Origin of the sequence: Paraburkholderia caledonica NBRC 102488, assembly GCF_000685095.1 — a bacterium.
In the GTDB taxonomy this organism is placed as follows: domain Bacteria; phylum Pseudomonadota; class Gammaproteobacteria; order Burkholderiales; family Burkholderiaceae; genus Paraburkholderia; species Paraburkholderia caledonica.
This window is the reverse complement of sequence record NZ_BAYE01000031.1, coordinates 1-56367: the sequence shown is the minus strand read 5'-3', so window position 1 is coordinate 56367 and position 56367 is coordinate 1. Positions and strand designations below refer to the sequence as shown.

At 63.1% G+C, this 56367-nt stretch carries 51 protein-coding genes (1 of these 51 only partly in view); 25 read left to right on the top strand and 26 right to left on the bottom strand.

Annotated features, from left to right (window positions below):
- Positions 1 to 654: the final stretch of a succinyl-CoA:acetate CoA-transferase ScpC gene (gene scpC, locus BCA01S_RS31340; RefSeq protein WP_027780275.1), read on the top strand. 861 nt of this gene lie to the left of the window's left edge; the window shows 654 of its 1515 coding nt (coding positions 862-1515); the start codon falls outside the window, past its left edge; the stop codon is at positions 652 to 654.
- Between the two features lie 64 nt (positions 655 to 718).
- Here the strand turns inward: scpC and BCA01S_RS31335 are convergent, their stop codons facing one another.
- Positions 719 to 973 carry a GlsB/YeaQ/YmgE family stress response membrane protein gene (locus BCA01S_RS31335; RefSeq protein ID WP_020070279.1) on the bottom strand — a complete coding sequence of 85 codons (255 nt, stop codon included), beginning with the start codon at positions 971 to 973 and terminating at the stop codon, positions 719 to 721.
- Positions 974 to 1340: 367 nt separating this feature from the next.
- On the opposite strand from BCA01S_RS31335, the gene BCA01S_RS31330 reads away from it, so the two are divergent.
- Complete coding sequence (locus BCA01S_RS31330) at positions 1341 to 1877, top strand: hypothetical protein (RefSeq protein ID WP_027780274.1); 537 nt, start codon at positions 1341 to 1343, stop codon at positions 1875 to 1877.
- Between the two features lie 74 nt (positions 1878 to 1951).
- On the opposite strand, the gene BCA01S_RS31325 is transcribed toward BCA01S_RS31330, so the two are convergent.
- On the bottom strand, positions 1952 to 3115 hold the full coding sequence (locus BCA01S_RS31325; protein WP_027780273.1) for a metallophosphoesterase: 1164 nt from the start codon (positions 3113 to 3115) through the stop codon (positions 1952 to 1954).
- Positions 3116 to 3515: 400 nt separating this feature from the next.
- On the opposite strand from BCA01S_RS31325, the gene BCA01S_RS31320 reads away from it, so the two are divergent.
- A complete protein-coding gene (locus tag BCA01S_RS31320) occupies positions 3516 to 3854 on the top strand; it encodes a hypothetical protein (RefSeq protein WP_027780272.1) in 339 nt (112 codons plus the stop codon).
- Positions 3855 to 3865: 11 nt separating this feature from the next.
- On the opposite strand, the gene BCA01S_RS31315 is transcribed toward BCA01S_RS31320, so the two are convergent.
- Complete coding sequence (locus BCA01S_RS31315) at positions 3866 to 4450, bottom strand: malonic semialdehyde reductase (protein ID WP_027780271.1); 585 nt, start codon at positions 4448 to 4450, stop codon at positions 3866 to 3868.
- 197 nt (positions 4451 to 4647) lie between these two features.
- On the opposite strand from BCA01S_RS31315, the gene BCA01S_RS31310 reads away from it, so the two are divergent.
- From BCA01S_RS31310 to yjfF, 5 genes are all read left to right on the top strand, one after another.
- Positions 4648 to 5262 carry an alpha-ketoglutarate-dependent dioxygenase AlkB family protein gene (locus BCA01S_RS31310; RefSeq protein ID WP_027780270.1) on the top strand — a complete coding sequence of 205 codons (615 nt, stop codon included), beginning with the start codon at positions 4648 to 4650 and terminating at the stop codon, positions 5260 to 5262.
- Positions 5263 to 5587: 325 nt separating this feature from the next.
- Positions 5588 to 6574 carry an ABC transporter substrate-binding protein gene (locus BCA01S_RS31305; protein WP_027780269.1) on the top strand — a complete coding sequence of 329 codons (987 nt, stop codon included), beginning with the start codon at positions 5588 to 5590 and terminating at the stop codon, positions 6572 to 6574.
- A 243-nt stretch (positions 6575 to 6817) separates the two neighbouring features.
- Positions 6818 to 8437, top strand: a complete 1620-nt coding sequence (locus BCA01S_RS31300) for a sugar ABC transporter ATP-binding protein (protein WP_027780268.1) — start codon at positions 6818 to 6820, stop codon at positions 8435 to 8437.
- Positions 8434 to 9477: an ABC transporter permease gene (locus BCA01S_RS31295; protein WP_027780267.1), complete on the top strand. Its 1044-nt coding sequence runs from the start codon at positions 8434 to 8436 to the stop codon at positions 9475 to 9477. Before BCA01S_RS31300 ends, BCA01S_RS31295 begins: the two co-directional genes overlap by 4 nt.
- Positions 9474 to 10571, top strand: coding sequence for a galactofuranose ABC transporter, permease protein YjfF (gene yjfF / locus BCA01S_RS31290; protein ID WP_027780266.1), 1098 nt, complete (start codon positions 9474 to 9476; stop codon positions 10569 to 10571). Before BCA01S_RS31295 ends, yjfF begins: the two co-directional genes overlap by 4 nt.
- Before the next feature lie 94 nt (positions 10572 to 10665).
- On the opposite strand, the gene BCA01S_RS31285 is transcribed toward yjfF, so the two are convergent.
- Positions 10666 to 11967 carry an MFS transporter gene (locus BCA01S_RS31285; protein WP_027780265.1) on the bottom strand — a complete coding sequence of 434 codons (1302 nt, stop codon included), beginning with the start codon at positions 11965 to 11967 and terminating at the stop codon, positions 10666 to 10668.
- A 66-nt stretch (positions 11968 to 12033) separates the two neighbouring features.
- A complete protein-coding gene (locus BCA01S_RS31280) occupies positions 12034 to 12813 on the bottom strand; it encodes a putative hydro-lyase (protein ID WP_027780264.1) in 780 nt (259 codons plus the stop codon).
- Between the two features lie 178 nt (positions 12814 to 12991).
- Here BCA01S_RS31280 and BCA01S_RS31275 point away from each other — a divergent pair, with 178 nt between their 5' ends.
- Complete coding sequence (locus BCA01S_RS31275; RefSeq protein WP_027780263.1) at positions 12992 to 13933, top strand: LysR family transcriptional regulator; 942 nt, start codon at positions 12992 to 12994, stop codon at positions 13931 to 13933.
- Positions 13934 to 13945: 12 nt separating this feature from the next.
- Here BCA01S_RS31275 and mdcH read toward each other — a convergent pair whose 3' ends face one another.
- From mdcH to BCA01S_RS31235, 8 genes are read right to left on the bottom strand one after another with little or no spacing between them, the layout of a single operon-like run.
- Complete coding sequence (mdcH, locus tag BCA01S_RS31270) at positions 13946 to 14878, bottom strand: malonate decarboxylase subunit epsilon (RefSeq protein ID WP_027780262.1); 933 nt, start codon at positions 14876 to 14878, stop codon at positions 13946 to 13948.
- Positions 14878 to 15585, bottom strand: a complete 708-nt coding sequence (locus BCA01S_RS31265) for a malonate decarboxylase holo-ACP synthase (RefSeq protein WP_027780261.1) — start codon at positions 15583 to 15585, stop codon at positions 14878 to 14880. Before BCA01S_RS31265 ends, mdcH begins: the two co-directional genes overlap by 1 nt.
- Entirely contained in the window at positions 15585 to 16400 is an 816-nt protein-coding gene (gene mdcE / locus BCA01S_RS31260) for a biotin-independent malonate decarboxylase subunit gamma (protein ID WP_027780260.1), read from the bottom strand. Before mdcE ends, BCA01S_RS31265 begins: the two co-directional genes overlap by 1 nt.
- Positions 16397 to 17284, bottom strand: a complete 888-nt coding sequence (locus tag BCA01S_RS31255; protein WP_027780259.1) for a biotin-independent malonate decarboxylase subunit beta — start codon at positions 17282 to 17284, stop codon at positions 16397 to 16399. The genes mdcE and BCA01S_RS31255 overlap by 4 nt, the downstream gene beginning before the upstream one ends.
- The gene (locus BCA01S_RS31250; protein WP_027780258.1) at positions 17281 to 17595 is read right to left on the bottom strand and encodes a malonate decarboxylase subunit delta; all 315 of its coding nucleotides are present in this window, start codon (positions 17593 to 17595) and stop codon (positions 17281 to 17283) included. The genes BCA01S_RS31255 and BCA01S_RS31250 overlap by 4 nt, the downstream gene beginning before the upstream one ends.
- A 5-nt stretch (positions 17596 to 17600) precedes the next feature.
- A complete protein-coding gene (locus tag BCA01S_RS31245; RefSeq protein WP_027780257.1) occupies positions 17601 to 18572 on the bottom strand; it encodes a triphosphoribosyl-dephospho-CoA synthase in 972 nt (323 codons plus the stop codon).
- Entirely contained in the window at positions 18572 to 20233 is a 1662-nt protein-coding gene (gene mdcA, locus BCA01S_RS31240) for a malonate decarboxylase subunit alpha (protein WP_027780256.1), read from the bottom strand. Before mdcA ends, BCA01S_RS31245 begins: the two co-directional genes overlap by 1 nt.
- 8 nt (positions 20234 to 20241) lie before the next feature.
- Complete coding sequence (locus BCA01S_RS31235) at positions 20242 to 21015, bottom strand: GntR family transcriptional regulator (protein ID WP_027780255.1); 774 nt, start codon at positions 21013 to 21015, stop codon at positions 20242 to 20244.
- Between the two features lie 168 nt (positions 21016 to 21183).
- Between BCA01S_RS31235 and BCA01S_RS31230 the strand changes: the two genes are divergently transcribed.
- Positions 21184 to 22482 (top strand): MFS transporter, encoded by a 1299-nt coding sequence (locus tag BCA01S_RS31230; RefSeq protein WP_027780254.1) that lies wholly within the window; start codon positions 21184 to 21186, stop codon positions 22480 to 22482.
- A 72-nt stretch (positions 22483 to 22554) separates the two neighbouring features.
- Here the strand turns inward: BCA01S_RS31230 and BCA01S_RS31225 are convergent, their stop codons facing one another.
- Positions 22555 to 23487, bottom strand: coding sequence for a DMT family transporter (locus BCA01S_RS31225; protein WP_027780253.1), 933 nt, complete (start codon positions 23485 to 23487; stop codon positions 22555 to 22557).
- 102 nt (positions 23488 to 23589) lie between these two features.
- Between BCA01S_RS31225 and BCA01S_RS31220 the strand changes: the two genes are divergently transcribed.
- Positions 23590 to 24477, top strand: a complete 888-nt coding sequence (locus BCA01S_RS31220) for a LysR substrate-binding domain-containing protein (RefSeq protein WP_027780252.1) — start codon at positions 23590 to 23592, stop codon at positions 24475 to 24477.
- Positions 24478 to 24522: 45 nt separating this feature from the next.
- Here BCA01S_RS31220 and BCA01S_RS31215 read toward each other — a convergent pair whose 3' ends face one another.
- Positions 24523 to 26082: a carbohydrate porin gene (locus BCA01S_RS31215; protein WP_027780251.1), complete on the bottom strand. Its 1560-nt coding sequence runs from the start codon at positions 26080 to 26082 to the stop codon at positions 24523 to 24525.
- A gap of 261 nt (positions 26083 to 26343) precedes the next feature.
- Here BCA01S_RS31215 and BCA01S_RS31210 point away from each other — a divergent pair, with 261 nt between their 5' ends.
- The 8 genes from BCA01S_RS31210 to hutC (BCA01S_RS31175) all read left to right on the top strand — a co-directional run bounded on the left by BCA01S_RS31210 (position 26344) and on the right by hutC (BCA01S_RS31175) (position 34149).
- On the top strand, positions 26344 to 27027 hold the full coding sequence (locus BCA01S_RS31210) for a hypothetical protein (RefSeq protein WP_027780250.1): 684 nt from the start codon (positions 26344 to 26346) through the stop codon (positions 27025 to 27027).
- Between the two features lie 28 nt (positions 27028 to 27055).
- Entirely contained in the window at positions 27056 to 27892 is an 837-nt protein-coding gene (locus tag BCA01S_RS31205) for an arylamine N-acetyltransferase family protein (RefSeq protein WP_027780249.1), read from the top strand.
- 331 nt (positions 27893 to 28223) lie between these two features.
- Complete coding sequence (locus tag BCA01S_RS31200) at positions 28224 to 29084, top strand: transporter substrate-binding domain-containing protein (protein WP_027780248.1); 861 nt, start codon at positions 28224 to 28226, stop codon at positions 29082 to 29084.
- An 88-nt stretch (positions 29085 to 29172) separates the two neighbouring features.
- Positions 29173 to 29895: an ABC transporter permease gene (locus BCA01S_RS31195; protein WP_027780247.1), complete on the top strand. Its 723-nt coding sequence runs from the start codon at positions 29173 to 29175 to the stop codon at positions 29893 to 29895.
- Positions 29896 to 29908: 13 nt separating this feature from the next.
- Positions 29909 to 30664 carry an ABC transporter permease gene (locus BCA01S_RS31190; protein WP_020070308.1) on the top strand — a complete coding sequence of 252 codons (756 nt, stop codon included), beginning with the start codon at positions 29909 to 29911 and terminating at the stop codon, positions 30662 to 30664.
- Between the two features lie 35 nt (positions 30665 to 30699).
- Positions 30700 to 31491 carry an ABC transporter ATP-binding protein gene (locus BCA01S_RS31185; RefSeq protein ID WP_020070309.1) on the top strand — a complete coding sequence of 264 codons (792 nt, stop codon included), beginning with the start codon at positions 30700 to 30702 and terminating at the stop codon, positions 31489 to 31491.
- Between the two features lie 38 nt (positions 31492 to 31529).
- Positions 31530 to 33206 carry an HAL/PAL/TAL family ammonia-lyase gene (locus tag BCA01S_RS31180; RefSeq protein WP_027780246.1) on the top strand — a complete coding sequence of 559 codons (1677 nt, stop codon included), beginning with the start codon at positions 31530 to 31532 and terminating at the stop codon, positions 33204 to 33206.
- Positions 33207 to 33465: 259 nt separating this feature from the next.
- Positions 33466 to 34149, top strand: a complete 684-nt coding sequence (gene hutC / locus BCA01S_RS31175; protein ID WP_027780245.1) for a histidine utilization transcriptional repressor HutC — start codon at positions 33466 to 33468, stop codon at positions 34147 to 34149.
- Positions 34150 to 34202: 53 nt separating this feature from the next.
- Here hutC (BCA01S_RS31175) and hutC (BCA01S_RS31170) read toward each other — a convergent pair whose 3' ends face one another.
- The 5 genes from hutC (BCA01S_RS31170) to BCA01S_RS31150 form a co-directional block, all read right to left on the bottom strand.
- Complete coding sequence (hutC, locus tag BCA01S_RS31170; protein ID WP_027780244.1) at positions 34203 to 35033, bottom strand: histidine utilization transcriptional repressor HutC; 831 nt, start codon at positions 35031 to 35033, stop codon at positions 34203 to 34205.
- Between the two features lie 51 nt (positions 35034 to 35084).
- Positions 35085 to 35948, bottom strand: coding sequence for an amino acid ABC transporter ATP-binding protein (locus BCA01S_RS31165; protein WP_027780243.1), 864 nt, complete (start codon positions 35946 to 35948; stop codon positions 35085 to 35087).
- Between the two features lie 18 nt (positions 35949 to 35966).
- Positions 35967 to 36629, bottom strand: a complete 663-nt coding sequence (locus tag BCA01S_RS31160; protein WP_027780242.1) for an amino acid ABC transporter permease — start codon at positions 36627 to 36629, stop codon at positions 35967 to 35969.
- A gap of 19 nt (positions 36630 to 36648) precedes the next feature.
- Entirely contained in the window at positions 36649 to 37299 is a 651-nt protein-coding gene (locus tag BCA01S_RS31155; protein ID WP_020070315.1) for an amino acid ABC transporter permease, read from the bottom strand.
- Positions 37300 to 37389: 90 nt separating this feature from the next.
- Positions 37390 to 38217 (bottom strand): transporter substrate-binding domain-containing protein, encoded by an 828-nt coding sequence (locus tag BCA01S_RS31150; protein WP_027780241.1) that lies wholly within the window; start codon positions 38215 to 38217, stop codon positions 37390 to 37392.
- A 226-nt stretch (positions 38218 to 38443) separates the two neighbouring features.
- Here BCA01S_RS31150 and BCA01S_RS31145 point away from each other — a divergent pair, with 226 nt between their 5' ends.
- Positions 38444 to 39418: an isopenicillin N synthase family dioxygenase gene (locus tag BCA01S_RS31145; protein WP_027780240.1), complete on the top strand. Its 975-nt coding sequence runs from the start codon at positions 38444 to 38446 to the stop codon at positions 39416 to 39418.
- Between the two features lie 28 nt (positions 39419 to 39446).
- Positions 39447 to 40880, top strand: a complete 1434-nt coding sequence (locus tag BCA01S_RS31140; protein WP_027780239.1) for an FAD-binding oxidoreductase — start codon at positions 39447 to 39449, stop codon at positions 40878 to 40880.
- A 9-nt stretch (positions 40881 to 40889) separates the two neighbouring features.
- Here the strand turns inward: BCA01S_RS31140 and BCA01S_RS31135 are convergent, their stop codons facing one another.
- Both BCA01S_RS31135 and BCA01S_RS31130 read right to left on the bottom strand, forming a co-directional pair.
- Positions 40890 to 44300, bottom strand: a complete 3411-nt coding sequence (locus tag BCA01S_RS31135; protein WP_027780238.1) for an alpha/beta fold hydrolase — start codon at positions 44298 to 44300, stop codon at positions 40890 to 40892.
- A gap of 196 nt (positions 44301 to 44496) precedes the next feature.
- Positions 44497 to 45288 (bottom strand): hypothetical protein, encoded by a 792-nt coding sequence (locus tag BCA01S_RS31130; RefSeq protein WP_027780237.1) that lies wholly within the window; start codon positions 45286 to 45288, stop codon positions 44497 to 44499.
- 341 nt (positions 45289 to 45629) lie between these two features.
- On the opposite strand from BCA01S_RS31130, the gene BCA01S_RS31125 reads away from it, so the two are divergent.
- On the top strand, positions 45630 to 47567 hold the full coding sequence (locus BCA01S_RS31125; protein WP_027780236.1) for an ATP-binding response regulator: 1938 nt from the start codon (positions 45630 to 45632) through the stop codon (positions 47565 to 47567).
- 162 nt (positions 47568 to 47729) lie between these two features.
- On the opposite strand, the gene BCA01S_RS31115 is transcribed toward BCA01S_RS31125, so the two are convergent.
- From BCA01S_RS31115 to BCA01S_RS31100, 4 genes are all read right to left on the bottom strand, one after another.
- On the bottom strand, positions 47730 to 48491 hold the full coding sequence (locus BCA01S_RS31115; protein WP_027780235.1) for a response regulator transcription factor: 762 nt from the start codon (positions 48489 to 48491) through the stop codon (positions 47730 to 47732).
- A 342-nt stretch (positions 48492 to 48833) separates the two neighbouring features.
- Entirely contained in the window at positions 48834 to 48986 is a 153-nt protein-coding gene (locus BCA01S_RS38645; RefSeq protein ID WP_020070323.1) for a hypothetical protein, read from the bottom strand.
- Positions 48961 to 49965: a cytochrome d ubiquinol oxidase subunit II gene (cydB, locus tag BCA01S_RS31105; protein ID WP_027780234.1), complete on the bottom strand. Its 1005-nt coding sequence runs from the start codon at positions 49963 to 49965 to the stop codon at positions 48961 to 48963. Before cydB ends, BCA01S_RS38645 begins: the two co-directional genes overlap by 26 nt.
- A gap of 24 nt (positions 49966 to 49989) precedes the next feature.
- On the bottom strand, positions 49990 to 51402 hold the full coding sequence (locus tag BCA01S_RS31100) for a cytochrome ubiquinol oxidase subunit I (protein ID WP_027780233.1): 1413 nt from the start codon (positions 51400 to 51402) through the stop codon (positions 49990 to 49992).
- Positions 51403 to 52002: 600 nt separating this feature from the next.
- On the opposite strand from BCA01S_RS31100, the gene BCA01S_RS31090 reads away from it, so the two are divergent.
- From BCA01S_RS31090 to ilvD, 3 genes are all read left to right on the top strand, one after another.
- Entirely contained in the window at positions 52003 to 52845 is an 843-nt protein-coding gene (locus BCA01S_RS31090) for an NAD-dependent epimerase/dehydratase family protein (RefSeq protein ID WP_027780232.1), read from the top strand.
- A 26-nt stretch (positions 52846 to 52871) separates the two neighbouring features.
- Positions 52872 to 54170, top strand: a complete 1299-nt coding sequence (locus BCA01S_RS31085) for an MFS transporter (RefSeq protein WP_027780231.1) — start codon at positions 52872 to 52874, stop codon at positions 54168 to 54170.
- A 286-nt stretch (positions 54171 to 54456) separates the two neighbouring features.
- Positions 54457 to 56316, top strand: a complete 1860-nt coding sequence (ilvD, locus tag BCA01S_RS31080) for a dihydroxy-acid dehydratase (RefSeq protein ID WP_027780230.1) — start codon at positions 54457 to 54459, stop codon at positions 56314 to 56316.
- The last annotated feature ends 51 nt before the right edge of the window (positions 56317 to 56367 follow it).

Sequence of the window (56367 nt, the reverse complement as noted above, 5' to 3'; positions counted from 1 at the left end):
TATTCCGAGGTGCTGCAGGATTCCACCTTCGACCTGTTGGATGCGAGCAAGGTTACGTTCGCCTCGGGTGCGTCGATCACGTTGTCTGCCGCGCGTCAGGCGCAGGTGTTCGGCGAGCTCGAACGTTACCGCAGCCGCCTCGTGTTGCGCCCGCAAGAAGTGAGCAACCATCCCGAAGTGATTCGGCGGCTCGGACTAATCGCATTGAACACCGCACTCGAATTCGACATTTACGGCAACGTGAATTCAACGCATGTGGGCGGCACGCATATGATGAACGGCATCGGCGGATCCGGCGACTTTTCGCGCAATGCGTCGTGTGCGATCTTCGCGACGAAGTCGACGGCGAAGGGCGGCCGCGTTTCCAGCGTCGTACCGATGGTTCCCCACTGCGACCACAACGAGCATGACGTGGACGTGGTCGTGACCGAACAGGGCTTGGCTGATTTGCGCGGTCTCGCCCCGCGCGAACGCGCCACACTCATTATTCAGAATTGCGTGCATCCGCAATATCGCGAGTTGCTTCGCGACTACTACCGGGATGCGTTGCGAGCTGGAGGCCAGACACCGCATCGGCTCGAAGAGGCTTTCGCCTGGCATGCGCGGCTACGCGACACTGGGTCGATGTTGCCGGCAGCGCAGGCAGCTGCTTAAGCCAGGACAATGCTGGCGTCAGGTATGTTGCCCCCGACGCCAGCATTGTGCAACAGCGCTACGTTTAGCCGCCGCGCCGAACGAGGCGGATGATAAACAGCAGGATGACTGCGCCGATCACAGCAGTAATGATCGAGCCAATCCAGCCGCCACCCAGCGAAATGTGCAGCACGCCGGCGAGCCAACCGCCAATGAACGCGCCCACAATGCCGACGATGATGTCGACGATAAGGCCGAAGCCGCCGCCTTTGACGAGCACGCCGGCCAGCCAGCCAGCGATCGCGCCGATGACAAGCCAGGCAATGATGCCGTGTTCCATAATCGAGACCCCATGGTTGAATGTGGAAAATACGCGGTGACAAAGCTTAGTCGAAGCCGGTGGGGCAGTCCATATTCAGGATGCGGAATTAACATTGTCTGAAACTGTTGTAAGCCAGATGTAGACAATGCACGCGCACCAAAGCGACCAGGAAATTTCGACGATCAACGCAGACCGATCGACAAAGTAATACGGAGTCCAAACGTTGACGGCGGTCATCAGGATAAACACACTATCCGCACGTTTCGTATTTGTCCGGGCATCGCAAGATCGTTATGCCTGCCTGGAAAAAAGGCCAGTTCGCTGAACCGCGTTGGTTCTCCGCCGTTCTCCGCCGTTCTCTGTCGTTCATGTCGTCGAGGAATGTATGAAAACTAAAGCTCTTGGCATCATTGCGGGCGCGTTGATTGCCGCTGCCCCGTTCGCGTCCTTCGCCGCAGGTCTGCCTGCTCCGTTTGAAGGAAGCAGTACCCTGCAGGCGGAAGGCGTCGTGACATCTGTCGACCGCGCAAAGCATTCCGTGACTGTGCGAGACGTGCAGGGCGGTGAGGCGTCGTTCGACATTACGGATACCCGTGACCTTGCGCGAATCAGCCAAGGCGGCAAGGTCCATATCCGTATGATGCGTACCGCTGTGATCAGGGTTACGCACGGTGCGAACGGCGAAGGCGCAATCGCTCCTGCCGCTGCGTCACTCGGACAGACCGACCCCGAGCAGAACGTAAGCGCTCAAGTGCAGGCAATCGACCATGCTTCCGGCGTGATGGCGTTGAAAGACGCCAACGGCTCGGTCTTCCATCTCCAGGGCCGCGATCCGGCAAAGCTGGCGAACGTAACCCCGGGCATGCAAGTGTCGGTGGCGTTCGCGCCGCAAATCAGTGTCGCGGTCGCGCCCGCGCAGTAACGAGCGTTTTCATTTGCCTGCCTGCTGCGTCGAGCGAACAAAGCGTGTGCTTTCGAGCGCCGCTTTCAGCGGCACTAGTCTGGCTCGCCGGGCACAAGGCGCACCCGGGTGATCTCAGAAGGCGCGCCAAGGCGCTTCGGCGGTCCCCAGTAACCGGTGCCGCGGCTCGTGTATACCCACAATCCGTTCAGGCGTGCGAGGCCAGCGGTGAACGGTTGCTGAATCCGCACGAAGAAGTTCCACGGGAAGAACTGGCCGCCGTGCGTATGACCCGACAGTTGCAGCGTGAAGCCGGCTGCAGCGGCTGCTTCGGCAGAGCGTGGCTGGTGCGCAAGCAGCACTTTGATCAGCACATCGCCCGGTGCACCCGCGATCGCTGCCATCGGGTCACTGCGGTGCAGCGGATCATGATGGCCAGCCGAATAATCGGTTACGCCGGCAATGACGGCGCGCGCGCCGTCATGCTCGACGATCACGTGTTCGTTGAGTAACACGTTGAGTCCGAGGCGCCGGAATTCGTCGATCCACGCGTTGGCTCCCGCGTAATACTCGTGATTGCCAGTAACCAGGAACGCACCGTGACGTGCACTCAAGCGCGAGAGCGGCTGCGTGTGATGAGTCAGCTGTGGGACCGTGCCGTCCACCACGTCGCCTGTCACGGCAATGAGGTCAGGCTTCAGATGATTCACCGCGTCGACGATAGCTTCCACATACCGGCGCTTGATAGTCGGACCCACGTGAATGTCGCTGATCTGAACAATCGTGAAGCCATCGAGGGCGGCTGGCAGATCTTCGATGGGCACCTCGATTGTCACGACGCGGGCGCGGCGGCGAGCATTGAAGAGCCCGACCAGTGTCGACAGTATTGCAAGCAACGGCACGGCAGCCGCGGTGCCGGTCCGCCAACGGGCGAGAGCGATTGTGCCTGGCCAGATCGCGTCCACGGTCATTAGTGAGGCCAGCACCAGGTCGCGCGCAAATGTGAGAACCAGCAGCGAAGAGAAGAAGCCCATTGCCAGCAAGCCGATCCACGCGAGCCGATCGCCGAGCGGTTGCCGTTTAATCGTGCGCGCAAGCATGCCGAGCGGAATGAGCAAGACCGACAGCACGAGCCACAAGCCTGCCAGCGTGCGAACGGTCATGCCCACCGGCATGTCCGGGAGCAAACGGAAGCCGACGTAAATGTGCAGCAGGATGCCAATCAGGATCAGGCGTACAAGGAACGATGAGCGGCGCATAGAGAACGTGAGGGCGGGTAGGGGCCGGGAGGGGTGAAGCGCCGGCGCTGGCCAGTCATTGCGGCGATGTAACCGACTGGCTGGCTCATTCTACCGGCATGCGCAACGGCGTGCCGGCGCACGAAATATGCGAGTGTGCGCGCGCAGTCGAGCGCTTCGCTGCAGCGCAGCGATAGCGCAGGCGGGCAATACGTCGACAAAGCATTTGCCTGAAGCCATCCACTATGACCAGGCGTCAGCACGCTGATAACCCTAATTAAATGGGCTTTGAATTAAGCGTGGGCGTGCACTATTCTGAAAGTGAGCCGGCTGGCAGAAAGAATCGCTGCAACGTCTATCGACACGACAGCGGTCGAATTCAGTCGGCGTTATCGCCACAAAGGCGAGGCAGGAGGCGATCATGAAGCTGCTCGGATCAGGCCATCGTTTTCACCACGGGGGGCCTGCGCGCCGTACTCATCACGTGGGATACGAGGGCAGTCATGTGATGTTGCCTCTCGTCGGCCTGTCGTTGATGGCGTTGGGTTTGTACCTCGGCGTGCGCAACATAGACTTCTCCGAGGTCGGCAAGAGCGCGCTATTCGGTGTCGTAATGCTGTGCGTCGCGCTTGGTATTGCGGGGCTGTTCGGAGTCGTCGGCGCCTGGCTTCGTTCCAATGGCGACGAAACTGTGGAAAATTTCTGCTTCGTCGGCGCGGTGATAGGCGTCGTCGTGTTTTACATCGCAATCTTCACCTGAAACGGCGTGCGTCAGACTATCCTCGCGGCCTCGGCAAAGCTCAAGCGGGGGCTACGCGGAAACAGTTTCGACGCATCCCCGTAGCCGAGATTGATCAGGAAGTTCGACCGGATCGTCGTGCCGGCGAAGAAGGTCTCGTCGACTTTGATTGCGTCAAAGCCCGACATTGGGCCGGCGTCGAGACCAAGCGCGCGAGCGGCGAGAATCAGGTAGCCGCCTTGCAGCGTCGAGTTGCGAAACGCCGTGTCGGCAATAGCCGTGTCATTGCCGGCAAACCAGCTGCGCGCATCGGCATGTGGGAAAAGCTTCGGCAGATGCTCATAAAATGCCATATCCATCCCGACAATGACAGTCACCGGCGCCGCCATCGTCTTGTCCACGTTACCGGGGGACAACGCTGGCCGCAGCTTCTCCTTGGCAGCCGGGCTTTTGACGAAGACGAACCGTCCTGGACTGGAATTTGCCGACGTCGGGCCGAGCAGCGTCAACTCGACAAGTTGCTCGAGCAATGCGTCGTCGACGGATTTCAGCTGCCAGGCACTATACGTGCGGGCTTCCCGAAACAACTGGTCGAAGGCCTGATCGGATAATTTCATCGTAATGGTCCAGTGAAGGTGGCGCCGGAAAGTGCTGGACGCGCTCGTGCCGCGATCGCAGCGAAAATGAGAAGCGCCAATAGCGGCATCCGCTAAGTCCAATGAAACTGCAAGCCGCTAAAGCAGGCGGGTAGTCTTTGCCACCATAATAGTCAACGTTCCATTGCGCACGCTTCCCGCCCGTTTCAAGCAATCATATGACGGACCTATTCGATGACCTTCCGACGCCTGACGTCGCCTGGTATCCCGACTGGCTCGCGCCCGACAGAGCCGAGCAGTGCCTTGCGCAACTTCTAGCCGAAGTCGAATGGCGGCAGGATACGATGGGTACGCCCGGCGGCCGCGTCGCGCTGCCGCGGCTCACCGCGTGGCAGGGCGATCCCGACGCGGTGTATGTCTATTCCGGCATACGCAATCTCCCGCAGCCGTGGACGCCCACAGTCGCGGAGCTGAAGGCCGCTGCCGAAGCGGCCAGCAATGCGCGGTTCAATAGCGTTCTGCTTAATCGTTATCGCAGCGGTACAGACAGTATGGGATGGCACGCAGACCGCGAGCGCGAGCTCGGGCCACAGCCGGTGATCGCATCGGTCAGCCTGGGCGCAACGCGCACGTTCGACCTGCGGCATAACAAGACCGGCACCGTTCAGTCGTTTTCGCTGAAAAGCGGCAGCTTGCTGGTCATGAAGGGCGAGACGCAGGCCGAATGGCGGCATAGGGTGCCGAAAGAGCCGCGCGTAGCAGGCGAGCGCATCAACCTCACCTTCCGATGGGTCACACCCCGCGAGGAAGCGGGCCGGTCGTCGCGCGCATAAACGCCTACTCGCAGGTTCGACTTCCCGCTCCAGATGCAAGGGCGTTAGCGCAGCGCGGCTCACCATCAGGTAAGCACATAAAAACCACCGGCCACTTTGCCGCCACTCGGATCCATGAGCGGCATCCGTGCCCGCCCGCTTCGCGCCCGTCGTCTCCAGCTTAAGCCCGCGTCGTATATCAAAATTGATATTGCCGACGCGAATCATATGATTGGACTGTTAAGGCCCGGCACACTACGCTACATCACGATCCACGCATCGCGCAGGCCTCAGGGCCGCGCGGATTCGACGGGGTCGCCTACACAACAACGATCAGGAGACAGTCATGGCGAATACACGACGCGCCGCATGTCGTGCGTTGGGCGCGCTCGCGCTGTGCGCGGGTTTCGGTACGCTGACGCTGGCAACGCCCGGCGCCTATGCGCAGGACAAACAGATCACGCTGGGTTTCGCCCAGGTCGGTGCCGAAAGCGCATGGCGGACCGCCAACACCGAGTCGGTGAAGTCCGCGGCGGCCGACGCCAAAATCAAACTCAAGTTCTCGGACGCGCAGCAAAAGCAGGAAAACCAGATCAAGGCGATCCGCTCGTATATTGCGCAGAAAGTCGACGTCATCGCTTTCTCGCCGGTCGTCGAATCGGGCTGGGAACCGGTGCTGCGCGAGGCTAAGGCCGCGAAGATTCCGGTGATCCTCACTGACCGCAATATCGACGTCAAAGACACCTCGCTGTACGTGACGATGATCGGCTCTGACTTCCTTGAGGAGGGCCGGCGCGGCGGGAAATGGCTCGCCGACCACTATAAAGATGCTCAAGGTCCCGTCAACATCGCTGAATTGCAGGGAACCGTAGGCTCCGCGCCGGCGAACGACCGGCACGCAGGCCTCATCGAAGTGATCAAGAGCGACCCCAAGTTCAAGGTTATCGCGTCGCAAAGCGGCGACTTCACATTGGCCGGCGGCAAGCAGGTCATGGAAGCGTTTATAAAAACTTATGGAAATAAAATAAATGTAGTTTATGCGCATAACGACGATATGGCGCTCGGCGCTATCCAGGCCATGGAAGAGGCTGGCATGCATCCAGGCAAGGACGTCATTGTCGTTTCGTTCGATGCAACCAAGGGCGGCTTCCAGGCAATGGCAGCGGGCAAGATGAACGTCGACGTGGAATGCAGCCCGTTGCTCGGACCGCAACTAATGTCGGCGGTAAAGGATGTGGTGGCCGGCAAGCCTTTGCCGAAGCGCATCCTGACCGAAGAAACCGTCTTCCCGATGAGCGTTGCGGCGCAGACGTTGCCGACGCGAAAGTACTAGGAAAAGTAATCAGTCTTCCTCGCTATTTGCCTGTATGCCATAACGGTTAATCCAGCACTGGCACTAGCAGAGGAAGCTGTAATCGAGCCTCAAAAGTTTCTCCAGCGGTGCCTGACCGTCCGATTGCTTGGGCAGCGGACGGTCTCTTTTCACCCGATGCTGGGGCTTGCCGCAACGACGGCAACAATGGCACGACGCGCCAGGGCACCACGACACCAACGCACCGCCGCTCGAGCGAGGTCTATGACGCATCCCGCTTCCGAACCGAATCCGCCGGCCACGAGAACGCCCCCGTCCGTTGCAGCTGCCGTTGCAGTCGACCGCGACGTGGACCCCTGCGAGCCGATTCTTGCCACCACCGGTGTCAGCAAGACGTTCCCCGGCGTCAAGGCGCTCCAACGCGTCGATTTCCGGCTGTTCCCCGGTGAAGTTCACACGCTGATGGGGCAGAACGGCGCCGGCAAGTCTACTCTGATCAATGTGCTCACGGGCGTGATCGCACCCGACACCGGGACGATCAGGCTCGCGGGCGAAGTCGTGGCCTTCGCTTCGCCGCAGGAAGCCGAGGCGGCGGGCGTGCGCACGCTGTATCAGGAAGTCAATCTGTGCCCGAACCTGTCGGTTGCTGAAAACATTTTCGCCGGCCGGCAGCCGCGGCGGTTCGGCGCGATCGATTGGCCGGACATCAAACGCCGCGCGCAAGCCGCACTGGCACGCCTCGATATCTCGCTCGACGTGACGCGCTCGCTGGACGCCTATCCCATTGCAGTGCAACAGATGGTGGCGATCGCCAGAGCGCTTTCCGTCGATGCACGCGTGCTCATACTCGACGAGCCCACGTCGAGTCTCGACGACAGCGAAGTCGCACAGCTCTTCAAAATACTTCGGCATCTTAAGCAATCTGGAATCGCGATTCTGTTCGTCACGCACTTTATCGAGCAGACGTATGCCATTTCCGATCGCATTACGGTCATGCGCAACGGCGAGCGCGAGGGCGAATACCTCGCGCGGAATCTGTCGGCCGATCAACTGGTCGCGAAGATGGTCGGTCACGAGCGCATGAGCGAGCGACTTCGCGAAGCCGCGCATGAAGCGTCCGGTCCCAACGGAACGGAACGAGGCGAGCGCGCCGCGTCGGCGTTTATCGAATTGCGCGGCGTGGGCAAGCGCGGCACCTTGCAGCCGATCGACCTGAATGTCGAGCGCGGTCAGATACTCGGACTCGCCGGACTGCTCGGTTCCGGCCGCACCGAGACGGCGCGGCTGTTGTTCGGCGCGGATCGCGCCGATAGCGGCACGATGCTCGTGGATGGCAAACCTGTACGACTGCGCTCGCCGCACGATGCGGTGCGCCACGGCATTGCGTATTGCGCGGAAGACCGCAAGAAAGAGGGCATCGTCGCGGACCTGTCGATTCGCGAGAACATCCTGCTGGCATTGCAGGCAAGACGTGGATGGTGGCGCAAGATCAGCCGTCAACGCGCGCGAGATCTGGCCGACTTGTGGATTGAACGGCTCGGCATCAAGGCCTCGGACGCTGAGCAGCCTATCGGGCTTCTGTCGGGCGGCAATCAGCAGAAGGCGCTGCTTGCGCGCTGGCTCGCCACCGATCCGAAACTCCTGATTCTCGACGAACCCACGCGCGGCATCGATGTCGCCGCGAAGTTCGACATCATGGACCGTCTGCTTGCGTTGTGCGCAAACGGTCTGAGCATTCTGTTCATTTCGTCCGAGATCAGCGAAGTGCTGCGCGTCAGTCATCGCGTGGCCGTCTTGCGCGACCGCCGCAAGATCGCTGAAGTCGAGGGCAAGGCGTCGAATGAAGACAATATCTACCGACTCATCGCGGGGAGCGGCGAATGAAGCTATCGAACTGGCTCGCGCGTGACGGCGTCGAGCGTCCGTTGATCTGGCCGTGCGTGACGTTGGCGTTGTTGTGTGCGTTGAACCTTTGGGTCAATCCGCATTTCCTGTCGCTGCGCATGCTCGATGGGCATCTGTTCGGCGCGCCGATCGACGTGTTGAATCGCGCTGCGCCGCTCGTGCTGGTCGCGACCGGCATGACGCTCGTTATCGCGACGCGCGGTATCGACATTTCGGTGGGCGCGGTCGTCGCCATCGCCGGCGCCGCTGCGGCGACGATACTCGCGACCCAACCCGTGCCGACCGGCGGCCTGATCGCGCAGGCGTTGCTTGCGGCGTTGATCGTCGGTGTGTTGAGCGGCATGTGGAACGGCTTGCTCGTGTCCTTCGTCGGCATGCAGCCGATCATCGCGACGTTGATTCTGATGGTCGCGGGTCGCGGCATCGCGCAGTTGCTGACGGCCGGGCAGATCATTCCGATCGGCGCGCCCGGCTATCTGTTCGTCGGCGGCGGCTACTGGCTCGGTGTGCCGTGCTCCGTGTGGATCGCGACGATCGCCGTGCTGGCGACAGCGGCGCTCGTCGAGGGAACGGCGCTCGGGCTCTTTATCCGCGCGATCGGTGTGAATCCCGTTGCGACGCGCCTCGTAGGCTTGCGCTCGAAAGCGCTCGTTTTCGCGGTGTACGGCTTCTCCGGACTGACCGCGGCGATGGCGGGCATCCTGATCAGCTCGAACGTGCGCAGCGCCGACGGCAACAACGCTGGCCTTCTGCTGGAACTCGACGCTATTCTTGCCGTCACGCTCGGCGGCACGTCGCTGCTCGGCGGCCGCTTCAGTTTCGCCGGCACGGTGCTCGGCGCACTGATCATTCAGACACTGACCTACACGACGTATTCGATCGGTGTGCCGCCCGAAGCTACGTTGGTCGTGAAGGCGGCGGTAGTGCTCACGGTTAGCGTAATCCAGTCGCCAGCCGCGCGCGCACTCGCGATGTCGGTCGGCATGCAGATAATCAAGCAACGCGGGGTGGCACGATGAGACGATTCTTCTCTGCGTGGGCTCATATTGTCGATCCGCGCACGTTGCCCATCGCGGTCACGATCCTACTGTTCTGTGCGCTGTTCGGCTTCGGCTCCGTGATGTACACGGGCTTTTTCTCGTGGCAAGTGCTGCTCGATCTGCTCGTCGACAACGCCTTTTTGCTGATCGTTGCGATCGGCATGACGTTCGTGATCGTGTCAGGCGGCATCGACCTGTCAGTGGGTTCCGTGGTTGCGCTCACCACCATCGTTGAAGCCGTATTGTCCGAACGCTTTCACTTATCGGTGTGGGTGATCGTGCCGATCGTTTTGCTGATGGGCACCGTATTCGGCGCCGTGCAGGGCGCGCTCATTCATTTCTTTCGACTGCAGGCGTTTATCGTGACGCTCGCCGGCATGTTCTTCGCGCGCGGCTTGTGTTTTCTGATCACCACGCAGTCGATCACGATTACGGATCCGACCTTCCACGCCATCTCGGCATTCCGGCTCGACATCGGCATCGGCTCTGTGACGGCGAACGTGTTGATCGCGTTCGTCGCGCTGCTCGCTGCCATCTTCGTCGCTCACTTCACGCGTTTTGGCCGCAACGTGTACGCGGTAGGCGGCAATGCGCGCTCCGCTTTGCTGATGGGGCTGCCGGTCGCGCATACGCGCATCGGCGTGTATGCGCTGAGCGGCTTCTGCTCGGCGCTCGGCGGGGCGGTTTTCACGTTCTACGTGTTGTCCGGCTACGGCCTGCAGGGGCAAGGGATGGAACTCGACGCCATCGCGGCAACCGTGATCGGCGGAACGCTGCTGACGGGCGGTGTCGGCTATGTGGTCGGTTCGCTGTTCGGCGTCGGCATTCTCGGCACGATTCAAACGTTGATTACGTTCGACGGCACACTCAGTTCCTGGTGGACCCGCATCGTGATCGGCGCGCTGCTTTGCGCTTTCTGCCTGCTGCAACGGCTGATCGAACGGCATGCAAAGTCGGTGCGGCGACCTGGCGGCACCGGCGCGGTCGTCACGTCGGGACGCGAGCGCGGGCAAACCGAGCCTTCAAGCGCATCGGATTCGCACGCGATAGGACGCGCGCCCGAGCAGGCATGAGCAGGCATGAGCAGTGGCCGGCGGCGGGTGAGAGCCGCGGGCTTCGAACAGCAACCTCAGCGGCCCATCGAAACGCGCCACACCGCCACGTCGCTCACTCCCTCAGCGCCTGCCCTCGCGTTTCCGGCAGCGTAAGCGCGGCGAGAATCACAATCCCGTAGGCTGCCGCCGCGAATGCGCCGATCGCGTGTCCAAGCGTCATCGTCTGCGACACGTAGCCGATCAGGAATGGAAACGTCGCGCCGATAGCTCGTCCGAAGTTGTAGCAGAACCCCTGGCCCGAACCGCGAATCCTCGTCGGAAACAACTCGGTCAAAAACGCGCCCATGCCCGAGAAAATACCCGACGCGCAAAACCCAAGCGGGAAACCGAGCACGAGCATCGACAGATTATCCAGCGGAAGCTGCGTGTAAATCGACGCAATCGCGCATGAAGCGACAGCGAACGCGATGAACGCGCGCTTGCGGCCAATACGGTCGCTGACATACGCGCCCGTCAGATAGCCGCAATACGATCCGACGATCACGACGCCGAGATAACTGCCGGTGCCGATCACGCTCAAGTGCCGCTCGGTTTTCAGATACGTCGGCAGCCACGTGGTCACCGCGTAGTAGCCGCCTTGCACGCCGGTCGCGAGAATGGATGCGCGCAGCGTCGTCCAGACAATATCGCCGCGGAAAATGTCGAGCATCGAAGGACGCGCCTGAGCCGCATCCTGGGCTTCTTTCTGCCGCCGATGCACCTCCGGCTCTTCGACGAAGCGGCGGATCCAGATCACGAACGGTGCCGGCGCAATGCCGACTGCGAACAGCACACGCCACGCGTAATCCGCGGGGACGAGCGAAAACACGGCCATGAAGAGCAATGTCGACACGCCCCAGCCGATCGCCCAACCAGCCTGCACGAGTCCCACCGCCTTGCCGCGGTCGCGCGCGCGGATCACCTCGCCGATCAGCACGGCGCCCGCGGTCCATTCGCCGCCGAAACCCAGCCCCATCAATCCGCGCGCCCACAGCAGTTGCGAGAAGTTCTGCGCAAGCGCGCAGGCCAGCGTAAAAATCGCGAACCACAGAATCGTGATCTGCAAGGTCTTCACGCGGCCGATGCGATCGGACAGCACGCCCGCCGCCCAGCCGCCGACCGCCGAACTCAGCAGCGTGACCGTGCCGATCAGTCCTGCATCGCCGCGCGTGATGCCCCACGTCGCGATCAGCGTCGGAATCACGAAGCTCAGGAATTGCGTGTCCATTGCATCGAGCACGTAGCCGATCTTGCAACTCCAGAACGCGCGCTTCTCGGCAGCGGAGATCTGCCGATACCACGCAAATGGGCCTTTCGCTGCGACGGAGCCGTCGTAGCGCTCGGCGTCCGCGGTCAACTGCGCTTTGGTTTCCATGCTTGAACTCCGGTCGTCGTTATGGGCCGCGTCTTGCGCGCGGCTTGCGGATGAAATGGCGCCGCGCTAGATGACGGCGAGCGAGGCGTTGGGAATGTCGGTGACGAGCATGTGTCCCGGCTTGTGCGCGATCGCGAACGGCAGGCGCGCGCTCTCGATGGCGGCTTGTGGCGTGACGCCGCATGCCCAGAACACCGGCAGTTCGTCGCTGCGCACTTCGACTGCATCGCCGAAATCGGGCCGGCCGAGATCGCGAATGCCGATCAGCGACGGGTCGCCGATATGCACGGGCGCGCCATGCACTGCGGGAAAGCGGCTCGTGATCTGAATCGCGCGGATTGCGTCGGCGGCTTTCAGTGGACGCATCGAGACGACGCGGTTGCCGCCGAACACGCCAGCGGGCACGTTGCGTTCGCGTGTGCGATACATGGGCACATTGACCTGCTGTTCGATATGGCGCAGGCCAATGCCTTCGCGGCGCAGCATTTCTTCGAACGAAAACGAGCAGCCGATTGCGAACACCACCAGGTCGTCGCGCCAGAGTTCGTTGAGGCTGCGCACTTCTTCGGCACGCTCGCCGTGGCGATACACATAAAACGCAGGTATGTCGTTACGAATATCGAGGTCGGCGCCGAGCGAGGGCACGCGCCACTGGCCCGTCTCGCCGATCCCAAGCAATGGACACGCCTTCGGATTGAGCGTGCAGAAACGCAGAAAATCGGCGGCGTATTGCTGCGGAAGAATGGCGAGATTGGCTTGCGCGTAGTCGCCGCAAAAGCCTGCGGTGGGGCCCGACAGACGGCCGCTGCGTATCTGCTGACGAAATTCGGATGGCGTGTATGACATGAACGGCTCGCTTCGGATTTAACGGACTGACCTTCTGATGCGTTCCAGAGTAGTAACGTCAAAAATATCCATCCAGCGAGTTTTTCTTCCATTCCGTTAAATTAAATTTAACGGCGGAAGTGCCGCTTTACGGCGATCATGCCGCCTGTTCATCCGCTCGTTTGCGAGACCACATGCAATGAATACCCGCTTCGTCGAAACATTCCTGACGCTCGCCAGGCTCGGTAGTTTTCGTGCGACGGCGGCGGCGATGCACGCAACGCCCGCCGCCATTTCACTGCGTATCAAGACGCTGGAGTCGGAACTCGGCGTCGAATTGATCGAACGCGATGCGCCCGAATTCAAGCTCACCGCAAATGGCGAGCGGCTGCTTGCGCACGCGCGCTCGGTGGTGCAGGCCACGCGTTCGCTGCAACTGGCCGCACAGGACGAAACGCAGTTGGCGACCCGGCTGCGCCTCGGCGTGATCGAGACGGTCGTGCATAGCTGGTTGCCCGACTACATCCGCATGCTGAACCTGGAGTACCACCGCATAGTCGTGGACCTGACCGTCGATTCGAGCGCCGTGCTCGGACCTCGCCTGCGCGCCGGCGAACTCGATCTCGTGATCCAGGTGGAAGAAGCGGGCGAGCGCGAGACATCGATTGTGTCGGCATTGCTGGCAAGTTATCCGGTGCGCTGGATCGCGCGCAGCGACCTGATTCCCGCGAGCCGTGCGAAGCATGTCGGGGCGCTGCTGCGCAAACCGGTTCTCACGTTCGGCCGCGGCACGGCGCCGCAAATCGCGGTGGAGACTATCGTACACACGCTGGCCACGCGCGCGGGCGTACCGCTCGCCGATACGCAGGTGACGTGCATGCCGTCGGTCGCGGTCATCGTCAAACTATTGCGCGACGGCTTTGGCATCGCGGCTGTGCCCGCGCTTTTTGTCGAGCCGTATCTGACGAGCGGAGAGTTGGGGCAGTTGCAGGTGCGTCCGTTGCCGCCGCCGATCAACGTGGCGATGTACTACCGCGACGATGCCGACGTCGGCGTGCTTGCAGCGGCGCGCGTTGCGCGCAATGCCTGCGATGGGTATGCGAAAGCGATGGGGCGGCAGTTGATCGAGAAGCGCCAGTGAAGCGCGGCTTGCCTATCTGGTTTCGAGGCGCCGCTGTGCTGTCGCCGTCAGGCGTTCGAGCGGAAGCGTGCTAGCCGCGAGCGCGGCGATGTCGGGATAGTGTTCGCGCGTGATGTCCGTCAACACCTGGCCGGGCGGCGCTTCTATCGCGACGCGCATGCCCATTTCCTGCATGACGGTGAGTGCGTCGAACCATCGCACGGTGTAGCGCATGTTGGTCGCGAGGTCGTCGCGAATCGCGTCGGCCGTGTACAAGGGGCGCCCGCCGCGATTGCCGATGTAGATGCTTTGCGGCGCGCTGAAGTGAAGGGTACGCGCGTAGGCCGACAGTTCGTTGCTTGCGTTCGCGAGCAATTCGCAATGTGAAGGCACGCTGACCGCAAGGCGCGTCGCCTTGCGCGCCCCCGCGGCCAACGCGCGGGCGAGAAAGCTGTCCAACGCGGCGTTCGCACCCGCCATGACGATCTGCCGCGGCGCGTTCACATTGCCGATGTAGACGGGCGGCTCGCCTGCGTCGGCATGCTGGGCGGCGAGCGTTGCGAGCTGGTGCTCCGTCAACCCCGACACTGCCGCCAGACCGTAGCCCGATGGGTAGGCGGCCTCCATCAATTCGGCGCGACGGTGGACCATCGTCAATGCGTCGTGGAAGGCGAGCGCGCCGCAGCTCACCGCCGCCGGGTACGCGCCCACCGACAACCCGGCGCTCATCTCGGGCGTCAGCCCTTCATCGGCCAGCGCGCGGGAGAGAGCCACCCCGGCCACGGTCAGGCCGCACTGCACGGCAACGGTCGAGCGCAATGCATCGGGTGTGTCGAGCGAAAGGACGTCGATGCCGAGTACGTTGGAAGCCTCGTCGAGCGTCGCATGCACGGCGGGATGCGGCGGTAGGCGATGCAGGAAGCCGTCGGTCTGCGAACCTTGGCCCGGGAAGATCAGCGCGAGCATCAGACGTCAGTCGGCTGGACGGCGGCCCACGGATCGGCAAGCAGTTGCGGACCGCTTGCGTGGCGCGCCATCACACGTGCTTTGCCCGCGGCCCACTCGGCTAGTGCGACACCGCCTGCCGGCGTTTCCAGTTGCGCGTCGATGCGAATGCCGGTTTGCCGCGAGAGCGCGTCGAACCGCTTCAGCAAGCCAGCGGCGCAATCGCGCGATAATCGTTCGGGTGTCCGAATCAAAAGATCCAGGTCGCTCGATTCCGACACCGTGTTTCTCCGCGTTGCCAGTTCGAAACCCGCGCTTCCCGTGGGGCCCCACACGAGTCGATTCAATGCACTGGTCGAGTCCCGTTGCAACGCGGCGAGCGCGACAAAGGCGGGCAATGCGGTGCGCCCCGCGAGCGGTTCGCTCCGCACGAGTGCTTCGGGCGCTGTTGCTTCGACGATCTCCGCCGATGCAACCCACGTGCCGTACCGCTGCGAGCGCTGCGCGCCGCGCACGCCGACTGCGACGACGCCCAGCGCGGTAAGCGCACGCCGCACGACCGCATACGGCGCGCGCTCGAAAGCGTCGCGGACCCATGCGGGTTCGCCTTCGAACGTAGCGAGACGCCGCAAGTGCAGCAGGTCGTGCGGCCGCCAACGTGTATCAGACGACCCGGCGCACGGCGCAGCGGACTGCGCGGTGAAGGGCGGCGCGGCACAGACACGCATTACACGGCATCCCATTGTTCAGCGAGCCGCCGGCGCACTTCGATAGACGCCGCGCGGTTCTTCTGCGCGGCCGCCGATTCCAGCCGCCGCGACAGGTTGCGGCTGCCCGTGCGTGCGCTGCTGATCTGTTCGCACAACACCTGCCGTACGCGCTTGATTTGCGCGGCGTCAGGTGCATCCGCGTCGATGCCTTCTATCAGTTGATCGAGCAGTCCGAGCTTCGCAAACGAGGCCATCGAGTACGACATCGGCACAATGGTTTCGCCGAGTGCGTCAAGTGCTTCGACCGTGCGGCGGGTGACGCGCGCGGCGGCTTCCTTGCCCATCGCATGGACCATCGTGCCGGGTGCATCGAGCGCGACGATGCGATTCGCCTGGTAGCCATGTGCGAGGAATGCGCCCGACATCGCCGGTCCGACGATCAGCGCGATGACCGGATGTCCCGCATCGCGAGCCGACGCATAAGCGTCGACCGCGGCGGCACACGCGAGATGAATGCCGAGCATTTCCTCGCGATAGCCATACGCCTGGCTTTTCACATCGACGATCGCGACGATAGGGCGGCGCGTGCTGCTCGCCGCATCGGCCGCGATCGTCTCGCGGACCGCTCGTGCGAGTTGCCAGCCTTGTTCGAGACCGACCACGTTGTCGGTCGCGCGCGGAAAGCGGTTGGCGGGATCGGGCACGACGGTGATGAAGCGCGCGGTCTCGTCGCCAAGCGGCGCATCGCCGCTCCACACCGGCGCCGCGTTGCCGGAATCGCCGGCGAGCGCGTGGAACCAGCGCGCGCCGCGGCTCAGTTGGGTGTCGCTCATACTTGCTCCTTGCGCGGCTGATTGTCGTTTTGCTTCGTCGAATAAACCTCGCGCATGCTTTCCGGCGTCACGCTGGCCGGATCGATCCGCGCAAGCCGTTGCAAGAATACGTCGACCTGTTCGCTTCGGTGTGCAGCCGGCACGCCGAGCGCGAACGCTGAACGCACGGCGGCGCGCACGGCCTCGGCGTCGTCGTCGACGAGGCTATCGGCGAGCGCCGTCGCCGCACGCTGTTCTCCGCCGATCAGTTGCCACACGCGGCGCCGGTCGCTTGCATCCAGCTCTTCGATGCCGGCTTCCTGTTCGATCACCTCGGGCCCGTTCATACCGAGCCTGCCCTGCTTCGTCACGACGAGGTACGAACACAGCGCAGCCGCGAGCGACATGCCGCCGAAGCAGCCGACCATGCCCGCGATCACGCCGACCACCGGCACATGACGACGCAGCGCAACGATCGCTGCCTGCATCTCGGCGATCACGGCGAGGCCCAGGTTGGCTTCCTGAAGGCGCACGCCGCCGGTTTCGAACAGCACGACCGGCCGCACCATCTTGCCGCGCTCGCAATCGCGCAGCGCCAGTTCGAGAGCAGCGGCGATCTTGCTGCCCGATACTTCGCCGATGCTGCCGCCCTGAAACGCCGATTCGATCGCGGCGATCACAGCGGGCTCGCCGTCGATCGTGCCGCGCGCGATCACGCAGCCGTCGTCCGCCTGGCAAACGACGCCTTGCAGCGGCAGCCAGGGCGACTCGATCCTGTCGAATGGGCCGAGCAATTCGCGGAAGGTGCCCGGATCGAGCAGCGAGCGGGCACGCTCGCGAGCGGGCAGTTCGATAAAGCTGTCGCGCAGCAGCGGCGCGGCATGCGTGCTTGCAAGCGTGCTCATGCGTCGTCTCCCTGTTCGGCGGCCTCGACGGCTTCGGCGAGCCGCAACGCCACGACGCCAGGCGTCGCACCGAAGTCGTTGATTTCGATTTGCGCGGCGCCGTCGTAGCGAGTGAAGAAGCGGTCGAGCACGCTCTTCCAGATGTGACTGTAGCCGTCCACGCTCGTGCGCACGACGACATGCGCGGTGAGCGCGTTGGCGTTATCGGCGGGGGCGAGCAGCACTTCCAGATCGCCCGAGCCGACCACGCCGACATGCGCGCGAGTCGTGACGGCGCGTTGCGCCGGATAGTCGAAGGTCAGATGTTCCATGTGGCTCAGCTCCCGCTGGCGTCGTGATGCGCCAGCATGTCGAGAAAGAGGGTGGCGGCGAGCAGGTCGGCTGCGCCGCCGGGCGATGCGTTGAGCGACAGCAGTTGCTGTTCGAGTGCGGCGAGCGCGATCTGGCCTTCCGGTGTCGAGCTGCCACCGGCTTGCACCACGCGCTGCGCGCCGCGTTGTCCGGCATGCAAGCCGGCGAGACCCGCGCGATGCAGCAGGCAGGTGTCGTCGAGCGAAGCCATGATCGAGAGCAGGGCGTCGACGCGGGCGGCGTCTTCGGCGATGCCGCGCTCGCGCGCCGCGAGCAACGCGGGCAAGCCCGTGCCGATCACATGCGGAAAGCCTTCTTGCGCTTCGCGGCGTGCGCCGCCGACCTGATAGCGCTGCCGCACGCGCTCTCCGTGACTGTCGGTCGCAGCGGCAAAGCGGTCGGGGAAGCAGGCGATCTGCGCCGCGCGTTGGCAGATGTTCGATGCGTCGAGGCGGCCCACGGTCTGCTGCAACGACGCGCCCGCGACCAGCAGCCCGACAATCCAGATTGCGCCGCGATGCGCGTTGCTGCCGCCTGTTGCGCGCAGCATGTCCTGCTCGCCCGCGCGGCCGATCTGCGCGAGTTCAGTGCGCAATAGCGCCGACGGTTCGCCGCGGCGGCGCGCCGTGCGCGCTAGCGCGTCGAACGTCGGTTCGAGCGCATGCGCCGAGCGCCGCATGATCGCGAGGTCGAGGTCACGATGCGCGCCGCTGCCGCGCCGATCGACGAGCGCGGGCTTCGGCGTGAGTTCGGCTTCGTCGATTAGCGCGGTCACGGCGTAATGCGCGAGTTCCGCGTCGGTGAGCAGGTTCTGGATAGGCTTGCTGACGCGAGCGGCCGGCATCGGCGCGGGCCCGACTTGCGCGCCTTGTGCGGCCCGTGCGGCCTGGGCGGACGACCGCTCATCGCGCTCGAACAAGACAGCAGCGGCTCTCATCACCAGCTCCTGAAGCGAGCCGGCGGCGCATACAAACCGCCCGACCACGTGACCAGATCGTCGATGCTGCGTGCGGCCAGCAGCGAACGCTTCGCTTCACCGCGGCGAATGCCAAGATCTTCCGGATACGCGACGATGCCGCGCCGGCGCAGTTCGGCGGTTTTCTCGGGCTTCGCACGCAAGCCGATCGGCGTCACGCCGGCCACGGCGGCGATTGCGGCGCGCCGTTCGTCGATGCCTTCGGCCTTGTGCAAATGCGCGATGCCTTCTTCGGTGACGACATGGCTCACGTCGTCGCCATAGATCATGACCGGCGCGATCGGCATGCCGTTTTTCGCACCCACGGCGACGGCATCCAGTTCGTCGACGAAAGTCGGCTCGCCGCCTTTCTTGTATGTCTCCGCGAGTTGCACGACGAGCTTCTGACCACGCGACACGGGCCCTTGATCCTTCAGGAGCTTGAGCCACGCTTCGCTCGAATGACGGCGGCCGCGCGGATCGTGGCCCATGTTCGGCGCTCCGCCGAAGCCGGCGAGACGTCCACGCGTCACCGTGGATGAATTGGCGTCCGCGTCGATCTGCAACGTCGAGCCGATGAAGAGGTCGACGCCGTATTGCCCGGCCAGTTGACACAGAACGCGGTTCGAGCGCAGCGTGCCGTCGTTACCGGTGAAGAACACGTCCGGACGCGCCTCGATATACGCCTCCATGCCGACTTCGCTGCCGAAGCAATGGATGCTCTCGACCCAGCCCGATTCGATCGCGGGGATCATCGTGGGGTGCGGATTGAGCGTCCAGTTGCGGCAGATCTTGCCCTTCAGGCCGAGCGACTCGCCGTAGGTAGGGAGCAGCAACTCGATCGCCGCGGTGTCGAAGCCAATGCCGTGGTTCAGAGAACTCACGCCGTACGGTTCGTAGATGCCGCGTATCACCATCATCGCGGTCAGCACCTGCAGATCGCCGATATGGCGCGGATCGCGCGTAAAAAGCGGCTCCACCGCGAACGGCCGGTCCGCTTGCACGACGACGTCGACCCACGAGCCTGGAATATCGACACGCGGCAGTTCATCGACGATCTCGTTGACCTGGACGATTACGATGCCATGACGAAACGCGGCGGCCTCCGCGATGGTCGGTGTGTCTTCGGTGTTCGGGCCCGTGTAGAGATTGCCGTGACGGTCCGCCTTTTCTGCGCAAAGCAGCGCGACGTGCGGCGTCAGGTCCACGAACATGCGCGCGTAAAGTTCGACGTACGTGTAGATCGCGCCGATTTCCAGTTGCCCGTCTTCGAGCAGTTGCGCGACGCGCAAGCTCTGTGGCCCGGCAAACGCAAAATCCACTTTATGCGCGATGCCGCGTTCGAACAGCGCGAGATGCTCGGGGCGACTGATGCTCGATATGAGCAGATGCACGTCGTGAAGCTTCTGCGGATCGACTTTCGCCAGCGAGCGCGACAGAAAATCCGCCTGCTTCTGGTTGTCGCCCTCGAGCGCGACCCGGTCGCCTGGCTGGATCAGCGTTTCGAGAGCATCGACGATGCGGTTGGGCGGCAGGACGCCGTCTTCGAGCCATGGCGCAATAGCGGCGAGGCGGCGGTTCTTTTCGTCGCGGCGCGTGGTCCATGAACGTGCGGCGGATGACGCTTCGGCGGATGGGTTCATCGGCTCAATCAGCTCCCGGTGGTGATGCGCGGGGGTCTGCCGCGCGGCTTGGGCCGGTTCGCGAGCGCGGCTTCCGCCTGCGCGCGTTCGGTCAGGAAACGGTGGAGCAGATCGCCCGTGCCGAGCAGGTGCGCAACGACGAGCGCTTGCGCGCCCGGCACGTCGCGCCGTTGCACGGCGTCGAGCAATTCGCTGTGTTCATTGTCGGATTCGCCCTTGTAAGAAGGCAACCCGAATTTCAGGCGCAAATACCGTTCGCCACGCCGATGCAGCACGCGGATCAGGTCTTCGAGTTGAGGACGCGCGGCCGGCGCATACAGGCTCATGTGGAACTCGGCATTGCGCGCCACGTACAGCGACGGGTCCGGCTCGCGCTCCGCCGCGCGGCACAGCGCCGCGCATTCGCGCAGCGTGGCCGCCGTGTGTTTGGGTATTGCCAGCCCGATCGCAAGGCTCTCCAACGCGGAGCGGATCTCGTAGATCTCACGCGCTTCATCTGCGGACAAGGGCGCGACGGTCGCTCCTTTGTGCATCGCGACCTTCGCCCAGCCTTCGGTCTCGAGCAGGCGCAACGCCTCCCGCACCGGGATCGCGCTAACCGAAAAGTGCCGGGCGAGCGCGTCCTGGCGCAGCGGCGCGCCGGGCGCCAGCGTGCCGTCGATAATCGCCTCGCGCAACGCCTCCGCGATTACGCGGGACGTGCTCTCCCGTGGCGCGGCTGCAGGAAGAAGCGGGGCGCGCACGGGGGCATCCAGGGGAAAACCATCTGTTGCATCGTTCATAGTTCAAATATTATATACAAAACGACGCGAATTAAACGCGGGCAAACCCGGAATTTCTCTCCGAGCCCCGCAGGGTGCTGCGGGCTTGCACGGCAACCATGGCTTCACGACGCTCGTGTCCGGTCGTTTCCCTTTCATATGCAGGTAACAGCAGGCAGGAGGAGCACGATGAGTTCACTCACCGACCGCACGTCGGCCGCACGGCGCCGCACGCCGTTGAATCGCTCGCAGATCGCGGGTTTTTGGGGCGCTTGGGCCGGCTGGACGCTCGACGGCATGGACTCGTTCATTTACGCGCTCGTGCTCACGCCGGCGCTGACCGAGCTATTGCCGCGCTCCGGCTACGCGGCGACGCCCGCCAACATCGGGCTGGCCGGTTCAATTCTGTTTGCGCTGTTCCTGGTCGGCTGGGGCATGTCCTTCATATGGGGACCGCTCGCCGATCGCTTTGGCCGAACCAAGGTGCTGGCGGGCACGATCTTCACATTCGCGATTTTCACGGGGCTTGCCGCGACCTCTCACAACGTATGGGAGTTGGGAATCTATCGCTTCATTGCGGGCGTCGGCATTGGCGGCGAATGGGCGCTGGCCGGCACCTACGTGGCGGAAGCGTGGCCGGAGGATCGTCGCAAGATGGGCGCCGGCTATCTGCAAACGGGGTATTACGCGGGCTTCTTCCTGGCGGCGGCGCTCAACTACACGATTGGCGTGCACTTCGGCTGGCGTGCGATGTTCCTGACGGGAGCCGTGCCGGTCGTCGTCGCGATTCTGATTTTGTTGCGCGTGAAGGAATCCGAGAAATGGCAGAAGGCCGAGGCGCACGCCGAACGCGCGAAACCGCTGCGCGAGATTCTGGGACCGGCCTACCGGCGACGCACATGGGTCGCATGCATTCTGTTGACGATTGCCATTATCGGTTTGTGGGCGGGAGCCGTATATGAGCCGTCGGCCGTCATTCAGCTTGCGTCCAAGGCCGGCATGGCGAAGAACGATGCAATCAGAATGGCGTCGCTCGCAACGGGCTTGCTGTCCATCGGCACGATTCTCGGATGCCTCGCACTGCCGCCGCTCGCTGAACGCTTCGGGCGCCGCAAGACGCTGGCGTTTTACTTCGCGGGAATGGCGGTGGCGATCACCGGCAGTTTCGGCTGGGCCTTCTATTTGCCGAACGGGCTCGCGCCGTTCATCGCATGGCTGTTCGTGCTGGGTTTCTTCGGCGGCAACTTTGCGCTGTTCAGCTTGTGGCTGCCCGAGCAGTTCGAAACGCGCGTGCGTGCGACGGCGTTTGCGTTCTGTACGTCGTTCGGACGGTTCGTCGGCGCCGGCGTGAACTTTCTGCTTGGCGCGGCGGTTCTTCACATGCACACGCTCGGGGTGCCGGTGGCTCTGACGGCGCTCGTGTTCGTCGCCGGTCTGTTTGTCATTCCGTTCGCGCCGGAGACGAAGGGTGAAGTGCTGCCGCAGTAAATCTGACGGGCTTCGCAGCGCGGTGCCGACCGTTTGCCGGCACTGATCTGCCACCAAGCCTGAACGTGCAACTCACTCTGCATGACGCCGCGCGCGCCGGTGTGGGAGCAGCAACGAAACGAGCGGCCAGCCGAGATTCACCCCGAGACTCGCAATCACGATGAGCGCCATACCCGCGAGTTGCGGCAGCGAAAGCGCGCGGTCGTACACGATCGCATCGACGGCAATCGCAGTGAGCGGATAGATGAACAGCAGTACCGCGATGATCGGCGTGGTGAGCTTGGGCAACGCGCCGTAGATCAGCACATACGAAAGCCCCGTGTGCAACACCCCCATGCCGACGATCCAGAACCACTGCATTGCCCCGATATGCACGGCGTCAAAGGGCGCAATAAGCGGCGCGATGATCGGCAGGAACACCACACCTACCGCGCATTGCGCGAGTGTCAGCAGGTGCGGGCGCAGGTCGCCGAGTCCCTTGGCGATCAACGTGACGCTCGCGTACAGCACCGAGCCGGCCAATGCTTCGCCGATGCCGATCAGATAGCTCGTATGGCCTTGCAGATTTTCCGTGGCCGCCACACCCGACGCGAGCACGAGCCCGACGAACGCGGTCGCGATCCAGCCAAGCCGATCCGCGCCCAGCCGTTCGTTGAAAAGCGCGGCGCCGATCAGCACGACCCAGAACGGCTGCACGTGGAACACCACGGTCGCGACCGCAATGCTGGTGCGATGGATCGCATCGAAAAAACCGACCCATTGCGTGACCATCAGCACGCCGGAGATCAGCGCGAGTACGACCGTACGCCGTGTGAAATGTGCGCGCGTGAAGAAGCCCTTCCACGCGCAGTAGGCGGCCAGCGAGAGGAATCCAAACAGGCAACGAAAGAACACCAGTGTCAGCGCGCCGAGCCGCGCTTCCTCGACAAAGACGCCGAGCGTGCCCATCAGCAGCCCTCCGCCGGCCAACGTGATGGCGCCCTGTTGACGTTGGGTGAGGGTCATGCCGATCGTCTCCGTGAAGTGATGCAGCCAAGTATTGCGCCGGTTGCGCGGCAATCACAAACGAATTAAATTGAGAAATTCCATAAGCGGGATTGATAAATCATGCACCCCGAATTCGACGCCGATCTGTTGCGCACTTTCGTCGCGGTCGTGGATACGGGCAGTTTCACGAAAGCGTCGGCTACCGTTCACCGCTCGCAGGCCGCGGTCAGCATGCAGATCAAGCGCCTCGAAGCCATGCTCGGCACCACGCTGTTCGCGCGCAACACGCGCAACCTGTCGCTCACGCGGCCCGGCAATACGCTGCTCGAATACGCGAGGCGCGTGCTGGCGTTGCACGAGGAAGCGTGGTCGGCTATCGTTCGGCCCGAAGTTACCGGACGCGTGGTGCTCGGCGCGCCGGACGATTACGTGTCGTCGCTGTTGTCGCCGGTCTTGCGGCGATTTTCGAATCTCTATCCGCACGTGGAAATCGAAATCGTCTGCGCGCAGAGCACTTCGCTCGCGCCGATGCTGGCCGACAACAAGATCGATCTCGCCTTTGTCACGCGCGACCGCAAATTGCGCGGCGAATTCGTTCGCAGCGAGCCGATGGTGTGGGTAGGGGCGAGCGTCGATACGCCGGTACTGGCGGCGTCGCCGTTGCCCGTCGGGCTGTATGAGCCCGGCTGCGTGGCGCGCCAGCATACGCTGGCCGCGCTCGACGGCTCGCGGATTCGCTATCGCGCGGCATTCAGCAGCGCGAGCTTGATGGGCCTCGTCGCAACGGTGGACGCCGGTTTGTCGGTGGTGGCGCTCACGCGCTGCAGCGTGCCGCCGCGCCTCGCTATTCTCGGCGAAGCACAGGGCTTGCCGAAAATAGAGCCGCTGGAAATCGTGGTCGCGCGCAGCGCGAAGTCAGACAGGCCAACCTGCGATTATCTGGCAGCGCAGATGGTTCAGGATCTGTCGTTACGCAACCAGCCGCGCGGGTCGTCGGCCGCGCAGTGAACGGTGCGGACGACTTCACGCTTTTCGGTCGCAGCGCGATGCGAATCAAAACGTGATGTTGGTGCGCAGGCCGACGACGAACGTGTTGCGCAGCGGCTTCGTCGGATCGTTCGGATTCTGACCGGCGCCCGCGTTGAAGGTGTATTGCGCGTCGGCCTGTAGCATCCACCACGGGGCGATCTGGTACTGGTAGGTCGCTTCGAGCGCGGTTTCACTTGTTCGAACACCGTACGGTCCGCCGCTGAATGCCAGGTTATCCTGATCGATTCCGTGTGCGTGGCTGCCGATCTTGATGTACGTGAGCGCGAGACCCACGCTGTCATTGTCGCGGCCGGCGAACGGCGCTTTGAGCACGACGCCGAGATTGGCCGCGACGCTCACCAGATTGCGGTCACCCGGCGCGCCCATCACGCGCGCGAACACGCCGAGGCTGCGCGCTTCGCTCGGGTTGGGCCGCCAGATCATCTGATCGGCCACCGCGTAGAAGCTGTAGTCGCCGCGATGGTTCGCCGCGACGCCCGTTGACGCGGGACTCGCAAGCGACACACCGTTGCTGTCGTAGCGTTGATCTGCGAAATGGCCATTGTTGTACCAGACGCCGATCTTGTAGGTGCCCGGCAGTCCGCCCCCGGCAGTGCTCGCCGCAGGCGGCGTGTCGCTGTCTGCCGGCTGATTGATCGCATACTGCAACTCGCCGATGAACAGCGTGCCGTTATGCAGGTTGAAATTAGTCCCGCTCCGGTTGTTCGGATTGTTGCCGAGCGGATCGCCGTCGAACACACCGGCGAGCGCCGTCAACGAAGGCGTGATCTGTCCGCGCACGCGCACGCCGAGCGCCGACAGCGGATACGCCGGCCCGCCCGACGGCATGTCGTAAGTGGGCAGCGCGGGCCAGCCGAACATCGTGTTGATGAAAAGCGCGGAGTACGTGCTGGAGATGAACTCCTGGTCGATACTTTGCTGACCGACCTTCACGTCGATCCGTTTGTTCAGGAACGACTGCTGATACCACAGCTCCCACAGGCGCGTGCTGTTTTCGGCTTCAATGCCGCTTGCCGTATTCAGCGTGCCGAGTTTGTCACCGCTGAAGTTGCCTCCGTGAATCTGCAATGCGCTCACGTTGAACTGGCCGCCCGGCAAGCCGAACGCCTTGTCGGTATCCAGTTGGACAGTCGCGGTAGTCACGCCGTCGTACGCGGCGCCGCGCGCGAGGCCGCCGCGCAGGTTGCCAAGCAGTTCGCTGGTTTCAGTGAGAGCGAAGCTCACGCCATATTTGCCGAGCCACGGGCGCAAGCCGCCCATGTCGCCGAACATCTGGTCGCGGTTCCAGAAGCCGGTCTCGCTGGCTGCGGCTTTGCCCGTATCCGCGCCTGCTGCTTCGTTTGCTTTGCTTGCATCGCGCGCGGCGTCGGCATTTGCGCCTGCGTTGGCATCGCCCTGCGCCATTGCCACACCCGAAGTGCAAGCCCATGCGAACGCCGTGCACCACGCGATGCGGCGAAACGAACGCGTGCGGCTGCGCCCGGCCGCCTTGCCGCCAGATGACAGAAAATCGAAGCGGACAGGCAGGGATGCAACGGGGCGAATGGATCGGGCGAGCTTCATCAAAATGCCTTTAATGTTGTTATCGACTGCTTTCGCGCGCCGCGGCGTTAAATAGCTATTTAACCGGGCGCAGGCCGGCATCGGTTCGCGCGAACCGGACAATGGGCGTGATCGTACCGAGGCATGTACTGGTGCGTCAACGAGATGCAAACGACTCGCGCCAGCATGCAGGGACTCACGCGTCGAAAATTCGTGCGAACGCGTAACGGTGCGGCTTGTCGAACCGCACGAGTTTCCGCAGTCTCTTACAAGGAGTTACATATGAAGCGTGTCCTTCTGATTTCGTTGCTGGCGAGCGCCGGTCTTTTCGCAAGCGGCGTTTCGAACGCACAGTTGAATCTGAAACAGTTCGGCATTGGTGGCGGGGACACATCCGCGGATGCTGGCGCGGCATCGTCTGGCGGCATATCGCAGTTGTTGCAAACCTATGTGGGTGCGAATCAGCAGGTGCTGAGCGGGCAGTCGTCGCTTGCGTCCGCAATGGGTCTGTCGAGCGCGGCCGGGCAGGCGCAGCAGGCCGCCGGCTTGCTGAGCGGCGGTACGCCGTCGGTCAGCCAGTTGACGCAAGTCGGCAGCACGCAGCAGTCGCTGTCGCAAACGTTGACGCAGGCATTTGCCAGCCGTGCGGGTGGAGCGGGCAACGCAACGCAAACGCCGGTGAACAAGCAGGCGTTCACCGACGGCCTTGCGTCGCTCGGTAAAGGCGTCAGTCAGTATTCGAGCCTGCAGTCGGGCCTCGGCAGCATCGGGCAGATGAATCCTGCTTCGCTGCTGCAGGCCGGCATGAATCCGCAGACCGCGCAGAGCGCGTCGTATATCGCGCAATCGGCGCCTGGGCAGTTGCAGTCGCTGATGTCGACGCTCAGTTCCGCGGTACAGTTCGCAACGAGCCACGGTATCAGCGTGCCGTCGATCGCGAAGTCGGCGCTCGGAGGCGGGCAGTAGCGCAACTAGAACCAGACGGACGACGCCTATGTCACACACACTCAATCTCGACAACTACTTCGAGCGCATTGGTTATACGGGCCCGCGTGCGCCGACGCTCGAAGTGCTGAAGGCAATTCACCGGTTGCATCCGCGAGCCATTCCGTTCGAAAACCTGAATCCGCTCACGCGTCGCCCAGTGAAGGTGGATCTGGAATCCGTCGAAAGAAAACTCGTCGACGATCACCGGGGCGGCTACTGCTTCGAGCAGAATGCGCTGCTCGCGAACGTACTGATCGAACTGGGCTTTCAGGTCACGCCGTTGCTTGGGCGAGTGCTGTGGGGCCGGGAGCCCGACGCGGTTCCACCTCGAACGCACATGGTGCTGCGAATCGATCTGGACAACGAAGCATGGATCGCGGACGTCGGTTTCGGCAGCGTTACGCTGACATCGCCGGTGCGGTTGACGCCGGGCCTTACGCAACGCACGGACCTGGGCGTCTTCCGCCTCGCCGACGCCTCGCACGACGCGCTGTATCTCGAAGTGCAGGCTCGCGATCAAACGTGGTCGCGCGTCTATCGCTTCAATTTGCATCCGGTCGAGTGGATCGATTACGAAACCTCGAACTGGTACACGTCGACCTCGCCCGAAGCGGTCTTCGCGAACAATCTCATCGTGTGCCGCGTGTTGGACGAAACCCGCCTCACGCTGCTGAACGATCAACTGACCGAGCGCGCCGCGGACGGCAGTATCGTCCGCGAGCAGCGCCTCGCATGCGCTGACGAACTCGCGGCCTGTCTGCACGATCGCTTCGGTCTGAACACCGGCGACATCGACCTGACGGAGATTTTCGACCGCGTGCGCACGCGGGCCGGTTTGGTGTAATTCCTCGCCCGCGCCGTCGGTCCTTTCATCGGGCCGACGTATCCGCGCAGCGCACCTTCGCGTTGCATTCCTCGAACCTGTCTAGACAAAATGCACCATGCCGACGCATCCATTGCGACCCGGCAGGTGTACGCCTTCGTCGCCGATCCCCTGTGAAAGCCCCGATCCACCGCGCCTTGTAGGGGCTTACCCGATGATCGCGCGATTTTTCTAAGAATCCGCTTGCGACGGCTTTTTGACTCATGCAGACTTGTCTATACAAATTGAGCGGCGCTCAAAACGCCGGTCCGCATTCCGGTTCGACGGTTTCCTCAATCAAAGGAGTTTCGACGTGAAAGTGAAACGCACCACGGCAGCAAAAGCATTGATCGGCGCCGTGCTCGGCGCCGCGGCGATTTTGGGCGCACCGGCGCAGGCGAAGGAATGGAAGACGGTGACGATCGCGCTCGAGGGCGGCTATGCACCGTGGAACCTGACCTTGCCCGGCGGCAAACTCGGCGGTTTCGAACCTGAACTGGTTGCGAACCTCTGCGAGCGCATCAAGCTGCAATGCAATCTGGTCGCGCAAGACTGGGACGGCATGATCCCGGGTCTGCAAGCCGGCAAGTTCGACGTATTGATGGATGCGATCTCGATCACGCCGGAGCGCGAAAAGATCATCGCGTTCTCGAAGCCGTATGCGGCCACGCCCGCCACGTTCGCGGTGGCCGACGCCAAGGTGCTGCCCAAGGCCGCAGCGGGCGCGGGCGTCGTCAAGCTCACGGGCGATCCCAAGTCCGATCAGCCGACCGTCGACGCGCTGCGCAAGCAGCTGAAGGGTAGGACCATCGGCATCCAGTCCGGCACCGTCTATACCAAGTTCATCAACGACGGCTTCAAGGACATCGCCACGATCCGCGTCTACAAGACGTCGCCCGAGCGCGATCTCGATCTGGCGAACGGGCGTATCGACGCGTCGTTCGACGACGTGACGTACTACGCCGCGAACATCGACAAGAAGGAAACCGCATCGATCGTGATGGCCGGCCCGAAGATCGGCGGTCCGATCTGGGGTCCGGGTGAAGGCCTCGCGTTCCGCAAGCAGGACGCCGACCTGAAAGCGAAATTCGACACCGCGATCAGCGCGGCGCTCGCCGACGGCACCGTCAAAAAGCTTTCCGCCAAGTGGTTCAAGACCGACGTCACGCCCTGATTCACCGGGCGTTGCACGAATGCGGCATGCGTGGGCGCGAGCTCGCGCGTGCAGCTGTTTCATCGTCCGTCAAGACGGGAGGTAGGGAATGGCTCTGATACAGATGCTCGGCTTCGGGCCGGAAGGTTGGGGCGGCGTGCTGCTGCTCGCGGCGTTGATGACTGTCGCGCTCACGCTCGCGGCCCTCGCGGTCGGGGCCGTATTCGGCGCCCTGGTCGCTGCGGCCAAGCTGTCGCGCCTGCGCACACTGCGCGTGATCGGCGACATCTACACGACGGTGTTTCGCGGCGTGCCCGAACTGCTTGTCATCTATCTGTTCTACTTCGGCGGCTCGACGCTCGTGACGACCGTGGGCCAATGGTTCGGCGCCGAGGGCTTCGTCGGCGTGCCGCCGTTCGTGATCGGCGCGCTCGCTGTCGGCATGATTTCGGGCGCGTATCAGGCCGAAGTGTATCGCTCGGCGGTGCTCGCGGTATCGCGCGGCGAGCTTGAAGCGGCCCGCTCCATCGGCATGCCGACCCTCACCATGGCGCGCCGCATCCTGATTCCGCAAGTGCTGCGTTTCGCCTTGCCCGGCATCGGCAACGTATGGCAACTGAGCCTGAAAGATTCCGCGCTGATCTCGGTCACGGGTCTCGCCGAACTGCTGCGCACGAGTCAGGTGGCGGCGGGCTCTACGCATCAATACTTCACGTTCTTCGTGGTCGGCGGCGCGCTGTATCTGCTGATGACCAGCATCTCGAACCGGGTCTTCAACCACGCCGAGGCACGCGTGGGCCGGTCCTTCAAGCGCAACTTCGCGCGCAACTGACGGCGACGGCATCATGAACTTCGACTTCGATTTTCTGCTCGATACGGTGAAGCAACTGCTCGCCGCCGTGCCGACCACGCTCGGCCTGTTCTTCTGTTCGCTCGTTCTCGGGGGGCTGCTGTCGCTCGTGATCGTCACGATGCGCGTGTCGCCGCACTGGCTGCCGAACCGTTTCGCGCGCGCTTATATCCTCGTGTTCCGCGGCTCGCCGCTACTGATCCAGATGTTCCTCGTGTACTACGGCATGGGTCAGTTCGGCGTGATTCGCGAGAGCTTCATGTGGCCGGTGCTGCGCGAGCCGTATATGTGCGCCGTTTTATCGCTCGCGCTCTGTACCGCCGGTTATACGGCCGAAATCATTCGCGGTGGCCTGATGGCCGTGCCGGTCGGCCAGATCGAGGCGGGTTACTCGATCGGCCTGTCGGGCTTCGGGCTGCTGCGCCGCGTGATCGGCCCGATTGCACTGCGCCAGTGTCTGCCCGCTTATTCGACCGAAGCGGTGCTGCTTGTCAAATCCACCGCGCTCGCGAGTCTCGTGACCGTGTGGGAAGTGACCGGCGTCGCGCAGCAGATCATTCAGCAAACGTATCGCACGACGGAAGTGTTTATCTGCGCCGCGCTGATCTATCTGTTCCTGAACTTCATTATCGTGCGCGCGCTCGGCATGCTCGAAACGCGCCTGTCGCGGCATCTGCGTGCGGCGCCCAGGCAGACCGCACCGAGCCGGCCAGTGTCCGCCACTACCGAAGCACGCCGCGCCGCGCCTTGAGCGCCCGGCCATTCCGGATGAACCTGGAGAATTCCATGAACGCTACGGCACCCGTTGCACTGTCGGTCAAGAACATTCACAAATCGTTCGGCGACCACCACGTGCTCAAAGGCATTTCGCTCGACGCTCATCAAGGCGACGTGATCTCGATTCTCGGCGCGAGCGGCTCGGGCAAAAGCACCTTCTTGCGCTGCCTGAATCTGCTGGAGACACCCGACGACGGTTCCGTCGCGCTCGCCGGAGAAGAACTGAAAATGAAGCGCCGCGGCGACGGCAAGCTGCAACCGAGCGACCGCCGCCAGGTGGACCGCGTGCGTTCGCAACTCGGCATGGTGTTCCAGAACTTCAATCTCTGGTCGCATATGACGGTGCTCGAAAACCTGATCGAAGGACCGATGCGCGTGCAAAAGCGCAGCCGCGCCGAGTCGGTGGAAGAAGCCGAGGCGCTGCTCGCGAAAGTCGGTCTCGCGGAAAAGCGCGGCCATTATCCGGCGCATCTGTCGGGCGGCCAGCAGCAGCGTGTGGCGATTGCGCGCGCTCTTGCCATGCATCCCAAAGTGATGCTGTTCGACGAACCCACGTCGGCGCTCGATCCCGAACTCGTTGGCGAAGTGCTGCGCGTCATGCGCTCGCTTGCCGAAGAAGGGCGCACGATGCTGGTCGTCACGCACGAAATGGGTTTTGCGCGGCACGTGTCGAATCGCGTGATGTTCCTGCATCAGGGCCAAGTGGAAGCCGACGGCACGCCTGACGAAGTATTCGTCGAGTGCAAGTCTGAGCGCTTCCGTCAATTCGTGTCGAGTCATCAGGACCGCACGACCAACTAATTCGTATCGCCACGCACTCTACTGAGCAGAGCAACATCATGGCCGTGATCCGTTCCGATCGTCCTCTCGACTGGGCCCAGGTGGCGGCTGTCGCCGCCGGGGAGCCGCTCGAACTTTCCGCCGACGCCCGCGCGCGCATTGCGGCGGCGCATGTACTGGTGCAACAGATTGTCGAGCGCGGCATTCGAGCGTATGGCGTCAATACGGGCGTGGGCGCGTTGTGCGACGTGATCGTGTCGCCCACCGAACAGCGCACGCTGTCGCGCAACATTCTGATGAGTCACGCAGTCGGTGTCGGCGCGCCGCTCGGTGTCGCCGAGACGCGGGCGATCATGGCCGCCGCCGTCAACAACTTCGCGCATGGGCACTCGGGCATCCGTATCGAGGTCGCCGATCAACTCGTGGCCTTGCTCAACGCCGACTGCTTGCCCGAAGTGCCGGCGTTCGGATCGGTCGGTTATCTGAGCCATATGGCGCATATCGCCCTGGTGTGCATCGGCGAAGGTCATGTGCGATATCGCGGCGAGCGTATGAAGGGCCGCGACGCGTTGCACATGCTCGGCCGCGAACCGCTCGTGCTGGAAGCGAAAGAAGGCCTCAGCCTGATCAACGGTACGCCTTGCGTGACCGGGCTTGCCGCATTGGCGCTTGCACGCGCGGTACGTCTGCTCGATTGGACCGATGTCGTCGCCGCAATGAGCTTTGAGAATCTGCGCGGCCAACTGGCAGCATTCGATGAAGACTCGCTCGCGCTGCGCATTTCACCGGGGCTGAACCTGGTAGGCGAGCGCATGCGCACCGCGCTTGCCGACAGCGGCATTCTCGCGGCCGTGGTCGGCCAGCGCACGCAAGATCCGCTCAGCATGCGCACCATTCCGCACGTGCACGGCGCGGCGCGCGACGTGCTTGCCGCGACCGCCGACGTGGTCGATCGCGAACTGGCGTCGATCACCGACAACCCGATCGTCGCGGGCACGCCGGAAGATCCGCGCGTTTATTCGCAGGCGCATGCGGTGGGCGCCTCCATTGCGCTTGCGATGGACAGCCTCGCCACCGCCATCGCGCAGGTCGCCGCAATGGCCGAACGGCGGCTCGATCGTCTCGTCAATCCGCTGGTGAGCGGCTTGCCCGCGTTTCTGGCGGAGCCTGGCGGCACCTGCTCGGGCTTCATGATCGCGCAGTACACGGCGGCCTCGCTGGTTGCGCAGAACCGGCGGCTCGCGCTGCCAGCGAGTCTCGACGGCGGCATCACGTCGGGCTTGCAGGAAGATCACCTGTGCCACGCCACGCCTGCCGCATTGAAGGCGCTGGAAATCATCGACAACGCGGGGCGCATCGTCGCGATAGAGCTATTGGCCGCAGCGCAGGCTTACGACCTGCAAGCCACCGACGCCCCACCGGCGCCGCATACGCAGGCGTTGTGGCAACGCGTGCGGCAGATCGTGCCGACGTATCGCGACGACCGTCCGCTCGCGGACGACATGAGCGTGGCCTTCCGGATGATCGCTGGCGAGGCGCCGCCGCCGTTGCCTGGCCCTGACAAGCTGAGGCAGCGCAATCTCAGTGTCGTTGCGGACGCGTCTATCGGGAAACTCGCAGCGGCGAGTAACTTGCCCGCCGCCGCAAATAGTGTGAGCGATAGCGCGGGCGTGATGGATGTAGCGGGCCATGTCGCCATTGCAGGCGGCGCACCGGTCGTCGCTCTCGTGGCCTGACAAAGACATATCCGGTGAGCGGGCTTACCCGCCGGCGAACCGACCGAGGTGTCCCCAAGGGACTTACTGCGGGGCGTAAAAGCGGTACAACGAATGCGATCCGCAACCCACCCACGAGGTCGGAGTGAACACAACTACAAATGAGCAAAAGCGGGCACAACAAAGCGCGCAAGCAGTTGCACAAGCGGCCCCGCAAATAAGCGCGGGACATGGCGGCAACGTGGACCGCGCCGCGTGCAAGGAGACGCCCGCGAAAGCAATGCCCGCCTATGAACAGATCAAGCGCTATGTGATCCGGCGTATCAGCGAAGGCGACTGGAAGCCGGGCGGGCTGATCCCCTCCGAAACGGAACTGGTGAAGGAGTTTGGCGTCGCTCGCATGACGGTCTCGCGCGCGCTGCGCGAATTGACCACTGAGCGCGTGCTGACCCGTGTGCAGGGTTCCGGTACGTTCGTCGCGCCGCAGCGCTACGAATCGACGGTGTTGGAAATCCGCAATATCGCCGATGAAATCACCGCGCGAGGTCATCGTCATTCGGCCCGCGTGTTGACGCTCGAACCGAGCGACGACCCGCAGGCGCTCGAAGCGCTCGGCCTGTCGAGCGGCCCGGCGTTCCATTCGTGCATCGTGCACAGCGAAGAGGGCGAGCCGATCCAGTACGAAGATCGCTACGTGAACCCGAAGGTGTTTCCCGAGTATCTGCAGCAGGACTTCACCATCGAGACGCCGAATCATTACATGGTGCGCCTCGCACCCATTCAACGCGCGGAGTTTCGCATCTACGCGCAGAAGCCGGACGCGTATGTGCGCCGTCATCTGTCAATGGAGATCGGCGAGCCGTGCTTGCAGCTATGGCGTCGTACATGGGTCGGCGAAGACGTGGCGACGTCCGTGCAGTTGTGGCATCCGGCGTCGCGCTTTCATCTGGCGGGCAATGTGTGACGGGCCAGCACGGCACCGGCGCGGCGCGAAACCAGGTTGTGACGCGTGGCGCGTCAGCCTTGCCGCTGCGACATATCCGGCGAAAAGCGGCAGCCGAGCCGGTACCGCGAGCCGGGATGTACGAACCGCGCGAACGTCACCGCAACACCGCTCGTCCAGGTTCGGCGCACGAGCGTGAGACAAGGTTCTTCCGCGCGAATTTCGAGTAGTCCGGCTTCGGCCTGAGTCGGTAGTCCCGCGTCGACAATGTGTTCGACGTCGTGCGCAGGCACCGTTTCGAACAGATATTCCGACGGCCTGATCGCCGAGAAATCCTGCTGCAAAAAATCCGGCGCAATGGCCGGATTCACGTAGCGGTCCTCCAGTTGCACCGGCAAGCCGTTTTCGCGGTGCACGCAAACAACATGAAAAACCGAAGCGGCCGGCGCGAGCCCTAACGCATTCGATACGACGACAGATGCAGTCTCGCGCTGCAAAAGCACGGTACGGTAGCTGTATTCGTGTCCGCGTGAGCGAATCTCATCGCCGATATGCGCGATCATCAGGAGCGTGGATTGCGGCCTTGCTTGCGCGACGAACGTGCCGACGCCCGACACACGCGTAACCAGCCCTTCGTGCGCCAGTTCGCGCAGCGCGCGATTGACGGTCATGCGCGAAACGCCCAGCGTCGCAACGAGGTCCAGTTCGGAGGGCAGACGCTCGCCTGCCTGACGCGCGCCCGATTCGATGATGCCAAGAATATGCTGCTTGACCTGCTCGTAGCGTGCAGCCGGCGCTTCACCTGCAGCGCTCGTAGCCGCAGTCGCGTCGCGCGTGCTTTGAGCCGCGGCGGCTGGCGGCTTGCCGTGGGCTTTGTGGCTCTTGCCGCGAAGCATGGAGGACATCGGCAGCCCCTGGTTACTGTCCGCGCAATGCGGTTGGGGCAGGGCGCGCGTTCATAGCGGCTCTGCGTCGTCTGGGCCGCGCGCCCAGAAAGCGTTGCGGTCGAAGTAGTTCTGCAGGAACTGCCGCAAGCGGGGCTGTCCGGCGTCATGGAAAACTTCGCGCGGTCGACCTTGAACAGCAATGCGCCCCTGGTCGATGAACATGACTTTGTCCGCGACCTGCGCGGCAAAGCCCATTTCGTGAGTGACGACGGCCATCGTCATGCCGTCTCGCGCGAGTTGCTTCATCACTTGCAGCACCTCGCCGACGAGTTCGGGATCGAGCGCCGAGGTGGGTTCGTCGAACAGCATGATGTGCGGCTCCATGGCGAGCGCTCGCGCAATCGCCACGCGCTGCTGCTGGCCGCCCGAAAGTTTGGCCGGGTACGCGTCGCCCTTATTCGAGAGGCCCACTGTTTCCAGCATCGCGTTCGCGCGGCGGCGCGCGTCGGCGTGCGGCAGCCGCCGCACGCGCAGCAGCGCTTCCATGACGTTGCCGAGCGCCGTCATGTGCGGCCATAGATTGAATTGCTGGAATACCATGCCGACGTTACGCCGCACGCGATCGATCTCGCTTTGCGTCGCGCGCACGCGCTTGCCGTTGCGCTCGCTATAGCCAAGCAGTTCGCCTTCGATGCGCACGTCGCCGTGATCGTATGTTTCCAGCGCAGCGAGGCAGCGCAACAGTGTGCTCTTGCCCGATCCGGAAGGCCCGATGATGCATACCACCTCGGAGCGGGCAATCTCGAGATCGACGCCGCGCAGCACTTCGACTTCGCCGAAGCGTTTGCGAAGATCGCGCACCTGGATCAGCGGCGATCCAGGTCGGGCGTGAACGGCGGACGCGGAGGAGGGCATGTCGGCAATAGCGTTCATGAAGTGATCCGATTCCTTTTATGCCATGAAACGCGCGACGCGGGTTTCGGCCCACATGCCCGCGCGCGACGTCAGTTCGACGAGCGCGAGATAGCACACGCACAGCATGAGCAGCGTTTCCACGAAAGCGAAGCTTGCCGAGCCGATGCCGGTCAGCACGAACGTCAACTCGGGGACCGTGACGATGGACAGCACTGCGGTCTCCTTGCTCAACACGATGATGAGATTGGTGAGCGCGGGCACGATCAGCACCAGCATTTGCGGCATCTGAATGCGCCACACGGCCTGCGTGCGCGTCAGGCCGAGACACGACGCCGCTTCTAGATGGCCGGGCGGCACCGATTGAAAACCGGAGCGAAACGCTTCGGCGAAATACGCACTGCCATAGAGGCCGAGACCGAGCACTCCGGCTGTCATCGGTTCGAGCGTGAGGCCGAACGACGGGCCGCCGTAGTAGAGCAAAAACAGTTGCACGAGAAATGGCGTGCCGCGAAAGAGCTCGATATAGAAGCGCAACAGGCCGCGTACCCAGCGTCCGCAAAAGAGCTGCAACACCGCGATCAGAAAGCCGATCACCATGCCGATCACGACACCCGCCGCCCAGGTGCCGAGCGTGGTGGCGAGGCCCGCTGCGATCGGCTGAAGATTGTGCGTGATGACGGTGGGATCGAACTGTTGCATAGCGAAGGCTCCGGGCCGATCAGGCGTGCTTCAGACGGAACTCGGCGGCATGCGCGATCAGCGCGAGCGCACCGCAAATCACGAAGTAAATAAGCCCGGCGGCAAGATACGCCTCGAGCGGTCTGTAAGTACTCGCGGCGATGTTCTGCGCGGTGCGGGTCAACTCCGCCACGCCGACAACCGAAATCAGCGACGAGGCCTTGATCAGCAGCACCATTTCATTGACGAGCGACGGTAGCGTCAGGCGAAACGCCTGGGGCACGAGAATGCGCCGGAGCGTGTCGAACGGCGAGAGGCCGAGCATGCGTGCGGCTTCTATATGACCCGGCGGAATGCTGAGAAAACCGCCGCGCAGAATTTCGGCGATGTAGGAGGCCGAGCACAGCGATACCGCGCTGATCGCGGCGACGAGCGGCGATACGTTGATGCCGGCGAACGGCAGTAGGTAATACACCAGCAGCAATTGCACGAGCATCGGCACGCCGCGAAAGAAAAACACATACGCACCGCCGAATCTGCGCGCGGCGCGATTCGGCGACAGGCGCGCCGCGCACACGCCGACCGCGACGAAAAAGCCGATGAAAAGGCCCGTCAGCGAAACGCCGATGGTGGCAAGCGCCGCGTGCAGCAGGAGCGGCATGCCCTGAACGAAGACGGTCGTGCTGAACATGGGCGTCGACCTCGCCAATGTGCGTTAGGTACGCATTAAATAGGCACTAGCGTGCGCTGACTATGCGTGCAATGTGCTTCTGGAACGAACTCAATAGTTCGGCGCGGGCATGGTCGTCGGGGCGTCCATTGCAACGCCGAACCACTTCTTCTGCAAAGTCGCGAGCCGTCCGTCGTTGTGCATTTTCACGAGCGCCGCATTGAACGCGTCTGCGAGCGGCTTGCTGTCGGCGTCTTTGCGCAGGCAGTACGCAAAGTACACTTTCGCGCCGAACGGCGGCTGCACCACTGCGAAGGTTTCAGGACGCTGTTTGGCGACGTAGGCGATGTTGGTCATTGAATTCGCCACCGCGGCAATGCGGCCGGCGGCGAGGTCGGCATACGCCTGGTTGTTGTCGACGTATTCGCGGATTTCAGGCGGCTTCGGCAACGTGGCGACATATGCCTTCAACTGATCGAGTTGAGCCGAACCCTTGCCTGCGCCCACGGTCTTGCCCGCGATATCCGACGATTGTTTGAGGGCGGTGTCGTTCGCGCGCTTGAGCAGTGCGTCGGTGGCATCCGCAACCGGCAGCGTGTATGTGTAGCGTTCCATGCGCGCCTTGGTGACGGTGAGCGGGCCGCCCACCATATCGAACTTGCCCGCTTCGAGGCCGGGCAGCACGCTCGGCCACGGCAAGTCGATAAAGCGCACCTTCACGCCGAGTTCCTTGCCAACCTCGGCGAACAGATCCTTGTTGAAACCGGCCTGTTGACCGTTTTCGAGGAAGTCGAACGGCGCGAACTGCATCTCGGTGCCAACCACGAGCTCGCCGGCCTTCTTCACTTTGGCGAGCTGGTCTTCCGCATGAGCGGCAACACTTGCGGCGCACAATGCCAGCATGACCAAACGACACTTCCAGCCTGAAAGGATGCTCATGAGATTCTCCGGTTGGCAAAGCGAGGACCGCACAAAGCGGTTCGGCGCAAGTCATGCGAGGCAGTATATACCGCAGTATTCGCGCGAAATAAATAAACACGCCAGTAGAGAAAAGCCCTTATAGGAAGAGCCGCGCGTTCACTTGCGAGCACGCTTTTGGCGGTATATACCACTGCAATGACCTGGCGACCCGCCGGTCCGGCCGGTCCTCTTACGGAGCAACGCGATGCCTGTGACCCGTATTCCACTCATTGACTTTGCCGGCGTGCGCGCGGGCGACCCGCATGCGTTGCAGCGCGTGGCGCAGGAAATTCGCGAAGCGTGCACGACGATCGGCTTCTTCTACATCGTCAATCACGGCGTGCCGCAAGCGACAATCGACGCGGCGGCACAGGCTGCGCGCACGTTCTTCGCCTTCGCACCCGAGATCAAACGGCGCGCGGCGGTCAACCATCGGCATCGCGGTTTTAATGCGCTTGGCGACGCGACCATGTACCAGGCAAAACGGCCCGATTACAAAGAGTTTTTCAGCATCGGACTCGAATTGCCCGAAGACGATCCGGATGTGCTCGCGGGCCAGGCGCTACGCGGACCGAACAACTGGCCGGAGTTCATGCCCGAGCTGCGTCCCGCGTTGTACGGCTACTACGAGGCGGTGGGCGCATGCGGCGCCGATCTGCTGCGCGCGGTGGCGGTCAGTCTTGGCGTCGACGAACATTTTTTCGCGCCGCGTTATACGAAGCGGATGCAGCGCACGCAGATGGTCTACTATCCGCCGCAGCCGCCTCAGTCGGACGAAGATCAATTCGGTGTCGCGCCGCATACCGATTACGGCTGCATCACACTGCTGTGGCAGGACCAGGTGGGCGGCTTGCAGGTGCGTGAAATCGCCAACGATACGTGGATCGATGCGCCGCCTGTGGAGGGCAGCTTCGTCGTCAACGTCGGCGATCTTCTCGCTCGCTGGACCGACGACCGGTTTCGCTCGACACTTCATCGCGTGATCAATGCGTCTGGGCGTGAGCGTTATTCGATCGCGACGTTCTACGATCCGACCTACGGCGCAATCGTCGATCCGCGCGATCTGGGCGCGAGCGCGGACCATCCAAAGTATCAGCCGGTGGCCGCGGGCGACTATATTCTCGGGCGCATCAACGATTCAATGGGCTATCGGAAGAAGCACGCTGCTCAAACGACATAAGCAAACAGGTCACCGAAGGAACACTTGCATGACCGATAACAGCAACGCGAACCCGCCGATCAGCACGGCTGGCCTCACGGCTCCGCTTGCCGCAACGCTCGACGCGCTGCGTGCCGCGCTCGGCGATGAGGCGGTGCGCGTGGGCGACGAGATCGGCGAACGCGCGCTGACCGACTGGACGCGTCACGCTCCGACCCGGCCTGCCGCATTGCTGCTGCCGCGCAGCACGGAGGACGTCTCGCGTGCGCTCGCCATTTGCCATGCTGCCTGTCAGCCAGTGGTGCCGCAGGGCGGTATGACGGGCCTCGCCGGCGGAGCGATTGCTCGCGCCACCGACATCGCGTTGTCGCTGGAACGCTTGACCGGCATCGAGGAAATCGACGCGGCTTCGGCCACGCTGACGGTGCGCGCCGGCACGACCTTGCAAACCGCACAGGAAGCGGCGGCGCAAGCGGGCTTTGAACTCGCGCTCGATCTCGGCGCGCGCGGCTCATGCCAGATCGGCGGCAATCTCGCGACCAATGCAGGCGGCAATCGCGTGATCCAGTCGGGGACCGCGCGCGATCAGGTGCTGGGTCTCGAAGTCGTGCTCGCCAATGGCGACGTGTTGACCTCGCTTGGCAAGATGGTCAAGAACAACACCGGCTATGACCTCAAGCACTGGTTCATCGGCTCGGAAGGCACGCTCGGCATCATCACGCGCGCGGTGCTGCGGCTTCATCCGCAGCGCGCCGCACGTCACACGGCGCTCGTCGCACTCGATGGCTATGATGCGGCCGTCAATCTGCTCCGGCGTCTGTCGACGCGTTTCGGCAACGACATCGGCGCATTCGAAATCATGTGGCCGGACTTCTACGAATTCGGCGTCGAGCTTACGGGCGCGCGTTCGCCGTTCAACGGATCGCATCCGCTCTACGCGCTGATCGAACACGCGAGTTTCGATGCAAGCGACAACGGCGAGCGCTTTTCCGCCGCGCTTACCGACGCGCTCGAGCAAGGCGCGATCCGCGATGCGGTGATAGCGCAATCCGTGGCAGACGCGCGTGCGCTATGGGCCATTCGCGAATGCACCGCCGAATTTCCAGTGCGGCTCGATGCGATCAATTTCGACGTGAGTCTGCCGATCAGCGTGATCGGCGAATTCGTGGAACGCTGCCGCTCGGCCCTGAACGAACGGTGGCCCGGCAACGAATCATATTTCTTCGGGCACATCGGCGACTCGAATTTGCATGTCACCGTGGACGGCCATTCGATCCCGGGCGTCGATCATCACGCCGTGTACGCGTTCGTTTATGAAATGCTCGGGCCGCTGCATGGGTCCGTGTCGGCTGAACATGGAATCGGTTTGCTCAAGCGCGAGTTTCTGCCCATCTCGCGCTCGCCTGCCGAACTCGCAGCCATGGCAGCAATCAAGCATGCGCTCGACCCCAACGGCATTCTCAATCCAGGCAAGCTGTTCTGAAATACGGCTTTAGTGCGCGTTCAGATAGCGCGCAATAGACGGATAGACATCGACTGCCGCGTTCTTGCCGAAGATGCAGTCGATGTGTCCGTAACCCGGGATCAGATACCGCTCATAAGGCTGTTCGGGAAACGCATTGACGAGCATCTCGTAGGTGAGCGCGGTGCTTTGCGGCACATACGTTTCGTTGCAGTCGCCGTGAATAAAACCGATCGGAATCCGCATGCCTTCCAGCCCTTTCATGCCGCGCGCGCCTTTCAGATAGACGTCATCACCGTCGGCGTTGACGACGTTGCCCGCGCGCACCATGGCGGCGAGATGCTTGAACACGCCGACGTCATGTACGCCGAGCAGTTCCTGCAAATTCGAATGAAGTGTCTCGCTCACCTGTGCGTGTTCGTAGAGCAGGCCGTACATGAAAGTCGCGCGATGACAGATCGGGTTGCCGCAGCCCTCGTCGTGATCGACCGGGTAGAGCCGCAGTGCTTCGTCGAACAGATTGTGCGGCCACCTTTCGTCCTTTGTGTAGGCAGTGAGGTCGGTCACGCCAAGGTGCTGCATGATGTCGGGGATATGCAGGCCGGCCTTGATCCTGCCGAGCCGGCCTGGCACCGGATGCGCGGCCACCTGCGATATCACCGCAGAGCGCACGCCTTCGAGTCCCGCCATCAGCGACATGCTCAACGCGAGGCCGCCCATGCAGTGGCCTAGCGCCTGGATATCCGCTGCGCCCGTCACTTCGCGAATCTTTGCAACGGCTGCGGGAATGTCTTCGAGCGCGACCTTATCGACGTTCGTCGGCACGAGCACGCTCGGCATTTCGATGCTCACGCGAAGATCCACGAGCCACACGTCGTAGCCCGCGGCGCACAGATATTCGACGAGGTTGGTGCCGATCAGATCCGTCGAGAAGATACGGCTCGACACGCCTGAGCCGTGAATCAGCAACACAGGGCGCGCGTTCTTGCGCGCTGGATCGACGTAGCGCGTGAGCCGCAGGTGCGTGCCGTCCAGCGTGTCGAAGAAGAACACCTGTGGCGCTGGCGCACGAAGGGCACGCTTCAGGCGTGGTGCCCCGTTCGGGTCGTAGTACTGTAAAGGCGCAGCAACGCCGCCATATTCGCTGAACAGCACGCCAGCAAAGAACTTGCCGAACTTCAACGTCCATTCGAGACGCGTTGTCAGATCGGGCGCATTGGTGACTTCGAGCGTGCGTTGCTGCTTCAGGAAGTTTTCCGGCGTGATGACCAGCTTCGCGGTGCCCACAGGCGGCGCGTCGATCGACGGCGCATCGCGAACCTGCGCATACAGCGTGTTCGTCTGCTCCCACAACTCGAGCGGCGACGTACGTGTAATGATCTTTTGCCCGCTCAGATACCAGGTCTTGCCTTCCGCCGAATTGAGCGTCATTCGATAGTTCATGTTGCGCTCGTCAACGTCGTCCGGGTCGGCCACGAAGAGATTGAAGGTGCCCTCGGTGATCGTCATTGGCTGTGCGGACAGAGCAGGGCAGGTCAGCGTGCCGGCCGTTCTCGCCATATGATCGGGATTGCCAAGCATATCGGCGAGGTCGTCGGATTCGACCGTGAGCGTGAAAGCAATGGGGCTTGCGGCGGCCTCGTTCGCGCCGGTCGGCGTGTAGTGGCCGACCATTGTTTCGGTGAAACGCAGTCCGATCTTCTGCACGGGTGGCGTGCCGGCGGTGCCCTTCGAATCGTAGTCGATCGTCCAGCCTCGCGATGCCGCCAGCAGCGCGCAATTGCGCTCGGCGAGCGCCGAGATCGTCCACAACGGATTCACACCGAGCGACAGGGGCATGACCGCGCCGTCCATCACGTAGAGGCCCTCGTGTACGTCGGTGCCGGTCTTGCCGCTGAAAACGCGGCCCATATGATCGACCACGCCATGCTGCGCGTCCTCGCCCATCGCGCAGCCGCCAAGCGGATGCACGGTCACGGTCCGGTTGCCGAAAATGTCGTTCGAAATCGGATCGCGCAGGTATTTGCCGCCGAGCGGAACGGTCGCTCTCTTTAGTGTGTCCTCGACGGTTGCGAAAATGGGCTGCTTGCCCGCGTTTTCCCATGCGATGCGCGGCCGTCCCTTTTCATTCACGCTGATCTGGCCGCTTTCGTCGTCGTGCGCCATCACGAGGTAGCTTTGCGTGTGATTGAGCGCGCCGCGATAGGGTCCGTGCAGCAACCCTTCGACGACCCGTGCGTCGTAAGCAAACTGCTGTTCGATCGTGCGCGACCCCGAAACATCCACGCCCGAGAGCGGCGCAGCGGCGCCTAGCATGCCGACGAGCGCCGCGCCGATCGGCCCGGCGAGCGAACCTTCCTCGATCACGAAGCCGTCGTTGACGTCCGCGGTATTGCGATGATCGATCAGGCCAGTGATAGTCGGGCCGACCGGAGGTATTTCGCGATCGACATGCGCGCCCCAGCCGACGCCGTTGATCACGCCGTCGGTGTTGTACGCGAAGGCGAGCACGTCGCCGTTGCCCGTGAAGCGCTGGCCGAGCATGCCGGATACGTTCAAGCCCTCGTTGCGCGAACGCAGGAGCAACGCGCTCGAGCCGATTGTTCCCGCCGACACGATCACGATGTCGGCGGTGACGAAGAGGTCCGGCGCATCGTAGCTCTCGCGGCCGAGACGCACGAGCTGGTAGGCGACTTGCCACTTCTGCGTGTCCACATTGCGCACCACCGAATGCACCGCGGCTCCCGTGAAAATCTGCGCGCCGTGCGCGACGGCATCGGGCAGATAGTTCATGTGCGTGGAATTCTTGGCGTCGTAGTTGCAGCCCGAGTTGCAGTCGCCGCAACCAGTGCACGCTTTCTGCGGGACGCCGGCCGCGTTGGTGCGGTCCTCGAACGTAACGGTCACAGGCGGCGTGCTGAAGCGGTCTGCCATGCCGAGCGCCTCGGCGGATTTTCCGAGCGCAACCAGTTTCGGCAATTTGCGGAAGCGCGCCGGGACGGGCGACGGTTCGAGCATGTCCCACGCACGCTGATAACCTTTGTCGCGTCCGGCCTGATCGGCGCGCAACGCGGCGGGCCAGCGCCGGTCGTCCCACAGGCGCGGATCGGCCTTCAATGCGACATTGGCGTTGATCAGCGAAGTACCGCCGAGGCCGCAGCCGACCACGGCGTTGACGTCGTCGTTCACATGCACTTCGAGCAGCGCGAGCGGCGAGCCGATTTGCGCGAGCGCCGTGTTGTATTGCACCTGCTCGGCGCCCTGAAAAGGTGTGCGCGGGAATTCGCCGGCCATGAATTCGCGCCCGCGCTCGAGCACGCACACGCTGCGACCCGCGCGCGCCATGCGGCTTGCGGCGATGGCGCCGCCGTAACCCGAACCGATCACGACGACTTCGTAGTGCGATTTCATCGCCGTCATGGCGCTCGATAAGCGGTTCATACTGGACCACCTCGTCAGGAATCGATGCTGGGAAACGGATCCGAGCTGCGCAACTTAGACGGCGCGCTCTCGCGGTTTTTTTATCGTAGGCGGTGCGGGATGACAAAAAAAGGCGCATCGACGCGATGCGCTAGGCGGCATTGGTGCCGCCCCCGGTTTTTTTTGCCTTCTGCCTGGCGCTGATCCATTTGCGCTGTTACGCGGCTACTTCATTCATTTCGCTATCGCTCGATTCTGCCGCAAGCAGGTTGAGCGCAAGCAGAATGGCGCCGCGATTGTCGATGTCTATTTCGATGCCCAGCACGTCCGTGAGCCAGCGGCCGATCTTCGTGTTGGAAAAATCGTCGGCGGTGGCCGTCTTTTTCATGGTGACGCCGAGTTTGACGGCGCGATAGTGATACGAGGGCACACGATGCTGGGCCGCAACCGCAGACAAACCACCTTTGCCTTCCGAGCACCAGCCAAGGCTACCGGCCAGCACGATGCGCTCGGGCTCGTCGAGGCGTTCGATAAATGCGCGAGCTGCGAGCCGCACCCACTGCTCGTTGAGACCATATTGCAGCAGCACGCTTTGCACGGGGTCTTCCAATGCCTGGGCGTGCAGATCGATTTCCTGCGCCATGCCGTCGGTTTCCATCGACACGTTGCGTTGATGGCCGGCGCTGCGCAGGCAGTCGATCAGATAGCGGCGAAAATACGCGCACAATGCGTAGCCGTTGGATGGCGCGCTGTCCGCGCAGGCATGCGTTTCCGTGTGGCCGGGCGCGAGGCGCAACACCTTGGAATAAATGAACTGTGCGACCAGTTCTTCCTTGTCTTCGCCGAGCGCCTGCAACTCCAGCGGGTGATACGTGCGCAAGGCCCGCTTGACCAGCTCGACCATCGACACCATCTCGTCGGCGGACAGTCGGGTACGGCGGCGCCATAGATCGGGCAGGATCGCATCGTCGAGATTGCGGACGAACTCGTGGCTCGGAACTGCGCCCATGAAAGCCTCCATTAGGGTAAGGCGAGAAGCGCGGTGAGCCTCGACTGCAGGCGAAGAATCGACGATGGAACCGGTTGGGCCGCGCTATGTTGTGCAAGCAGTATGGTCGCCGGCGGCGGCTTCGCATATATGGATTAAGTCGTAGCTGATGGGTAAACTGCCAGGTAAACCATCTGACAGGGCGCCCCTCATTCGTCTGATGAGAAAGCGGTTGCGCCTCGCCGCTGCATTGCCGTAGACCGTGCAAGCTCTTGCGCAACACGCCGGGCCGCGCTTCATGCGAGCGCTGGGCTTTCGCGCCACCTCACCGAATTTGCCGTGCCCCACAAGGAGACCGCGCGATGCGGGCTGACCCGATCCAGCGTGCAATCGACGAAGACCTGGTGCGCGTGCTGTACGCGCAAGATCCGATCGCGTTCTTCTCGCACTGGTTTTCGATCGCGGTGCTGGTTGCCCTCTACTGGCCCGCCATACCCTCGCCGCCGCTTTTCATTGCCTGCTTCGGGTTCTATGCAGCGGCCAATTGTGCGGGCCTCGCGCTGTGGATCTGCAACCGGCGTTATGCGCATCTCGTTTCGCCGCGCGGCTGGATCAATCTGCATGCCGTGCGCGGCGTGCTGCTTTACAGCGCGCCTGGAATCGCCATCTGGTTCGCGTTCCAGAGCCCGCAGAGCGATTTGCCGCTCTTGCACACTGTGATGCTTGTGACGCTGGCAGCGGGCGTGTTCATGTCGAACGGTTTCGACATGCTCAATTTCTCCACGGCCATTCCATTCCTGCTGTTCCCGTCGATCCTGCTGCACTTCGGCACGCATACGTTCGACCGCACGATTCTTGCCATCGTGCTCGCGTTCTTCTTTTGCGCGATCAACGTGTATGCGCTGAGCTACCGGAAGCTCTTCCAGCAGGTGGTGCAGGCGCGCGTCGATCAGCAGTACCTCGCCGAATCGCTTGCGATGCAAAAGCATGTCGCCGAAGAGGCCAGTCTCGCGAAAACGCGCTTTTTCGCTGCAGCGAGCCACGACCTGCGTCAGCCGCTGCACGCGATCGGCCTGCTCGCGGCGTCGCTGAACGATCCGGCGGCGACGCCCGCGCAGCATGCGAAGACCGCCGAGCACATTGTCTATAACGTCGAAGCACTCAATCAGCTGTTCAACCAGGTGCTCGATCTCGCGCGGCTCGAGAGCGGTGTCACGCAGGTGATCCGTCTGCATTTCCGGCTCTCCGAGTTGTTCGAGCGCGTCGGCAGCCAGTATCGACCGCAGGCGGCGGCGAAAGGGCTCGCACTGCGAATCCCGCCGACGTCAATGGTGGTCCACGACGATCCGGTGCTGCTCGAACGCGTGCTGAGCAATCTGCTGTCGAACGCCGTGCGCTATACCGAGGAAGGCGCGATCTGGCTCGGTGTCCGGCGCGCGGGGCGAACCACGGGCGGGTATATCGAGGTGCGCGATTCGGGCATCGGTATTCCCGCTGAAGAGCATGAACGCATTTTCGAGGAGTTCTATCAGGTCGCGAACCCGCAGCGCGACGCGCGCCAGGGTCATGGCCTCGGGCTGCCGACGGTCAAGCGACTGGTCGGCATGCTGGGCGGCGAGTTGCAGTTGCGCTCGGCGCCGGGCCGCGGTTCGGTGTTCCGCTTCCCGGTGCAGGAGGGCGACGCGAGCGCAATTGTTGCGAGCCTGAACGAAGCGGGGGCGCGCGGACCGTCGGCGCAAGGGCGGCAGGTGCTGTGCATCGACGACGAACCGTCGATTCTCGAAGGCCTTTCCGCGCTGCTCGGGCGCTGGGGCTGCACGGTGCGCGGCGCACGCGACGAAGCCGCTGCGCTGGCCGCGCTGGCGGACGGTTTCGTGCCCGATGCGGTGCTATGCGACTATCAGTTGGCCAATCACAGGACCGGCGCGCAGGCGCTCACGGCAGTGCGCAGCATGCTCGCGCACGCAGGCCACGAAGGTGTGGTGACGCTGCTGATTACGGGCGACATGGCGTCGGCCGAACTGGCTGCGCTCGCCTTGCAAGGCATTCCGGTTTTGCACAAGCCGGTGACGGCGGCGCGTTTGCGGCGCACGCTGGAAATGCTGTGGCAACAGGCGGAACTCGACAAGGGGCATCAGGGCGCCGCTTCGGAATTGCCTGCGGGCCAGAGCGCCGATGCAGGCAGTGAAGGGACCGTGCTGAGCGAAGAGAATGGCGGCGCTCAGGCGATCATGCCGCAAGGCAGGGTTGGCGTCCAAGTGCGGCATCGTCCGCAGAGCGCATCGCAACAGGAAGGGTAGGCGGTGATAGCAGGGAGGTCGCGGGTTTTCACAGCAGCGCGGCGCTAGCGTCGGGAATGGGCGGAGGCAAGCACACGCAAGCACGAGCAAATGCAGATCTGCTTCAAGACGTGCCCGCGACAGTTCACAAACGCGAGCACGTCGCATTGCCGACCACCGTCGCTACAGCGTTTTCCCAGCTTCGAGCCAGCCGTTGATCACCGCGATTGCCATCGACCGGTTGTGCACGCCGAGCGCCCGGAAAATCACCGATAGATGCACCTTGACGGTGCCCTCGGCCACGCCGAGTTCGCGTGCAATCATCTTGTTGGTCCAGCCGCGATGCACGAGCCGCATGATTTCCTGCTGACGCGGCGACAGGTTCTCGAGCAAGTGCTGCTGATGCGGCTGCAACGCCTGCAACTGTGCGATCGGTTCGGTCAGCGTCGCCGTGCTCTGGCCGGCGCCGCCCGGCGCTGCCTGCTGCGACGATCCAGCGCTGGCGCGCTCCGCGCATGAGTCCGCGGATTGGGCGTCGCGTGAGCCAAGCAGGCTGAGCGCTTCCATCGGCACATATGCGCCGCCCGACAGCACCAGTTCGATGGCCTTCAACATGACGCTTGCGGGCTGCCGCTTGGGCACGAAGCCGAGCGCGCCGGCTGCCAGCACCGCACGCATCTCGTCCGGCGACTCTTCGGCGGAAAGTACGACTACCGGGAGAGCCGGATTCGCCTTCAGCAATATTTCGAGCGACGATGCGCCGCTCATGCCCGGCATATGCAAATCGACGATCGCGAGATCGTGATCGGCGTCGGGCCGCGCCGCGGCGGCGAGTGTTTCCCAGGTATCGGCTTCGTCGAACTGGGCGTCGGCGTCGAGTCCGCGGAGCATGCCCTTGACGCCTTGCCGGATCAATTCATGGTCGTCCGCCACAAGAAACTTCATGATGTCTCCACGAGTCGGGCTTGCGCGTTGTGGACTACCGCTGTTGCTGGGTCTTGTTTTACTTCTGTTGTCGTGAATCGCATCATTGCCGGCTACCCCGTAATCATAAGCCGATCGGTGCGGGGCGGCGGGCCTTGTGGCTTGCCGCCCCGGTCATTCTCTGCTGGTGGCATCGCCGGCGCCACGTTTTTATCTATGACTGATCCGTGCAGGTCTCACTCGCGCATTGGTTCCGGCTTGCTACGTAGACGAGCCGTGCGCGTCGTTTTTGAAGCCGCGGCAGTCCGATACGAAAGCTTATGCGAGCCGGATAAACCGTACGGGCGCTCGCGCGGCGAGCCGTCATTTCACGGCAAATAGCGTCGCATTCATCAGAAGCTTGAAGGCGAAACCGAGCGACATGGCCGAGCCCACGCCGAGGCACCACAGCGCAATGAACCAGAGCCAGCCCGGCAGCTTGCGCGCGGAGTTAGTGATAGTGATGTTGGTCGCCATGACGCACCTTGCCTCGAAATACCCAGTAACCCATCGTCGTGTACGCGATGATGATCGGCAGAATCACCGCTGCGCCGACCAGCGTGAACGTCTGGCTGGAGCGCGGCGCGGCCGCGTCCCACAGCGTCACGCTCGACGGTATCGCATACGGCCACAGGCTCACCAGCAGTCCGGCATAACCGAGCAGCACGAGCAGTAACGCGAGGACGAACGGCGTGTTGTGATGCCGCTCCCGCACCGCGCGTCGCATCAGGACCGCGCAGGCCGCGACCATGAAGGGGACAGGCAGTAGCCGATAGAAGAGACCGTCGTGGAACCAGCGTTGCGCGATGTTCGGGTCTTGCAGCGGCGTCCACAGGCTCACCATCGCGATGAAGCCGAGCAGCACCACAGTCAGCGGCCACACCACGCGATGCAGGCGGCGCTGCAGGTCGCCCTCCGTTTTCGCGATGAGCCAGCAGCAGCCCAGCAATGCGTACGTGACGATGAGCCCGAGGCCGGTCAACAGGCTGAACGGAGTGAGCCAGCCGAAGGCGTCGCCGGCATACGCGCCGTCGATCACCGGAATGCCTTGCAGAAATGCCCCGAGCACGACGCCCTGAAAAAACGTCGCGCCCGCGGACCCGCCGATGAACGCGAGGTCCCACATATGCTTCGTGCGATTCGCCTTTGCGCGAATCTCGAAGGACACGCCGCGAAAGATCAGGCACACGAGCATGAAGATGAGCGGCAAATACAGCGCAGACAATACGGTGGAATACACCATCGGGAACACGGCGAAGAGCGCGGCCCCGCCGAGCACGAGCCAGGTCTCGTTACCGTCCCAGACCGGCGCGACGGTGTTCATCATCAGGTCGCGTTCGTTCTCCTCGGGGAAGAACGGAAAGACGATGCCGATGCCCAGATCGAAGCCGTCCAGCACGACATACATGAAAAGGCCTAGCGCGATGATTGCGGCCCACACTACGGTTACGTCCATTTTGTTACTCGCAGGCGATCAGGGTTAGGCGGCGTCGATCATCTGATCGGCGGCGGAGAAAGGGCGGCGCGCGGTCTGGTTCGGCGTTTGCCCAGACACGCCGTGCGGCGTATGTCCAGGGAGCGCCGGGCCCGAGCGCATCAGCTTGAGCATGTAATAGATGCCCGTGCCGAATACGAGGAAATACACGACCACGAACGCCATCAGCGAAATGCCAACCTGTTGCGCGGTGAGCGGCGACACGGCTTGCGACGTGCGCATCACGCCATAGACGACCCATGGCTGACGACCGGCTTCAGTCGTGACCCAGCCCGCCAGCAGCGTGATGAAACCGCTCGGACCCATCGCCACGGCGACGCGCTGGAACCACTTCGACTCGAACAGGCGCCCGCGACGGCGCAACACCCACGCGGCGATCGACATGACGATCATCAGCACGCCCAGCCCGGCCATGATCCGGAAACTCCAGAACACCACCGTCGAGTTCGGCCGGTCTTGCGGCGGGAATTCCTTCAGGCCGCGTATTTCGCCGTCCCAGCTATGCGTGAGAATCAGGCTGCCCAAGCGTGGGATCGACACTGCATAGCGCGTGGTCTCCGCCTGCATATCGGGGATGCCGAACAGGTTCAGCGCGGTGCCGCCTTTTTCGGTGTCCCACAGACCTTCGATTGCAGCGATCTTGGCCGGCTGATATTCGCGCGTGTTCAAGCCATGCTGATCGCCGACGAACGCCTGGATCGGCGTGAGAACCAGCAGCAGCCACAGCGCCATCGAGAACATCTTCTTGACGGCCGGATCGCGCCGTCCGCGCAGCAGATGCCACGCGCCCACCGCCGCCACGACGAGCCCGGCGACGATAAACGCCGCGAGCGCCATATGTGCGAGCCGGTACGGGAACGACGGATTGAAGATGATCTTGAACCAGTCGAGCGGCACCACACGGCCGTTCACGACTTCGAATCCTTGCGGCGTCTGCATCCAGCTATTCGACGCGAGAATCCAGAACGTGGAGATCAGCGTGCCGATGGCGACCATCAGCGTCGCGCCGAAGTGCGCGCGCGGACTCACGCGCTGCCAGCCGAACAACATGATGCCGAGGAAGCCGGCTTCGAGGAAAAACGCGGTCATGACCTCGTACATCAACAGAGGTCCGGTGACGGGTCCGGCGAAACTGGAAAAGCCCGACCAGTTGGTGCCGAACTGATAGCTCATCACGACGCCGGACACCACGCCCATGCCGAAGGCGACGGCGAAAATCTTCGACCAGAAGAGGCACAGGTCCTTGTAGTACGCCTTGCCGGTTTTCAGCCAGCGCCATTCGAGCACGGCGATAAAGCTAGCGAGGCCAATGCTCAGCGCCGGAAAGACGATATGAAAAGAGACGGTGAACGCAAACTGGATGCGGGCGAGGTCGAATGCCGATATTGCGGAGTTCATGATCGTGAAGTGCGTGATGCCGCGTGGGCGGACTACGCGCGTCGACCGGTGTCGGTGCGCACTGCGTTTCGCAGATGGCCGAAGATTAGGGGAAGCGCGCGATTTATGCTGCGCCGCGACGTGCGTCAAAAAACCGCGTTGTTTTGTGGGTTATGGCGATTCTTATGCTGCAAGCCATTGACGCATATCAGCTTTTTCTTATTGCCAGTTTTGCGCTGATTAAGAGGCGTGACGCGAAACTGCGGCAATCGACCGCGTCGCAGCAAGCCGTCCGAAGGCGGTGCTCCTGCGGACGAGGCGCTTCGGATGCCGAAGACCCTTGGAGTGGGTGCGCGGTATGTCGTGGTGCTAAGGACCGATACGAGGTTCATGGATGGTTATACGACATCGCACGAATATTAAGCGCTTTGCAGCGCAATTCGTCTGAGAGAAAGCTTTCAAAGAAGCGTTATTATCAGGGTAAATGCCTAATTGAATTCCGCTTCCGCATCGGAGATAGTACGTTATCGTACAACTAGATCGAGCACTAACCGATCTCACCCAAGCCGAGGTGTGGATTTATCCCCGCCGCTCGCAAGCCGGTGCAGTAAAGGAACCCCTATGAAGAAGATTGCCCTGAGTGGCGCCGGAGGCCAGCTTGGCTCGGTCGTGCGCGCCGCATTCATTGCGCGCGGCACTCCGTTGCGTTCGGCGGCGGGCTCTAAGCCGCTGACGCCTCTCGTCGAAGGCGAGGATGTGATGCACGGCGACCTGCGCGATCCGGCGGTCGTCGATCGGCTGCTCGACGGCGTCGACGTGTTGATCCACTTTGCCGGGACGAGCGTGGAGCGTCCGCTGCCCGAGATCATCGAAAACAATCTGCGCGGTCTCGTCGAGGTCTACGAGGGCGCGCGCCGACACGGCGTCAAGCGGATCGTGTTCGCGAGTTCGAATCACGCGATCGGAATGTACCCGGTGACGGAGCGCCTGAGCCTCGATTGCGAACTGCGCCCGGACGGCTTCTATGGGCTGAGCAAGGTGTGGGGCGAAGCGCTCGCACGCATGTATTGGGACAAGCACGGTATCGAAAGCGTGTGCGTGCGCATCGGCAGTTGTCTCGAACGTCCGACGGAGCCGCGTCACCTGAGCACCTGGTTCGGTCACGCGGACCTGATGCATTTCCTCGACCGCTGCATCGAAGCAGAAGACCTGGGCTTCATCACCGTGTGGGGCGTATCGGCCAATACCCGCAGCTGGTGGGACAACAGCGGCGCCGAGCGTCTCGGCTACACGCCGAAGCAGAACGCCGAAGACTACGCCGAGGAGGTTCTCGCGCGCCCGAATCCGCTCGACGCATTGGGTCAGCGCTTCCAGGGCGGCGGGTTTGTCGGCATCGACTATTCGCGCGACGACGCGGACAACGGCGCGCGCGATGCAGCCGCTTCGGCCGCGCGGCCGTCCTGAAAGCTCAAGTATTAGGAGACGCAGCAATGAAGATCAAGGGCATCCGTTGGTGGATGGTCAGTCTGGTCGCGGCCGGGCTCATCATCAACTATCTCGCGCGCAATACGCTGTCGGTGGCCGCGCCGACGTTGATGAAAGATCTGCACATCACGACCGAGCAATACGCTCACGTGGTCGTCGCGTGGCAACTTTGCTATGCATTCATGCAGCCGGTTGCGGGTTTCCTGCTCGATACGGTCGGCACAAAGATCGGCTTCGCCGCGTTCGCGCTGGCGTGGTCCCTCGCCTGCGCGGCGGCGGCGTGGTCGACCGGATGGCGCAGCCTTGCATTTTTCCGCGGCCTGCTCGGCATTGCCGAAGCGGCTGGCATTCCGGCCGGCGTAAAGGCCACCAGTGAGTGGTTCCCGGCAAAGGAGCGTTCGGTTGCGATCGGCTGGTTCAACATCGGTTCGTCGATCGGTGCGTTGCTGGCGCCGCCGCTCGTGGTGTGGGCGCTGCTGCACGGCCAGTGGCAACTGGCGTTCGTGATCGTCGGTGTAGCGGGCATTGTCTGGAGCGCAGTGTGGATGCTGCTGTACAAGCATCCGCGCAATCAGAAACTGCTCGGCGACGGTGAGCGCGACTACATCCTGAGCGGCCAGGAAGCAAAGCACAGCGACGCGGGCGCGCCCAAGCGCAGCTGGTCGGCCATGCTGCGCAGCCGCGACTTCTGGGCGATCGGCATTCCGCGCATTCTGTCGGAACCGGCATGGCAGACATTCAACGCGTGGATCCCGCTGTATATGATGACCGAGCGTCACATGAATCTGAAGGAAATCGCGCTGTATGCATGGATGCCGTTTCTCGCAGCGGATATCGGCTGTGTGCTCGGTGGCTACCTGAGCCCGCTGTTTCATAAGTACGCGAAAGTCTCGCTGTTCACGTCGCGCAAAATGGTGTTCGTGGTCGGCGCGCTGTGCATGATCGGACCGGCGTGTGTGGGCCTCGTCGCGAGTCCGTACGTGGCGGTTGCCCTGCTGTGCGTCGGCGGCTTCGCGCACCAGACCTTGTCCGGCGCGCTGTATGCGATCACGTCCGACATGTTCGGCAAGAACGAAGTGGCTACTGCAACGGGCATGGGCGGCATGGCCGGCTATCTCGGCGCTGCGGCGTTCACCGCGTTGTTCGGTGTCCTCGTCACGCAGGTCGGCTACAGTCCGCTCTTCGTCGTGCTGGCCGTATTCGACATTATCGCGGCCGCCGTGGTGTGTCTGCTCGCGAAAAGCGCGGACCGGACGGCGGAGCCGCGTTGGTCCCAGACCGATGGTGCGGTCACCGCGAAGTAAGTGACGACAAGTCCGCCACGAGCAGGCGCGACGTTCCAGCTTCAGTAGCAACGCAAAGCGGCGCCTTCGTGCGCCGCTTTTCTTTCTGAACCGCCTTTCCCGCATCACGGCGATTTTCAGTGCGATGACCGCAAGGCCGCACGCGTGAGCCGCACGCTGCCGGGGCCTGTGGGATAATTGCGCGCTTTGCCCGGGGCGCGGCTCAAAAGGTTGTTCGCACGGGCGCTCGAGGGGCCTTCACTCCCTTGGCCCGCTTCTTTCAAGCGATATTCATTCAACCACCACGATGCCCGCATACCGTTCCAAAACCTCCACCGCCGGTCGCAACATGGCTGGGGCGCGCTCCTTGTGGCGCGCCACCGGCATGAAAGACGAAGACTTCTCGAAGCCGATTATTGCGGTGGTCAATTCGTTCACCCAGTTCGTGCCCGGACACGTGCACCTGAAAGACCTCGGCCAGCTCGTCGCACGCGAGATCGAAGCCGCAGGCGGCGTAGCCAAGGAATTCAACACCATCGCCGTCGATGACGGCATTGCGATGGGCCACGACGGCATGCTGTATTCGCTGCCGAGCCGCGACATCATCGCGGATTCGGTCGAATATATGGTCAATGCGCACTGTGCCGACGCGATGGTGTGCATCTCGAACTGCGACAAGATCACGCCCGGCATGCTGATGGCCGCCATGCGCCTGAACATTCCCGTGATCTTCGTGTCCGGCGGCCCGATGGAAGCCGGCAAGACGCGCCTCGCCAATCCGAAGACCGGCACGATCGAATTCAAGAAGCTCGACCTCGTGGACGCGATGGTGATCGCCGCCGACAAAGCCTATTCCGACGCCGACGTGGCGGAAGTCGAACGCTCCGCATGCCCGACCTGCGGCTCGTGCTCGGGTATGTTCACGGCTAACTCGATGAACTGCCTGACCGAGGCGCTCGGCTTGTCGTTGCCCGGCAACGGCACCGTGGTCGCGACACACGCGGACCGCGAGCAGCTCTTCAGGCGCGCTGGCCGCCGCATCGTGGAACTGGCCCGCCAGTACTACGAGCAGGAAGAGGCGAGCGTGTTGCCCCGTGCGGTCGGCTTCAAGGCGTTCGAAAACGCGATGACGCTCGATATCGCGATGGGCGGTTCCACCAACACGATCTTGCACCTGCTGGCAATTGCGCGCGAAGCCGAGATCGACTTCACGATGACGGATATCGACCGTCTGTCGCGCATCGTGCCGCAACTGTGCAAGGTGGCGCCCAATACGAACAAGTACCACATTGAGGACGTGCACCGCGCAGGCGGCATCATGGCGATTCTCGGCGAGCTGGACCGGGCCGGCAAGCTGCACACGGACGTGCCCACGGTGCACGCGCCCACGCTGAAAGACGCGCTGGATCAGTGGGATATCGTGCGCACCGGGGACGAGGCCGTCCGGACCTTCTACATGGCGGGCCCGGCCGGCGTTCCGACGCAGGTAGCGTTCAGCCAGAACACGCGCTGGCCCAGTCTGGATCTCGACCGTGCCGAAGGTTGCATCCGCTCTTACGAGCATGCGTTCTCGAAGGAAGGCGGCCTCGCGGTGCTGACGGGCAACATCGCGCTCGACGGCTGCGTGGTGAAGACCGCCGGCGTCGACGAAAGCATTCTGGTGTTCGAGGGTACGGCTCACGTCACCGAATCGCAGGACGAAGCGGTGGAAAATATCCTCGCGGGCAAGGTCAAGGCGGGCGACGTGGTGATCGTGCGCTACGAAGGTCCGAAAGGCGGCCCGGGCATGCAGGAAATGCTTTATCCGACGAGCTACATCAAGTCGCAGGGTCTAGGCAAAGCGTGCGCGCTGCTGACGGACGGCCGCTTCTCCGGCGGCACTTCTGGCCTGTCGATCGGCCATTGCTCGCCGGAGGCGGCAGCGGGCGGCGCGATCGGCCTCGTGCGCGACGGCGACAAGATCCGCATCGACATTCCGAACCGCACGATCAACGTGCTGCTGTCGGACGCCGAACTGGCGAGCCGCCGCGACGAGCAGAACGCGAAGGGCTGGAAACCCGCCAAGCCGCGTCCGCGCAAGGTGTCGGCGGCGCTGAAGGCCTACGCGAAGCTGGTCATGTCGGCCGACAAAGGCGCGGTGCGCGATCTGTCGTTGCTCGAGGACTGATTGCGATAGCGGCTGCGGCCGGTTTTCGTTTCAAAAAAAACCGCTCATCCG

What these genes read in the sequence shown, in the direction of transcription:
- BCA01S_RS31335 (WP_020070279.1), bottom strand. Translation starts at nt 973, where the DNA reads ATGGAACACGGCATCATTGCCTGGCTTGTCATCGGCGCGATCGCTGGC.
- BCA01S_RS31330 (WP_027780274.1), top strand. Translation starts at nt 1,341, where the DNA reads ATGAAAACTAAAGCTCTTGGCATCATTGCGGGCGCGTTGATTGCCGCT.
- BCA01S_RS31325 (WP_027780273.1), bottom strand. Translation starts at nt 3,115, where the DNA reads ATGCGCCGCTCATCGTTCCTTGTACGCCTGATCCTGATTGGCATCCTG.
- BCA01S_RS31320 (WP_027780272.1), top strand. Translation starts at nt 3,516, where the DNA reads ATGAAGCTGCTCGGATCAGGCCATCGTTTTCACCACGGGGGGCCTGCG.
- BCA01S_RS31315 (WP_027780271.1), bottom strand. Translation starts at nt 4,450, where the DNA reads ATGAAATTATCCGATCAGGCCTTCGACCAGTTGTTTCGGGAAGCCCGC.
- BCA01S_RS31310 (WP_027780270.1), top strand. Translation starts at nt 4,648, where the DNA reads ATGACGGACCTATTCGATGACCTTCCGACGCCTGACGTCGCCTGGTAT.
- BCA01S_RS31305 (WP_027780269.1), top strand. Translation starts at nt 5,588, where the DNA reads ATGGCGAATACACGACGCGCCGCATGTCGTGCGTTGGGCGCGCTCGCG.
- BCA01S_RS31300 (WP_027780268.1), top strand. Translation starts at nt 6,818, where the DNA reads ATGACGCATCCCGCTTCCGAACCGAATCCGCCGGCCACGAGAACGCCC.
- BCA01S_RS31295 (WP_027780267.1), top strand. Translation starts at nt 8,434, where the DNA reads ATGAAGCTATCGAACTGGCTCGCGCGTGACGGCGTCGAGCGTCCGTTG.
- yjfF (WP_027780266.1), top strand. Translation starts at nt 9,474, where the DNA reads ATGAGACGATTCTTCTCTGCGTGGGCTCATATTGTCGATCCGCGCACG.
- BCA01S_RS31285 (WP_027780265.1), bottom strand. Translation starts at nt 11,967, where the DNA reads ATGGAAACCAAAGCGCAGTTGACCGCGGACGCCGAGCGCTACGACGGC.
- BCA01S_RS31280 (WP_027780264.1), bottom strand. Translation starts at nt 12,813, where the DNA reads ATGTCATACACGCCATCCGAATTTCGTCAGCAGATACGCAGCGGCCGT.
- BCA01S_RS31275 (WP_027780263.1), top strand. Translation starts at nt 12,992, where the DNA reads ATGAATACCCGCTTCGTCGAAACATTCCTGACGCTCGCCAGGCTCGGT.
- mdcH (WP_027780262.1), bottom strand. Translation starts at nt 14,878, where the DNA reads ATGCTCGCGCTGATCTTCCCGGGCCAAGGTTCGCAGACCGACGGCTTC.
- BCA01S_RS31265 (WP_027780261.1), bottom strand. Translation starts at nt 15,585, where the DNA reads ATGCGTGTCTGTGCCGCGCCGCCCTTCACCGCGCAGTCCGCTGCGCCG.
- mdcE (WP_027780260.1), bottom strand. Translation starts at nt 16,400, where the DNA reads ATGAGCGACACCCAACTGAGCCGCGGCGCGCGCTGGTTCCACGCGCTC.
- BCA01S_RS31255 (WP_027780259.1), bottom strand. Translation starts at nt 17,284, where the DNA reads ATGAGCACGCTTGCAAGCACGCATGCCGCGCCGCTGCTGCGCGACAGC.
- BCA01S_RS31250 (WP_027780258.1), bottom strand. Translation starts at nt 17,595, where the DNA reads ATGGAACATCTGACCTTCGACTATCCGGCGCAACGCGCCGTCACGACT.
- BCA01S_RS31245 (WP_027780257.1), bottom strand. Translation starts at nt 18,572, where the DNA reads ATGAGAGCCGCTGCTGTCTTGTTCGAGCGCGATGAGCGGTCGTCCGCC.
- mdcA (WP_027780256.1), bottom strand. Translation starts at nt 20,233, where the DNA reads ATGAACCCATCCGCCGAAGCGTCATCCGCCGCACGTTCATGGACCACG.
- BCA01S_RS31235 (WP_027780255.1), bottom strand. Translation starts at nt 21,015, where the DNA reads ATGAACGATGCAACAGATGGTTTTCCCCTGGATGCCCCCGTGCGCGCC.
- BCA01S_RS31230 (WP_027780254.1), top strand. Translation starts at nt 21,184, where the DNA reads ATGAGTTCACTCACCGACCGCACGTCGGCCGCACGGCGCCGCACGCCG.
- BCA01S_RS31225 (WP_027780253.1), bottom strand. Translation starts at nt 23,487, where the DNA reads ATGACCCTCACCCAACGTCAACAGGGCGCCATCACGTTGGCCGGCGGA.
- BCA01S_RS31220 (WP_027780252.1), top strand. Translation starts at nt 23,590, where the DNA reads ATGCACCCCGAATTCGACGCCGATCTGTTGCGCACTTTCGTCGCGGTC.
- BCA01S_RS31215 (WP_027780251.1), bottom strand. Translation starts at nt 26,082, where the DNA reads ATGAAGCTCGCCCGATCCATTCGCCCCGTTGCATCCCTGCCTGTCCGC.
- BCA01S_RS31210 (WP_027780250.1), top strand. Translation starts at nt 26,344, where the DNA reads ATGAAGCGTGTCCTTCTGATTTCGTTGCTGGCGAGCGCCGGTCTTTTC.
- BCA01S_RS31205 (WP_027780249.1), top strand. Translation starts at nt 27,056, where the DNA reads ATGTCACACACACTCAATCTCGACAACTACTTCGAGCGCATTGGTTAT.
- BCA01S_RS31195 (WP_027780247.1), top strand. Translation starts at nt 29,173, where the DNA reads ATGGCTCTGATACAGATGCTCGGCTTCGGGCCGGAAGGTTGGGGCGGC.
- BCA01S_RS31190 (WP_020070308.1), top strand. Translation starts at nt 29,909, where the DNA reads ATGAACTTCGACTTCGATTTTCTGCTCGATACGGTGAAGCAACTGCTC.
- BCA01S_RS31185 (WP_020070309.1), top strand. Translation starts at nt 30,700, where the DNA reads ATGAACGCTACGGCACCCGTTGCACTGTCGGTCAAGAACATTCACAAA.
- BCA01S_RS31180 (WP_027780246.1), top strand. Translation starts at nt 31,530, where the DNA reads ATGGCCGTGATCCGTTCCGATCGTCCTCTCGACTGGGCCCAGGTGGCG.
- hutC (WP_027780245.1), top strand. Translation starts at nt 33,466, where the DNA reads ATGCCCGCCTATGAACAGATCAAGCGCTATGTGATCCGGCGTATCAGC.
- hutC (WP_027780244.1), bottom strand. Translation starts at nt 35,033, where the DNA reads ATGTCCTCCATGCTTCGCGGCAAGAGCCACAAAGCCCACGGCAAGCCG.
- BCA01S_RS31165 (WP_027780243.1), bottom strand. Translation starts at nt 35,948, where the DNA reads ATGAACGCTATTGCCGACATGCCCTCCTCCGCGTCCGCCGTTCACGCC.
- BCA01S_RS31160 (WP_027780242.1), bottom strand. Translation starts at nt 36,629, where the DNA reads ATGCAACAGTTCGATCCCACCGTCATCACGCACAATCTTCAGCCGATC.
- BCA01S_RS31155 (WP_020070315.1), bottom strand. Translation starts at nt 37,299, where the DNA reads ATGTTCAGCACGACCGTCTTCGTTCAGGGCATGCCGCTCCTGCTGCAC.
- BCA01S_RS31150 (WP_027780241.1), bottom strand. Translation starts at nt 38,217, where the DNA reads ATGAGCATCCTTTCAGGCTGGAAGTGTCGTTTGGTCATGCTGGCATTG.
- BCA01S_RS31145 (WP_027780240.1), top strand. Translation starts at nt 38,444, where the DNA reads ATGCCTGTGACCCGTATTCCACTCATTGACTTTGCCGGCGTGCGCGCG.
- BCA01S_RS31140 (WP_027780239.1), top strand. Translation starts at nt 39,447, where the DNA reads ATGACCGATAACAGCAACGCGAACCCGCCGATCAGCACGGCTGGCCTC.
- BCA01S_RS31135 (WP_027780238.1), bottom strand. Translation starts at nt 44,300, where the DNA reads ATGAACCGCTTATCGAGCGCCATGACGGCGATGAAATCGCACTACGAA.
- BCA01S_RS31130 (WP_027780237.1), bottom strand. Translation starts at nt 45,288, where the DNA reads ATGGGCGCAGTTCCGAGCCACGAGTTCGTCCGCAATCTCGACGATGCG.
- BCA01S_RS31125 (WP_027780236.1), top strand. Translation starts at nt 45,630, where the DNA reads ATGCGGGCTGACCCGATCCAGCGTGCAATCGACGAAGACCTGGTGCGC.
- BCA01S_RS31115 (WP_027780235.1), bottom strand. Translation starts at nt 48,491, where the DNA reads ATGAAGTTTCTTGTGGCGGACGACCATGAATTGATCCGGCAAGGCGTC.
- BCA01S_RS38645 (WP_020070323.1), bottom strand. Translation starts at nt 48,986, where the DNA reads ATGGCGACCAACATCACTATCACTAACTCCGCGCGCAAGCTGCCGGGC.
- cydB (WP_027780234.1), bottom strand. Translation starts at nt 49,965, where the DNA reads ATGGACGTAACCGTAGTGTGGGCCGCAATCATCGCGCTAGGCCTTTTC.
- BCA01S_RS31100 (WP_027780233.1), bottom strand. Translation starts at nt 51,402, where the DNA reads ATGAACTCCGCAATATCGGCATTCGACCTCGCCCGCATCCAGTTTGCG.
- BCA01S_RS31090 (WP_027780232.1), top strand. Translation starts at nt 52,003, where the DNA reads ATGAAGAAGATTGCCCTGAGTGGCGCCGGAGGCCAGCTTGGCTCGGTC.
- BCA01S_RS31085 (WP_027780231.1), top strand. Translation starts at nt 52,872, where the DNA reads ATGAAGATCAAGGGCATCCGTTGGTGGATGGTCAGTCTGGTCGCGGCC.
- ilvD (WP_027780230.1), top strand. Translation starts at nt 54,457, where the DNA reads ATGCCCGCATACCGTTCCAAAACCTCCACCGCCGGTCGCAACATGGCT.